The organism is Nodularia chucula CCY0103 (assembly GCF_963923915.1).
In the GTDB taxonomy this organism is placed as follows: domain Bacteria; phylum Cyanobacteriota; class Cyanobacteriia; order Cyanobacteriales; family Nostocaceae; genus Nodularia; species Nodularia chucula.
Window position 1 is genome coordinate 1 of record NZ_CAWUOL010000017.1, and the last position, 57,671, is coordinate 57,671.

Here is a 57,671-nt window from a genome sequence, read left to right on the forward strand (position 1 = left end):
TTTCTTGTTTCCGTAATTTCCCTGTGTGACAGCTAAGGGTGCGGAATGTGGGTTAGAGGGTGCTGGCGCAGCCCAATACTTTGGGGCTTTTGGTGAATGTTTAAATAATCCTGATTTTGTATTTTTAGCCCGGAGTCGTCGCCCACCAGGAAATCCGGTAAATGCTATGTTAAGTTTTGGCTACCAAATTTTATGGAACCATTTGTTAACTATGATTGAACTTCAAGGATTAGACCCATATTATGCTTGTTTACATCAAGGAACACAACGCCATGCGGCGCTGGCTTCTGATTTAATTGAAGAGTTTCGCGCCCCGATGATTGATTCTTTGGTGTTGTGGTTAGTGAATAGCAAAGTTGTCAAAGTAGAGGAAGATTTTGAATATCATGATGGCGGTTGTTATTTGAATAGTTGTGGTCGGGTTAAATATATTAAATATTTTCTACAGCGTTTGGAGGAAGAAGTGCAGAATAGCAACGGGGAAAAACAACCCCGGTGGGATTTAATCACTCAGCAAATTAAAAATTTTAAAGTTTTTGTTTATCATCCCAGTCAATTATATCAGCCTTATGCAATTCGGTAAATGCTGTTTTATATTATTGTCTATGATATTCCTGATGATAAGAAGTGCAAAAAAATATCAAATTTATTAGAGGGATATGGTCAACGAGTTCAATATTCAGTTTTTGAATGCATTCTTAATCAACGTCAATATGATGAATTGAAAAAAAGATTACGTAAACATATAAATTTTTCCCAAGACAGTCTACGGTTTTACCCTGTGACTCAACATACTTTTAAACAAATTGAAACTTGGGGGGAACCATCGGTTACGCAACTTCCTGGTTCAACTATTATTTAGGGAGTGTACTTCGACTGCGCTCAGTGTTGTAGGGTGTGTTAGAGGATGTTTGTAACGCACGAAAGGCTTTCAGGATGGTGCGTTACGCTTCGCTTTAGCGGAGCCATGCCCCTTGGGCTATACAGCACCCTACGTGTTTTTCAGAAATCAAATATGATTCCTATATTATTTAGGGAGTGCTTATCATATTTTTGGCTATGTATAGAGAAACTTTAATAAAATTTAATATTTTGGGTAATGAATTTATCAGGGCGATCGCCAAGAAAATATCCCAGAATGGGTAAAATAAAAAATACGGTGACGACTAATTGATCAATTAGTTATCCTAGAAAAATGGATTCAAATTTAAGTCCTCAGTTAAATTAAGTATCGTGCTTCTGAGGCATCCCAAACACGACCAAGTAAACCAAGTTCAAACCACATCTTAAACTACTAAAGAGCTTCCATAATCATAATGCCTGTGATTGAGAAAAAACGAACTCGCGATCTGCCCCAAATCAACGAACGCATCCGGTTCCCGAAGATTCGAGTCATTGATACTGATGGCGCACAATTAGGAATTATGCCTCCACAAGAAGCACTACAACTAGCTGAAGACAAAGAGCTAGACCTAGTATTGCTAAGTGATAAAGCTGACCCCCCGGTTTGTCGGATCATGGATTACGGGAAGTACAAGTTTGAGCAGGAGAAGAAGGCACGGGAAGCCCGGAAAAAGCAGCACACGGCTGATGTAAAAGAAGTGAAGATGCGCTACAAAATCGAAGAACACGACTACAATGTCCGTGTGAAGCAAGCCGAGCGCTTCCTCAAAGATGGTGATAAAGTGAAGGCAACTGTGATGTTTCGGGGTCGAGAGATTCAACACAGTGATTTGGCGGAGCATTTGCTCAAGCGCATGGCTAAGGATTTAGAACCCCTTGGTGAAGTGCAGCAAGCACCGAAAAAAGAAGGCAGAAATATGATGATGCTGATTTCGCCGAAAAAGTAGTTCACTAAGTTTTCCCAATACCAAGTATAATCTACAACTGAATTTCAAGTTGACCCAAGTCGTTGAAATTTTTACCAAATTGATAGTCCTGAGCCTTGACTGGGAAAGATAATCTCAGTTGCTCAGGATTTTTGCTATTTATGGAGATGATAAAAGTGTAAAATTTGCTGAATGTGAGATTCGGGGTTTTAAATGCTGACAAAAACAGCTATGTGTACAGCATATTGCCTTAATTTATCTTTGAGTTGAGTAATACTGAATTGGGAAGGGTTTGGAACCTGTGATCAAGTTTGGTATTTTCTGTGAAGTGATTCTTGGTTTAATTTTAGTGTAGCTTGCGGTGCATGGAACTGAAAAAAAAGTCGTTGGCTGCAAATAAAAGCCTCAAAGCACAATTATTCCAGTGGTTAAATCTTCGCCCTGAAGAAGGTAAACGCACTTGGATGATGTTTAGTTTTTATACTACTGTCTCAGTGGGTTTATGCTGGGCGGAAAACAGTACAGTGGCGCTGTTTTTGGATGAGTATGGCTCTGGACAGTTGCCGTGGATGTATATTGCTAGTGCTGTGATGAGTATGGCACTGGTGTTTATTTACTCTTGGCTGCAAAGGGTTTTTCCCTTGCGGTGGGTCATGGTGACGATCGCACCTTGTATGGTAGTGCCATTAATCTTGATGCTATCCTTACGGGTGGGCAGTTTTCCCCTATTGACAGTAGCTGTAGTTTTTGTACTGCGGTTGTGGGTAGATGCACTGTATGTGATCAATGATCTGAATACCTCTATTGTTGCTAATCAATTATTTAATATCCGAGAAATTAAACGTACTTATCCCCTAGTGAGTAGTGGGATGTTAGTAGCGGATGTGATCAGTGGTTTTAGTTTGCCTTGGATGCTGCAATTCATCAAACTAGAGCAAGTGATTCTCATCGCCTGTGCGGTAATTATCTTTGGCTCAGGAATTTTATATTATTTAAGTGTTAACTATCCCCAAGCCTTCCCCGATGCTCCCCAACGGGTGATTCCCGAAGAACAAGCAACGCGACACCGCCGCCTAGAAGTCCCATTAAGGCGCTATACGTTGTATTTGTTCGCTTTTGTGGGTTTTTTACAAATCATTGGCTTATTAGTCGATTTTCAATACCTGCGGGAACTGAACTTATCTTTAGATACCCGTGAACTAGCTAGTTTTTTGGGTCTGTTTGGTGGGATTGTGGGACTATGTGAGTTAATTACTCAGTGGTTTATTTCCAGTCGGATCACGGAACGGTTTGGGGTATTTGTCACGGCTGCTATGCTACCCCTAATTGTGGGTTTGATTTTACCAGCAGGTATTACTTTCATTTCTTTGTTCAATTTAGTCCCTGGGTTACAAGCGAAAGGCTTCTTTTGGGGCTTGGTGGGGCTAAAATTCGTAGATGAATTGTTACGCTATACCTTTGTTCTCAGTAGTGGTCCGGTACTATACCAACCGATACCAGAACGGATTCGCAGTCGGACTCAAACTTTATCAGGGGGTACGGCTGAGGCGATCGCCACTGGACTGGCAGGTATAATTATTATCGCTACTTTATTTGTTTCTAATCAGTATGTACCCATCCACGTGCAGAAGTGGGTATTAATTATAGAAACAGTATTGATCGCTTTGGGTTGTTTAAGAGTAGTGTTTCTGCTGCGATCGCGTTATGTTGATTTATTAGTATTAACCGCAGAACGGGGAGAACTGAGTGCAGCCAATGTGGGTTTGCGTTTCTTCCACCAGGGAATCATCAAAATCTTAGTAGAACCAGGTAGCATCTCCGATAAAAAATCCTGCATTGAACTATTGGCACAAATGGACTCCCAAGGTGCAGCCCAAGTTTTAGCTCCTTTACTGATAGAATTACCCCCAGAATTGCAACGCCAAAGTTTGGAAGTAATGCTGATGGCGGATGTCAGTCCCATTTATGCTCTGGAAGTGCGCGCCTTATTAGAACAACCCCAGGGAAAAAATGATCCCGAAGTTTTTGCCCTAGCACTGCGTTACGTCTGGCTGGCGGAAACTAACCCGAATTTATCTTTATTAGAAGAGTATCTGCAACCACGACATCATTCACTGATTCGCGCCACCGCCTCAGCCTTAATTTTGCGTCAGGGAACACCACTGCAAAAAATCGCCGCTACCAAAACTATGCGCCGAATGCTCACCCATAAACAAGAGCGAGAACGGGTGAATGGAGTCAGAGCGCTGAGAGAAGCAGTATATCTCCAAGCCTTGCGAATTTACATTCCCAATCTGTTACAGGATGAGTCGTTACGGGTACGTTGTGCAGTTTTAGAAATGATTGCTGCAACTCGTTTAGAGGAATATTATTCGGCATTAGTGGCGGCGCTGTATTATAAATCCACTCGCAGCACGGCTATGGGTGCTTTGACACGACTGGAAAATGAAGCCTTGGGAATCCTCTTGCAAGTGGCTACAGATGTTTACAAACCAGAAATAGTGCGGATGTATGCTTGGCGTACCATTGCTCAAATTGGCACTCTGGAAGCGATGGAAAGTTTATGGAAGCATTTAGAAATGTCTTGGGGGGTGACGAGATATCATATTCTCCGGAGTTTGGTGAAAGTTAATTCACAAGCCGAAAGTGGTAGTAGTGTGGATACTTTCCATCAAGATCAGGTGGAAAATCTGATCTTACAGGAATTAAAGTTTTTGGGGGAAATTTACGCCGCCTATCTGGATTTTCAACAACCACAAATCCCAAGAAATCAGTCACCGGAAACAGAGAGAATGGGAGTGATTACGGGTTTATTGCAACGCGCATTGCAAGAGTTAGAAATGGATGTGCAAGAGCGATTACTGTTATCTTTGAGGTTGCTGTACTCGCCGGAAAAAATGCAAGCAGCAGCATTTAATCTTAAATCAGCATCGGGGACAAATTTAGCCCAGGGTTTAGAAATTTTAGACCATACAATTACTTTGCCAATTAAGGGACTAATTATCAATATTTTAGATCGGCGATCGCCCCAAGAAAAACTCAATTATTTGGTAGAAGCAGGTTTGGGAGAATATAACCCCATGACAGTTAAACAACGGATTAGCTGGATGCTCACCCTGAGTCATTTTCTCTCTGATTGGTGTTTAGCCTGCTGTTTCCATTATGCTCAAGTGAGTCGGATTCGATTAAGCATTGATGAGATTTTAATTGCCCTCCGTCATCCTACCAGTTTTGTCCGGGAAGGTGCGATCGCCTATCTTAGTGTCGCCTCCCGTCGCGTTTTGCTAGAACTATTACCCCAACTGCAACAAGACTCACATCCCTTAGTAGCTACTCAAGTGGAAGAATTAATGAAAAAATATTCTATTGGGGAGTAGGGGGAAGAGGCAGGGGTGCAGGGGGCAGGGGGCAGGGAGAGGATCAATACAGTTCAGTTAAACATTTCTTCCTTCTCATTCTTCACTTGGTGTCCTTGGCGTTCTTGGCGGTTCGTTAAAAAAATGACCTAAACGAAGAGTTTGAATCTTAACTGAACCGTATTGGGGAGAGGATGATCTTTATTCGTTAAAACAAGTATGTACGTTCTTATTGGTGGAGCTGGTTTAGTTGGGTTGAATTTGGCACAAAAGCTCGTAGAATTGGGGCATACAGTCGCAGTAATTGATAATGATCCTACCGCTTGCCGTTATGCCCGTGAACAAGTGGGAGCTATGGCTTTTGAAGGTAGCGCTGTTAGTACCGAAACCTTATTAGAAGCCGGGATTCGCAAAGCCGACGCTTTAGCAGCAGTTCTCCGAAGTGATGCCCTAAATTTAGCTATGGTAACTCTAGCTAAACACTACGGTGTACCTCTGATTCTCTCTCGGATGCGTCACAGTGATTTTACTGAACCTCTGCGTATAGCTGGAGCCAATCATATTATCAGCACTATCGAATTAGCGGTTTCAACTATGGTAAATGCTATTGAATATCCACAAGTGGAATCGATGATGCACTTTGAACAGGGACAAATCGAAGTCCTCAAAATGCTGATTCCCAATAATTGCTACGTTGTGGGTCGGAGTGTGGCGGAAATTGCTCAAAACCCCAATTTTCCTCAAGGTTCTCTGATTATTGGCTATCAATCCCATCCCCATACAGATTTAATTATTCCTAATGGCAGTACCGTAGTTGACCCTAATTCAACTGTGTTAATTGTCACTAAGCCGGGAGTTTTACATCAGGTGATTGATTTTATTGAAGGGTGTAGGGAGTAGGGAGTGGGGAGTGGGGAGTGTGGGGAGTGTGGGGAGTGTGGGAAGTGTGTTAGATGGCGTTAATCATCTTCTAATTGGAGTAATTGTTCATCGATGGTTTTAATGCGATCGCGGACAATTTCTTCCGATAAAATACTCTTACGCATTGCTTCAGTCAGTGCGCCCTTTTCAGCCAACAGCAAACGCCGACGGATAGCATCTAGTTTACTGCGATCGCCTCTTTTAGAACCAAAATCTCCCTGACGACGATTGTAAAACTCTCTCAGCGCCTTTTCTGCACTAGCAATCCTCACCTGATAACCTGAGCGCATCTCCTCATAGATAGACTTCGGCAAAACTCCCGATTTCAACAAACTATCCAATTCATCCTGCGCCGCCTTACCCGTCATTAACTGCGCCTGCATTTCCTCCACACGTTGGCGAGTCGGGGAAAACTGAGACAAATTTAAACGTTTCACCAACCAAGGTAAACTTACACCCTGTCCCACCAAAGACAGTAAAACCGTACCAAAAACAATCGCAATAATTTGTTCTCGCCCTACCAGTCCACTCGGCAAACTTAACGCCAACGCCATAGACAGCGAGCCTTTAATATTACCAAGAAATAAAACGTGCTGCCAACGCCACGGAATAGCACGATCAAACCAACCCACCATAGCTAACAGAGGATACACAGAAACCATCCGCCCCATTTGGTAAGCCAGAATAGCCAACAAAACCCCAGGCAAAGTATACCAAAGAGTTGTTAGATTCACCTCCAACCCAATCAACAAAAAAATCAGGCTATTTACACCAAAACCCAGCGACTCCCAAAAAGTCAGCAAAGTCAAGCGAGTCGAAGCCGAAACATTACCAGCAATACCCTTTGTCCCCACAATTAAACCAGCCACAACCACCGCAACCACACCGGAAACGCCCAGTAATTGCCCAGCTTGGAAAGTTCCCAAAGCCACCGCCATCGTCAGTAAAATACTACTCAGAGGCTCATCAGAACGGACAAATAAACCCGTACTCAAATAACCCACAACCAAACCCACCAAAGTCCCACCGACAATCACCACAAAAAATTCCTGCAATCCACTCAGAATTGAGAGTGAGCCAGTCGCATTAAATTGTAGAATTAAGCTAAATAAAACTAGCGCCATAGCGTCATTGAATAAGCTTTCTCCTTCCACAATGGTAGAAAGTCGTGAAGGTACAGCCACCTCTTTGAACACAGCAATCATGGAAACAGTATCTGTGTTTGCTAAAATCACCCCAGCTAACAGGGCTTGTATCCAATCTATTCCCAGTCCCAATTTTAAAAGTATTGCCGTCACGGCAGAAGAAATCACCACCCCCGGCCCTGCCAGTAAAGCAATGGGTTTCACCGTACTACGCAAGCGGCTAATGTCAGTATTAATCGCCGCCTCAAACACCAGAATTGGTAAACATAAACTTAATATGAGAGAATCATTCAAACCAATGCGGCTCGGTAGCAATTCCGTAATTGCCAAACCCGCCAGCACCAAACCCGCGACATAAGGCACTTTTAGCCTGCGAGATAGCAGCGCTACAGCTGTAGCAACTAACAGAAGAATAATTGAAACCTTGACTAATTCGGTAACATCCACTGAGATTTTGAAAAATTATTTTACTGTGCTGATAAATTTTAATCTTTAACCGGAGGTGAATACAGTCCAGTCTCATCTACTCCCTATCCCCATTCCCCAGTTGAAATCAAAAATAATACCAAGATTTACTTATGATGATCGAATCAGCAATGGGTGAAGAGATAATCACCGCTAATCTCAAGCAATTTCTTTTGGTACTTTCCGTATCTTTAGGAGTGGCGACGTTACCGCAGATATTTAGTTGGTTTCGCCATATACCATATACCTTACTTTTAGTAATTGTCGGCTTAGGCCTGGCTTTTATAGATGTCCGCCTAGTCACCCTTTCCCCCGAATTAATTTTATTCATTTTCTTACCCCCTTTATTATTTGAAGCCGCCTGGAATTTGCACTGGGTAGAGTTGAAGAAGAATTTGGTGACAATTTGCCTATATGCAGTTTTAGGGGTGGTAATTTCGATTGCAGGCATTGCTCTGGGTTTAAATCAAATAGCGGGAATCTCTTTAACCACAGCTTTGCTAATTGGGGCTAGTTTAGCTGCTACTGATCCCGTTTCTGTGACAGCTTTATTCCGGGAATTGGGCGTGGGTAAAAATCTCACCACCATGATGGAAGGGGAAAGCTTATTTAATGATGGTATGGCTGTAGTCGCCTTTGGTTTTATGGTGGCGCTGTCTTTAGGTCAGGCGGAATTGGGTTTTCAGTCCATTGTGTTGGAATTAGGGATCGTGATTGGTATCGGCGTAGCAGTGGGGGGAATAATTGGTTTTGGGATTTCTTATCTCACCCAGCGCTTTGATTTACCAATGGTGGAACAGTCTTTAACTCTGGTGTCTGCTTACGGTACTTACTTAATTATTGAGGAGTTGGGTGGTTCTGGGGTAATTGGAGTTGTCACCACGGGTTTGATTTTAGGTAACTTTGGTTCCCGCATTGGCATGAATCCCCGTACTAGGGTGATTGTTTCAGAATTTTGGACTTTTTTGGCGTTTTTTGTCAACTCCATTGTATTTTTATTAATTGGCGACCAAATTCGGTTTGCAACTTTGGGAGAAAACCTGCAAATCATCGCTATTACTATAGTCGCCATGATTCTGATGCGGGCTATAGCTATTTATGTTCTGAGTAATTTAAGTGCTGCGATTACCCAAGAGCAAATTTCTTTACCAGACCAAACAGTTTTATGGTGGGGTGGGGTACGGGGTTCTGTGTCTATAGCCTTGGCTTTAAGTGTACCCATTGGATTACCAGAACGAGACAAAATCATTGCTACTGTTTTTGGAGTGGTTTTATTCACTCTGCTGGTGCAAGGATTAACTATTAAACCTTTGTTAGAAAAGCTGAATCTTTTAGGTGATGCGCCTCTGCGAGATGAATATTTAGAACTGGCTACTCGTTATGTCGCCCTAGAAAGGGTTTTAGAATATCTGCAAAAAGACCAACGTCCGGGTATTGATCCTGAGTTTTACCTTTACCAAGAAAGTTTGATTAAAGGGGAGTTAGAGAATCTGCAAATCAAAATTGATAAGTTGCAGGTTGAGTATCCGAATCTTCGCAGTTTTACTACTGAACAGTTCCGGGAAGAACTTTTAGGTATTGAGGCTGATACTTATGCAGAGTTTGTCCGCGCTGGTCGCTTAAATACCGAATTGGCTTCTGTCCTAGAAAGTGTTTGGGAACATGGGGATGGTTGATTTGAGGGAATTTGCACGCAGAGACGCTGAGGCGCTGAGGGAGGAGTTGAGGAGATTTGTTAATTAGATTTTTTCGGGATTAATTGGCGCAGGAAACGGAAACAAATGGTTGCAAGTATCCATAGTCTGAGATACATCCAGATGATCTCTTTGAATATTTTTCTGAGGAAGTTACTCATGGGTAATTGCTGTGAAAAGTTAAATTTCTTGACGCGATGTCAGTTTGATTAGTTGCTGGTTTTCCCCTCTCTTTTTATAGCAACGTCCAAGCCTCCGAGGTGTTAGGACATAAACTGATCATAAAAGTTAGACACCGAACCGAAAGGCTTTTACCCCACTCCCTACACTCCCCACACTCCCTACTCCCCACTCCCTACTCCCCAACACTAGGTTTCCATTTATCTAAAATATCTTTAAATACAAGTTCTTCTATCCAGGTTTTTGCAACTACGGCTAAGGGTAAGGCCATGACTAATCCTAAAGCGCCAAAGAAGGTGGCGAAAAATAATTGGGCTGTGAGGGTAAAGGCTGGTAAAAGCGATACCTGTTTGGCCATGACTGTGGGGGTGAGCCAATAGCTTTCTATGTTCTGAATTATCAGGTATAAGATTAAAACTGCGATCGCCTTCCAAGGTGTATCAAGAAAGGCAATAGTCATCGGTAAAACTACGCTTAAAGTGGGACCAATATTGGGAATAAAATTGAGCAATCCAGCTAAGACAGCATGAGCTAGTGCTAAGGGTACTTGTAAAACTAGCAAGCCCAAGCCACTCAAAAAGCCAATAAATAGCATTTCAATCAAAGCACCTATTGTCCAGTGTCCCAAACCCTGGCCGCACAAAGTCAGAATTTCTTCTACTCGATGGCGATAAAATGAAGGGAAACAGCGCACGAAAACTTTACGGTAAGGTTCGGGATTAACTAACAACATCAAAGTTAAAACTATTACCAGTAATAATTCTAAGACCGCAGTAAATCCAGTAGAAAAGAAAGAAATAGCTTGTCGGAAAAGATTTTCAGTTAATGGCTGTACTTGTCTAATCAAGTTATTAATGTCTGGTAGGTTCCTCACATAAGGTCCGATAATCGTACCTTCTAACCAAGTGATCATCTGCTGAATTTGACCTACTCCACTGGGAAACAATTTGACTAATTCTTGAAATTGATCAATAAAAGGTGGCACAATTAGGACAAAACAACCAATTAATATAGTGAAAACAATCAGTACACTTAGCCACACAGCCCCAATTCTTGGCATCCGAGACTGTTGAAATCTCTGCACTAGTTGGCTAATTGCTGTTGCTAGGACAATGGCTGTAAATAAAAGTAACAACAACTGGCGAATTTCCCAGAGAATATAAACTGAGACCACCAGCGCAAAAAATCCTATTAATTGTCCAATTTTCATTTTACTCTCATGGTTGTATAAATATTAATTCTCACACATTATTAACTCAGGTGATCAAACATCAATTATCGCAGACTTTATGGTGGATTGGGATAGGAATGGCGGTGGTTTTAACTGGATGTGAACAGATGGTTAAGTATTTACCACCGTTACCCAGAATTGAGATTCCATCGGCTCAACAGCCACAATCTATTCAATCTGTTAGCACTAAGCAAATTGAGATTGCAGTTCGAGAAAGTATTAACCAGGTGCGACAAGATGAAGAACTTTCACCTCTCCAGCATAATGATAAATTAGCAGAGATAGCCCGTAAATACAGCCGACAAATGGCGGAAAACAAGTTTTTTAGTCACACTGGGGATGATGGTAGTAACCTCCAAGATAGAGTCCGCAAGGGTGGGATCATTTACTGGGTTGTGGGTGAAAATCTGTTCACCAGTACGAATGTTTCTCAACCTGTAAATGTCGCAGTTGATGCTTGGATGGATAGTCCTGGACATCGGGAAAATATTCTCCGTCCGGTTTTTACCGAAACTGGTGTAGGAGTTTGGCGGGTTGACAATAGCTATTATATTACTCAGTTATTTTTGCGCCGTTAAGACTCAGAAAAAAGGCAGATAAATAGTTAATCATGGTAAATTTTATCTGCTTCTTTCTCCGGTATTAATTTTTGCTATTTTCATAGGCTATTGGGATGATTTTTTAGCCTTTACATCCTAAATTAACTCTATCTATGGGTAGTCATATAACGCTGATTATAATTGTAAGAATTGAAGTGTTAATTGTTCAGGTTTATTACATAACTAAGGGTCTATTTTTTGGGATTTATCCCTAGAAAATGTCAGAGATAATATAGTTGATTAATATTATTCAGTCTTTTTTATTTTTAATAAATAACTGATGGCATAGATAAGATTAAAGTTGAGGTTATACCAATTCAAGCTAAAGATGCATACAGAAATCTATTTCCCCTCCCTTGCTAGTGGGGAAGAAATAATATGCATATTCACAAATAATTGGGATGAACAGCATTAATTATTTACGAAGTTAGCAAATTTCTCTGGCTTTAATTTATTGGTTCTAGAACTGAAAAAATATCATTGGAGTTCAGGCTATGGCATTTTTTGGCTATCACGCCTCTCATGAGCAGTTTAAGCCATTAACGAAATTTATCTACACAAGGTTAACCGCCAACAGGAGAATTTTATGCAAGTTTTTGGCAAATAAGTCATTCCTGCTTTGCAGGAAGAGGTAAGGAAGCAGCTAGCAAGTAGTCGATAGCAAGGGAAGTCTGGCCGTTCAAGGTAGTTATTAAGGAGTACATCTGCAATTATGGGAGTTACTGTCGGTCCACCAATTTTAATGATTAATCATGGTAGTACCTTTATGTCTACTGACTTGGGAGGTGAAATCCATCCCCAAAGCCATTTAGGAATTTTTGCCGATGATACCAGATTTTTAAGTCACTATGCTTGCTATGTTGATGGTAATTCTTGGATTCGCCTGACTTCCGCCACCACAACATATTATTCCGCACGGGTTTATCTGATTAATCCCCCGTTTATTTCTCAACAAGGTACAGTTGCTCAAGGTGATTTATCGTTAATTATCAGCCGCACAGTACAAGAAGGTATTCATGAGGATCTCGATATTACAAATAATGCTTGTCAACCTCTGAAATTTAATCTGGAAATTGCTCTAGCTTCAGATTTTGCAGATATTTTCGAGGTGGAATCACAGCAATATGTGCGTCGGGGACGAATGGAAACGAGATGGCGGGAAGCAGAAAATCAGCTAGAAACCAGTTATGAAAATAACTCATTTCACCGTCGTTTGATTTACCAACCTTGTAACTTTTCTTCTAAACCTCACTATGCTAACGGTCGGGTGATCTTTGAAATATCCCTAGAACCGAGTCAAACTTGGCACACTTGCTGTAAATATCATCTGATTGATCATCAGCACGTGCGTGAGGCTGTGGATTTCTGTTATCAAGCAATGTTAGATCCCAGCAGCATCAATACAGAAATTGAAAGGTTGCATTCCCAATGGCGGGAGTCGGTAACTGATATTGTCTGCGGTAATGAAGATGCAGTTAGACTTTATCGCCAGTCAATAGAAGATTTAGGTTCACTGCGATTATATGACTATGATTTTGAACCTGATATTTGGCTACCCGCAGCAGGTGTACCCAAGTTTGTCACTTTATTTGGGCGTGATAGTTTGATTATTAGTCTGCAAAATATGATTGTCCATCCGGGTTTTGCTCGTGGGGCGCTGCAAAAATTGGGACAGTTACAAGCGACTGAGTTAGATGAGTGGCGGGATGCTCAACCTGGTAAAATTCTCCATGAAGTCCGCCAAGGTGAGTTAGCATATTTTGGTAAGGTTCCCCACACTCCTTACTACGGTACTGCGGATGCGACACCTCTATTTCTGATTACTTTACATGAAACCTGGAAGTGGTTGGGTGATGATTCACTGTTGCAAAATAACCGGGATATCGCATTACGTTGTTTGGAATGGATTGATAATTATGGAGATTTAGATGGGGATGGGTTTCAAGAGTATGAAACGCAATCATCCCAGGGAATTGAAAACCAAGGTTGGAAAGACTCCGGTGATGCTGTTGTTTATCCCGATGGAAGTCAGGTAAAAGCACCCAAGGCTTTATGTGAGTTACAAGGTTATGTGTTTGATGCTTGGATGCGAATGGCTGAGGTGTTTGATGTTTTGGGGGAAAGAAATTTTGCTGAAGAACTACGCACTAAAGCTGCTAAACTGCAAGTACGTTTTGAAGAGCATTTCTGGAGTGAGGATTTAGACTGTTATGTTTTTGCTCTAGATCCAGAGAAACAACAGGTGCGATCGCTCACTTCTAATGTAGGTCATTGTCTGTGGAGTGGTATTGCTAGTCCTGAACGTGCAGATCGTGTGGTGAAGCGGTTAATGCAACCAGATATGTGGAGTGGTTGGGGTATTCGCACTTTAAGTACCGAAAATCATGCCTATAATCCTTATTCCTATCACTTAGGTTCTGTATGGCCTCATGACAATGGGATCATTGCAATGGGATTTAAACGTTATGGTTTTGCGGCGGAAGTCGCCGAAATTGCTCACGGGATTTTTGATGCAGCTAAGTATTTTACTAGCTATCGTTTACCAGAACTTTTTGCCGGAATTAAGCGGGAACCAGGAGCTTTTCCAGTTCCTTACATTGAAGCGAATGTACCTCAAGGTTGGGCTGCGGCTTCAGTTTTTCATCTAATTCAAGCTATGCTGGGTTTACAAGCCGATGCGCCGAATGGGTTGCTTTATGTTGATCCACATTTACCAAAATGGCTACCGGAAATTGAACTTCAGCACGTGGAAATTGGTAATTGTCATGTGGATTTGCAGTTTTGGCGTGAAGGTGAAGTTACCCATTGGGATGCGGTGGTGAAATCTGGTGAGGTGGAGGTGAAACGCCAATGTTGGCACGCAGAGGCGCAGAGACGCTGAGGAATGAGGTTAGGTTTTTGGGAGTTTTTTATTTGGGAGTGCTTTAACTAGGCGAGCCAAATTTTTCTGGGGGCGATGATCAAAAGGTAATTTTACAGTGAATTTACTACCTTTTTCTAAGGTGCTGTGTGCATTTATACTGCCTTTGTGTGCATTAACAATTGCTTGTGCGATCGCTAGTCCTAATCCTGAACCTCCAGTTTTCCGAGAGCGATCGCTATTCAGTCGATAAAAGCGGTCAAATATTCTCGTAATTTCTGTTTGAGGAATACCCACACCTGTATCTTCTATCTGAATCACAGCATAATAGTCATTGTAGTTTAAATCAATGGTAACTTTTCCGCCTGCGGGTGTATATTTAATAGCATTGACAATTAAATTAGAAAATAAGCGATAAAGTTGATCTTCATTCCCGATCACATTCAGAGGTGCTGTCACTTTTACCGCAGTTGTTAATCTGACATTAGATGCGATCGCCAATGCAGCAAATTCTTCTATTAAGTCATTTATAATATCATTCAAACAACACATATCTTCTTGTATCGGTATTGATTGATAATCCAAGCGAGTCAGCAATAATAAATCTGTCACCAAACTTGTAAGTCGTTGATTTTGACGTTGGATAGTTTTGAGAACTTCTCGTGCTTCCGTCTCATTCACTTCCGACTTTTCAAACATCCTCTAAAGGTGTGCGTAACTCGTGTGCAACATCAGCTGTAAATTTATGAAAAATAAATAGGCTGAATAGCTAATCCTGCTAACCACCAACTAGCCAAACCCACCACAGCCAAAGCTAGGGGTAATCCCAAAGCCAAAGTTATTTTGATTGTTTGCAGATATAGCCTTAAGTCTTCCAGGCTGCGCCCCACTTGAATATAACCCCAATCCCGATTATCTTGGGTATGCAGAACAAAAGAAATTTGCTGATAAACAATACCTTGAGGGTCTGTAAAACTTTGCCAAGTGGCTGAATTAAACTCTGAAGATAGACCCTGGGGATAAACACCGGCTACAGCAATTAATTTCCCAGAAATAGCAAAAAACCACACATAATAATTACTTTGGTTAATCGCACTTAAAATATGACGGTGAGAACTCGATTGTACAGAATGCTTATTTACCCCCGTAGAACAGAATCAACCCACTTCGTTGACTTTCAAGACAGTCGCTACAAATCAATCCAGATTCCACTCAGCAAAAGAATCTATAAAATATTTACAAAGAACAGCAATCGCATTTGCTGATTTGTATATATCCTCATCACTCGTAAAAACCCAACCTGCTGGATATAAGCCTAGCCAAGTAGATAAATTTATCGTAAATGTACCAATTCTGGTTTCTATATTGTTTTCATTCAACCTACGGATTGTATGCGAGTAATCATAGCAGTAACCATTCTCAATAATTATAAAAGTTGAAATTTTCCAATTGTTAGATATTTGTGTATCAAAACAAATATCTGAATAAAAAACTGGTTGCAATATTTCAGATAATGAATTTTTTATTATTTTTTTTAGATTTCTTTTTGAATATTTCTTAAGTATTTTTTCTTGTTCGCGAAGCCTTGCTCTTAAGCCATTATTTTGTGTTGCAGTATAAAAACGTTTAAATATTGCTTCCTCTTCATCAGTTATACTATCGCCAAGAAGTTCAAGGAAATGTTCTTCAGATTTTTTTATCAGTATAGGTAGTATTCTATATTTTTCCTCTTGAGAAAGAGTTTGTATCGCTTCAAGTGTTTCTTTGACAAGATAAGATTTTATTTGTGCTAGGCGTTCAAAGCCAGATTCATATTCTTTTTGTGCCTCTTTTAATCGCCATTGATAATATTTTATTTCAAATTCATAAAAAAAAAGCTCGTGATTCATGGCTTTAATATTGATGCTTGTATATTCATAATTTTACTATTAGCTTAACTAAGTACAGGACAAAAATTGTAAGGAGTGAAGAAAGGGATAATAATTGAAGTCGAGATCAAGAAGAATAGAACGTAAATGATCTAAACCATAACGAAAAACACTTTTTTGTTTTCGACCATGTTTTTTAACTTTAATCGGTCGGTGTTGATGTAAGCATTCCCCAGTTTTAACAGTCCAAGACATAGCCAATGCGAGTAGAGCTAAAAGTTTACTCAATCGATGAGCATCAATAAAGTGAGTAGATTCCAAACAAAAACCACGAGTTTTAAACATACCGAACAAAGTTTCAATGCCATACTATCCTTAGCTGTCAGCATCAACACAGGTAAAGGATGATTACGGTTACGCAATCTTCTACACAATTCTAACCCAGAAATTTCTGGTATCATCCAATCAAAAATAGCTATTGTCTAAATATGCCCAGCCTGCATCTCCATCCATTACTCAATCAACTAGATATTTTTGTTGGGTAAGAGTCCGCTTAATAGCAGCGCCTAAATCTGGTTCATCTTCCACCAGTAAAACCCGCATGAGTTTTTTATTCCCAAATTGTTTGTAAATTTAAAATAAAACCAGGAAGCACATTTTCACCTGATAAACTTGTAGGGGATTGTAAAACTTCTGGTGCTTGATCAGGGCGATAAATTTCCACTTGTTGGTCGTGGGGATTAATTAACCAACCCAGTTGTAAGCCATTGGCGATATATTCCCGCATTTTGGCTTGAGTGTCTGCTAAATCATCAGTTTCCGAAACTAATTCCACTGCAAAATCAGGACACAAAGGTAAAAATTTCTTTCTTTGTTGGGGTGTAAGATTATCCCATCTTTCTATCTTTATCCAAGCTGTATCAGGAGAACGAGTTGCACCATTCGGAAGTTTAAAGCCGGTGGAAGAATCAAAGGCTTTCCCCAAGTTATGTTGACGGTTCCAAATGCCTAAATCAATATAAATTTCAAAATTCCGGTTTCCTGTTTCTCCCCCAGTCGGTGACATGATAACTAATTTTCCTTCAGCAGATAATTCTAAACGTAAATCTTTGTTAGCGGCTACAACTGCGGTAAATTCTTCATCAGTTAATTTCAAGTTAGCAGGTAGTTGTAAGGTTACAGCAGTCATGACAATTTCCTCGATGTGATTTGAGTGTGAGGGTTTTTAACGCAAAGGATCGCTGAGGTTAGTTTGGAGGAGGAAGGAGGGTTTGAGAGAATGGATATGGGAATTGGATCTTCTTATCATTATCGGTTAAAAAACGGAGCGCTTTAGTTTTAACCGATAATGGCTGGCGTTGCACTGGACTGACTTTAAAAATCCTTATTGGTTATACCAAGCTTGTCGCCATTCTTGCATTTGATTAATTTCGGTTGTTTGCGCCGGGATAATTTCTTGGGATAAATTCTGAATTTCTGGGCGCTGAGACTTTTCCAAAGCGTCTTTAGCCATAACTACAGCACCCTCATGGTGAGGAATCATCCCATTAATAAACCGCAAGTCAAACTCTGCATCAGCTGCACCCAAGTCCATGCTCATCTTCATAGCTTGCTGTTGTTCTGGTGTCATCTCCATTGCATGACCCATTTCCGCATGATAACCCATTGGTTGATCACCAGCGTTAGGATACCAAGCTGTGCGCCACTCCTGCATTTGAGCAATTTCTTGGTTTTGGGCTGTAATGATTTCTTCCGCTAGCTGCTTCATTTCCGGGCGCTGTGATTTTTCCAGAACTTCCTCAGCCATATCTATAGCCCCTTGATGGTGCAAAATCATCCCATCAATAAACCGCAAATCATAGCTAGCATCGGCTGGCCCTAAATCCATAGAATGATCCATACTATGATTCATACCACCGTGCGGCATATCCTGGCGATCGCTCGTTGCCGTTACAGTGGTATTTGGCTCAGGGTTTTCAGCCGTATTGGGAGAGCAAGCTGTCAAAAACCCCCCAGAGATAGATGTCAAGGCGACAAAACTCAACGCCAAAAAATTATTTCTCAAAAATTGATTTCGCATAATTAAGTTGTATTTCCAGCTATGGTTCTGCATTCTATTGTGTACTCTCCAGTCCACTAGAGAGTCAACCTTAGCCTTGATTGTTTCCCAGAACTATTTGTACCAGCGCCCTTGTGATAGGCAATATCTAGCTTGGCAGACAAAAATGAAATCAAGATGAAATAGTTGTAATTTTAGAAAATACCCTAACTTCTGAGTCAGCAAAGACCAAATTTCGCAAGTTTGCGTAAATTCTTCCTGTTTTCAGAGAAAAGTAAATAGATGCAGTAGTTGTGCATTTATATACAAGTCACAAATATGACTCAGGATGGTAAGTGATGATGGGTATAAAATACTCAAAGAGATACACAGCTAAAAAGGAAATAATATGAATATGCCAGACTTAGCTAATCTACTCCATGAGTATCAACAATATTCTCCTGAAAATGCTGAACAACAACAGATTAAATCCCAAATTATCACATATTTATCTTTATGTTATTGGTGGCGATCGCCATATATTACCAATCTTTTCCCAGAAACTATTCAGCAAATACAAGGAGAATTACAACAACAAATTACCCATAAATTACACACTTATCTGAATCAAACATCTAACCCTAAAAAATTGGCAGAAATTTTATTAAAAGAATCCCTCATTCTGCAAAAACAATATCAACAAAAATTAATCACAGACAAATTTATTAATACCTTAGCAATGGCAACAAAAAACACTCCCCCGGATAGTTTTCAACGTAAGCAACTCATGCAAATACTCATTAAAGCAATGGAAACCAAAAATACATACAAAAAACAGGGATTGGGACCAAATTTAAACTTATATCCCCAAGATTATCAAGACGCTTTTGCAGAAGCCAAAGGAGAATCTATCCGCTATGCTTTAGCCAAAATTGACCAATACGATGAACAACAAGGAGATTTTATGGCTCTCATAAATTACTGGATTCCGCGAAAATTTTTGGATGCAGCTAGCAAAATATTAGGGCTGAAGAAAAATCAAGTCAATAAATCAGAAAAAGATAAAATTCAAATTGTCATCCAAGACCACAATACACTCACAGAATATCTGCATCAAAACATTCAGCCAGAATTTTATAACTATGAAAAATCCCAAGAAATTAAAAATTTAATTCTCCAAGACCCCAACAACAAACTTGCCAAACCAATTAGGAAAGACCGCACTGATATTACCTTTAAGGATGTATTAATTGCTATTCATTGGGAAGAAGAAAGCTTTACAAATCTTTCCCAAAAATGGCAAATACCCTATACTACACTCAAAAGTTTTTATAACCGAGAATTGCAACAAGTCAAAGCAGATTTAGTAGATTACTTACAATAAATGACGGAGAAAGCTAATTTATGAAAACTTGGGAACTAACTGAAAATTTACTATTCACAATTGAATTAAAATCAATTTACCGGGAAATAGCCAAAAAAATGAGTCAAAAAAAATTAACCTTGGTCAAAGCTAAAGAATTTTATCATCATATTTTAGCTTGGTGTGCTGTTAAGGAATATTTAGAACTTCTTGGCTATGAAACTGATGGGAATCACAGCAATTCGCACAATCCTGTAATGTCTACATTTGCTAATATTGTGGATTTAGAAATTAAAAATTATGGTAAATTAGAATGTCGCGCAGTGTTTGAGGATCAACAGATTTATATTCCTGATGATGCTTGGTCAAATCGCATTGGTTATGTATTCGTAAATATAGATAAATCTTGTCAATCAGCAATGATTTTAGGTTTTGTCTCTTCAGTAGAAGAAACAGAAGGAATTGTCCATTTAAATCAATTGCATTCTTTAGAAGAATTTCCCGCATATCTGCACGCCAAACAACAATCTACTACAGTTCAAAATCTCTCAGAATCAATTACAAATAAAGTTGTCATCCTCAGCCAGTGGCTAACACAAGCTACACAAAACATTGCAGAAACATGGCAAAATGCTGATAATTTGTTAATGAGACAACCACAAAATTTAAGTTATATGACTAGAAATAGTTCTGCATCAATTAACAAAACCAAATTAATTGATTTGAAAATGAATTTAGCTAGTCAATCGGTAATGTTATTGATGACAGTCACACCACAACCAGAAGAAAAACTTAAAATTCGCGCTCGTTTATGTCCAGTTATAGGGGAGAAATATTTACCATCAGGTTTGACTTTAGAAATCCTTTCGCAATTAGAAGAACCTCTGAAAGTAGTGAAAGCTGAATTAAGAGATTATTTTATTCAATTACCAGAATTTACTGGAGAATCAGGAGATAAATTTAAGCTGAGAATCACCTGTGGTGCTGCTAGCTTAACTGAAGAATTTATGGTTTAGTTACGACTACAAAAAATCATGAAAAAAGTGATTTCTTTACGGTTTGGAAAGGGAAGTTTAGAAACAGGCTTTGATCATATTTTATTAAAGTTGTATGCTTCTGACACATTAATTCAAGAAATAGATCATGGTTGTTTACCTCCCAACCAACAACTAAAGCACTTGTATCAAAAATGGCAATGGCTATATGCAGATTTTATCGAACATAGAGGATTTTTTGGGGCTGATGTTGATATTCAAGACATCAATTTACAACCAAGAACATTGGAATTTACCGAAAATTACATTGAACGAGGAAATCAAGAAAGCGCCACAGAATTAACTGCTGATTTAATAGCAGTCTTGAATCATTGGTTAAGTTCTTTGGAATTTCAACCCATTGACCAAGCTTTACGCACTCATATTAATACCACAGATGAAGTTATTTTAGTCATTCAAACCGATAATGAAATCTTAAGAAAATTACCTTGGCATGAATGGAATTTTTTGCAAAAATACACAAAAGCAGAAGTGGCTTTAAGTGCGCCTAAATTTTCTTTAAAACCACAACAAAGGTGTTTAACTGCGGGAAAAGTCCGAATTTTAGCCATTATTGGTGATTGTACAAATATTAACCCAGAAGCAGATTTAAATACCTTGAGAAATAACCGCGAAGTTGAGTTAGAAATTATCTCGCAACCTTCGCGCCAGGAAATTTGCGATCGCCTGAGACAAAAACCAGGATGGGATATCTTATTTTATGCTGGACATAGTAACTATCATGCTGAAAAAGGTTGGCTGAGTATCAACGCTACAACCAAGTTAGAAATATCTGATTTCAGTGCAGCTTTAGCAGTAGCAATAGAAAATGGTTTACAGTTAGCTATTTTCAACTCTTGTCAAGGTTTGGGATTAGTTCCGCAACTAGAAGATTTAGGAATACCTCAAATTATTGTCATGCGAGAGCAAGTACAAAATCAAGTAGCACAAGAATTTTTAGCAGAATTTATCAATAGTTTTTCTAGTGGTAAATCCTTCTATGTCGCCATCCGACAAGCCAGGAGTAAACTGAAAGATATAGAAGATGAATATTATTGTGCGAGTTGGTTACCGATAGTTTGTCAACATTGGTCGGTTCCTCCACCAACTTGGAAAGAATTACGTGATCCTCTCTTACCATCTCCCCCCAAGCTGCGATTTCAGCAAGCAGGAATCATAGTATCTGGTTTATTAGTTGCAATAGTGGTGATCGGATTGCGGTCTATTGGTGTTTTAGAATCTTTAGAATTAGCAGCTTTCGACCATTTAATCAGAATGCGTCCCCAGGAAGGGGTAGATTCTCGTTTATTAATCGTGGAAGCTACAGAAGCCGATATTAATCGCCTCGATTATCCCATACCTGATGGTAAACTTGCTGCAACCATCGAGCGTATTAAACAGCATGAACCTAGAGTTATAGGTTTATTAATATTTCGCGATCGCCCCAGAAATCCAGGTTTTCCAGAATTACTTAATCTTTGGCAAAATCAAGAATCTTTAATTGCTTTATGTAGCATCAAATCTGTTGATAATGACCCTCATAAACCAGGAATTGCTGCACCATCTGGATTGAACGAAAATCACTTAGGCTTTAGTAATATACCATTAGACAATGGTATTGTACGTCGTCATCTTCTGTTTCAAAGTCCCGGTTTAGATAGTTCCTGTTCTACCCGTTTTTCTTTTAGCGTTCAACTAGCAATGCAATATTTAAAATCCCAAGGAATTACACCTGAAACCATAGATAGAAATCGTATCAAAATTGGTGAGACAATTATTACTAGGTTACAGTCTCATCGTGGTGCATATCATGAATTAGATGATCGCGGCTTTCAAATTTTACTCAATTATCGCCAGACTGATAAAATTGCACCCACTATTTCTATTATAGATGTCTTAGAAAATAACTTTAATCCCGAATTAGTCACAGATAGAATTGTGATTATTGGCGTAGTTGCTCCCATATCTAATCCCACAGATTATTTTTCTACTCCTTACAGTCAAGGTATATATCCGCAAATGTCTGGGTTATATCTTCAAGCGCAGATGACCAGCCAAATTCTCAGCGCTGTTTTAGATAAACGACCTTTATTTTGGACTTGGAATACAACAACAGAAAATTCCTGGATTTTCATTTGGTCTTTAATCGGAAGTGGAATGACAATCGTGTGGTTAAAACGTTTTAATTCTTTTTTCTTAGTTGGTTATATTTCCTGTTTCATCGTGCTGTTGTATTTCATTGGGTTTGTTGTTTTACTTATAGGGGGATGGATACCATTATTACCTGCTATTATCTGTTTATCTTGCAGTAGCTTAACTGGATGGTTATTAGTTAAAAATTGGGTTAACATTCTCAGGTTATTCTCAAAGTTTAAATATCATGTGTAGACGAACCGCCAAGTAAGCCAAGAAAGTTAATTCATTTTTTAGGAGAAAATAATGAACAAAATTATAAGTTATATCTGCCTTTTGAGTTTAAGTTTTTTATTAGGCGATCGCTATTTGATTCAGCCAGTAATTGCTCAAAATCCTCCCCCCAGAGAAACCTTTGAATTTAACCCTCCTGACAATGGCGCACCGGGGGGAAATCGTTCTGGGTCTTCTGGTAATACAGGAAGTCGTGATGATTGTCCCAATGTAGAAACAGATATCACCGCTTTCATACCTCCAACCAATTGGGGAAATACCCTAGCGGAACGTCCTACTTTCTGGTTTTATATCCCTTATCAACAAGGTCGTTTAACCCTCATTCTCAGAGATGAAGACACTACTAATTCTGTACCCCGGATAAATCGCATCAGTTATGACATTAATAATGGTGGCGGTATTATAGGTTTTCCCATACCGGAAACTGTACCAGCTTTAGAAGTCAATCATGCTTATCGTTGGCGAGTTTATTTTAATTGCAAACCTAATATTCAACCCTCACCAACAGGAATACAAGGAGTAGTGCAACGGGTAGCTAAAAATGCAGCTTTCACACCACAATTAACAGCAAATACTTCTATACAAGAAAGAATTAATTTATATGCAAACCAAGGTTTATGGTATGAAGCCATTACCACATTAATTGCATCTCGTCGCGCTCAACCTAAAGAGCAACAATTAAACCAAATTTGGTCAGATTTATTATCCCATCCCAATGTAGAGTTAGCAGAATTTATTTCTCAGCCTTTAGTTGATTGTTGTCAAAACGTTATTGCGGAATAAGTGAGAACTATGAAAAAACTACAGAAAAACACCAAGCTATTGTTGACATTTTTGGCATTTTTTAGCGTCAGTTTTACCTCTATTGTGAGTTTATCATCTTTGCAAATTCCTGTGGCGATCGCGCAAAACAACAGCAAAGCGGAAGCCGATAGACTCAGACAGCAAGGAGAACAGCAATTAGCAGCCGGACAATATGTATTTGGTACAGAAACTCTAGAAAGGGCGATGAGAATGTATCAGCAAATTGGCGATACAGAAACCTACAAAGAACTTTTGCAGAGAATTTATCTTATTTACATTACAAGAGGAAACGAAAGTAAAACACAATTGATAGGGGAAGAAATTATCAAAACATTCTCTCAAGATTCTGCCGAAGAAACGCAAGAATTTACATCTGAATTTGTATTAGATTTGCAAGTAAATGAATTAATAGGTCAAGGTCGGAATTATCAACAACACAACCCTGTTGCAGCCAAAAAATATTTTGAGCAAGCATTATCTCAAGCTCAATCTATTGGCAAAGAACCAGAAAAAATTGCTGCTATAAAAGCTATGGCAATACTTTACCTTTATGAGGGAGATTATGTTAATGCTTTAGCTAAAATTAAAGCAGTAGAACCTATATCAGCAGCTAGATATCAAGATAAAAAACAAGCAGCAGCTAGCGGAGATGATGGTCAAATTTACAATTATTTTTCAGAAATTACAAATCATCGTCTACCAGTTTTACTGCTCATGAGCGAAATTTATTTACAACAAAATAATCCTAATCCAGCACTAACTTATCTCCAAGAAGCATCTACAATAGTCACCGAAATTGATCAACCATCTTTCAAATATCCAGATCAAAAAATATATGTACATCCATCTCTTTACTTAAGTAGAGCATATTATAGTTTAGGTAAATACGACCAAGCCCTCAGCTATGCTCGAAAAGCTATAGAAAAAGCTAAAACTCCGAATCCTTCTACTAACTTTTTCGGAATATACACTCCTGAGATGTTTTTTCCTATTCTTGATTTTGGTGATGGTCATGGTCATGTATTAGCTGGAATAGCTTCAGCAAAATTAGGAAACTTTCAACAAGCCGAACAAGATTTAAAGCAAGCAATTCAAATATTTGAAAATAATCGTAAAAAATCAGCATCTCAAGCAAATATTCAGCGCAATCTAGATTTCTTTGAAAATCAGGTTCGTGCTACTTATCATTTACAGCGAGTGCTTTTAGCTCAAAATAAATCAGGTGAAGCTCTAGCAGCTGCGGAATGGGGACGTAACCGGATTTTACTGGAAGCTACAACAGCGCCCACAGAACTGACGTTGGAAGAAAAAGTTAACGCTTTCATTGATGCTCGGTACACTCCAGAAAGTATTTGTAAAATAGAAGCAATTTTAATCCATCTATCTGGAGATCCTTGCAATGGTCAAGAGTTGATACAGGAACTCAAAGAATCCTACTTAGAAGAGATAAGAGAAAATCCTCAAGCTTTAGATACACTGACAGCAGGAAGTCCATCTAATACAGCCCCATCAAATATTCAACCACCCAATGTAGAACAACTAAAACAAATCGCTAAATCTCATCAAGCAACCCTCGTAGAATACTCGATTATTTCTGAAACTACATTTTTCCATCCAGGATTTTTCTATCCAGGAACTTTTTCCGTTTTTGATGATAAATTCATCAATAGAAACGCATTGGCTGGAGAACCAGAAAAATTAGTCATTTGGGTAATCAAACCCACAGGAGAAATTACATCCCGTCAAATCGATTTAAAACAGCAAAAAATTAACCTGAAAAACTTAGTAACTAAGACCCGTCAAACAATGGGATTAAATCGCAGCATTGGCGTATCCCTCAAACCAGGTGCAGAAGTCCCAGAAAATTTAAATCGCAGTTCTTCAGGAGTTCCCGCCCAAGAACAACTCAAACAACTACATAAATTACTCATAGAACCCATTGCAGATTTATTACCAAAAAACCCAGAAGCCAAAGTAGTTTTCGTTCCCCATCAAGAATTATTTCTCGTTCCCTTTGCAGCTTTAATCGACTCCCAAAATAATTACCTCATCGAAAAACATACAATTCTCACAGCACCTTCAATTCAAGCTTTAGAAATCACCCGCCAAAAACAGCAAAAACAAACTCAACCAGGTAAACTTGCATTAGTAGTGGGTAATCCCACAATGCCTACAATTACCCTACCCAATCAACTATTACCCATACAACTACGTAATTTACCTGGTGCAGAAAGAGAAGGAAAAGAAGTTGCTAAATTCCTAGATACCAAATTTTTAACAGGAGACAAAGCCACCAAAACTGAAGTATTAAAACAATTACCCCAAGCCCGATATATTCATTTAGCAACTCATGGACTATTAGAAGATTATGCCAATTTTGGTGTCCCCGGTGCAATTGCTTTAGCTCCCTCCACAATAGATAATGGCTTATTAAATGCGAGTGAAATTCAAGAATTAAATTTAACAGCCGAATTAGCAGTTCTCAGTGCTTGCGACACTGGTGGAGGTAATATTACCGGAGATGGAGTAGTTGGTTTATCTAGATCCTTAATTGTTGCCGGAGTTCCCAGTATAGTAGTTTCATTATGGGCTATTCCCGACTTAGAAACAGCAGACCTGATGGTGGAATTTTACAGTAACTTTCAAAAACACAAATTAGATAAAGCTCAAGCATTAAGACAAGCCATGTTAACTATTAAAAAAGATTATCCTAACCCTCTTTACTGGGCTGGTTTCACGTTAATCGGACAATGGAAATAACGTATTTTTAAACCGCGCAGGCGGCCTTCCCTCTGGGAAGCCGCTACGCATCTCGTTTGTTTAGCCGCGACTTCTAGTCGCCAGGGTTAAAATTATAATCATCCAACTATGACTCATTTCCCACGCCGTCAATTTCTGCAATTTACCGGTTCAGCCTTAACTACATTAGGCATAAACTATTTCAATATTAAAAATCAAAGTTTACGCTATGCTCAAGCAGTTTCCGCTTCCACTCCTCGGAAACTAGCCTTATTAATCGGAATCAACAATTATCAAACAGTTGCAAATCTCAAAGGCTCAATTACAGATATTTATCTGCAAAGAGAACTATTAATTCATCGTTTTGGCTTTCATCCTCAAGATATTTTATTAGTCAGTGACGAAAGTGACATTAAACCAACTCGTGCCGGAATATTACAAGCCGTTGAAGAACATCTGATTCAACAAGCAAAACCAGGAGACACAGTAGTTTATCACTTTTCTGGACATGGTTCTCAAGTATTCGACCAACATAGTCCTTTGTTAGAAAATTTAAATAGTACATTTGTTCCGAGCGATCGCACCATTTCAGTAGTTAACAATCAACCACAAGTTTCCGACATTACTGGTAAAACCCTATTCTTATTAATGTCTGCAATCAACACAGAAAACCTCACCGTAGTTTTAGACAGTTGTTATGCAGGGGGAGGAAAACGAGGAAACCTCACAATTAGGTCAACTCCAGGAGGAAAACAATACACTCCCAGCCACCTAGAATTAGAATATCAACAAAAATGGCTCTCTCACCTCAACATATCTCCCACAGAACTAGAACAACGTCGCCAACAGGGTATAGCCAAAGGAATAGTAATTGCAGCCGCCAGAAACAACCAAGTTGCCGCCGAAGCATACTTAGATGATTTTGTCACCGGAGCATTTACTTATTTAATGACACAATACCTCTGGCAAGAAAATAGCAACACACCAGTAAAAACAGTAATTACTAACATCTCTCGCAGCATCAACAGTACATTTACCTCCAATCAAACCCCAGAATTAACAGCCAAAACTAATAGTAACAACGCCCGAAAACCAACATATTTTATTTCTCAACCAGTCCCCACAGCCGAAGCCGTAATCACTCAAATAACGGGTAAAAATGTCAATTTGTGGTTAGGAGGAATACCACCCCAAGCCCTAGCCGCATTCAACCAAAACGCCATCTTTCAACTAATAGATAACCAAGGCATGGAGCAAGGTAAAATCCAACTAGAATCACGCAACGGTTTGACTGGTATTGGCAAAGTTTTAGAACTGCAAACACCAGGATCATTAAAACCAGGAACCTTATTACAAGAAAGAATTAGAGCCATTCCCTCTGATTATCAATTGCGCATTGGATTAGATAATTCATTAGGTCAAGATATTACTATAGCTAGAAACGAAATTGCCAAAATAGAGCGAGTCCAACCCGTTACCTTACAAACAGGAGAAATTCATTATATATTTGGTCGGCTAACAGCAGCACAACAAGCAGAATTAAAAAACAAACAAGCCCCCTATATTCCCCCTCTCCATAGCTTAGGTTTATATACAGAAGGACTCGATTTAATTCCTGGTTCTTTTGGTAATGCGAAAGAAACTATAGAAAATGCTATAACTCGACTCCAGCCTAAATTTCGTTCACTTTTAGCAGCCAGAATTATCAAATTAACCTTAAATGCCAACTCATCCCGTCTCAACGTCGTAGCTGCTTTAAATATTGTAGGTACTCAAGAAACAGTTGCATCTCAAAACTTTATTCTTCGTTCCATACAAAAAGTCAATGAGCTATTTGTAAATCCTCCCCCTAATCCTCAAATCAATTACGAAAACGGAATACCTCAAATTCCTTTAAAAACACTCATTCGATTTGAAATTAAAAATCAAGAAAATAGCGACCTCTATATTACAGTATTAGTAATCAACCCCGAAGGAAACATAGATGTCATCTTTCCTAACACTTGGTCAGATGCGGATAACGCCACCCTAGTACCAGCAGAAAAAACTCTAAGAATACCCAACTCACAGGATATTTGGCAATTAGAAATTATTGAACCTCTAGGAATAACAGAAATCTTAGTAGTGGCTAGCAAATCACCTTTAAGAAAGAGTTTGCAGAGTTTACAAACCATAGCTAAACGACAAGTCAACCGAGATGTACCTGTAACCATAGCCGATAATCCCACAGAAATTATCGACCTGTTAATAGAAGATATTCACAGTGGTACTTTAAGAAACATCCCCAGTAGCACTTCCAAAACAGCAGCGCGTTTAAGCGATACTACACAATTAGCAACCATGTCCATTACCTACCAAGCCGTAAAATCTAGCCAAACTCAAAATTGAAATACTTGTAGGGACAGGTTTACTTAAATTTCCCTGAGTCCCCGCAGGTAGATTTTGTTTGTATAGTTCCGCAATTTCAATCGCCAAACCTTATTTCATTATCCTTTGACCACAAAATAAAAAAATTGTGGAATGTGCGTAATTCTTCTTCCTTTCATACGAAATATTGAGTAAGTAAGCATTTCTCAACAAAGGAGACGTTATGAAAAGTGTTTTCAGGAATACCCAAAAAATACAGATTGCTTTTCTGGTTTTAATTAGCTTCTTTTTCATGAACCCTGTAGCCCATGCTTTTATTTTCGTTAAATTCGCCAGATATAAAGTTAAAGACATTAATCCATTGCGTATTCAAAACGTTCTCATTTTAGAAGATGAGAACAAAGAAGAAAAATGGTATTTAATCAAAAAAGATGCTGTTGCTGACTGCAATATTAAAAAAGGAGATACCATCAGAGCCAAATTATCCACAGACAGTAAAAAATTTCAAGAATTTCTTAAATCAGAAGAAGTGGGTTTCCTAGAACGTAAATTGGGAGAACGCTTAGGAAATCGTTTACTTTATCGTGTGCATGGTTGCTATAACCTCGAAAAAGATAGCTAAAAATTAAAACACGCTGAAACTCTTGTTCCGGAAGGTAATTACACCCCTCCTCGCTTGCGGGGTGGGGTGACATAATTGTCTTCTAACTAATTAAGCGGAAATGATATAAAACAAAATATTTTCCTGGTTTGCGTAATTTTGCAGGTGAAGAGGCGAAATATTAGTAAATCAACCAAATCAGGACATAAATTATGAAACAAATGTTAACCTCTGCTGGCGGAGTATTCTTTGCTGTAGGACTTATATTTCTAATTTTCGGCGGTTTGAGTTTTCACGATAAAATTCAATTTCAACATCAACTAGAAACTCGCCCGGAATGGCAGAAAAAAATTAGTAAAGGCATCGGTTGGGACGATGTTAAGCAACAAGAATTGCAACAGAAACATGATTTCATGATGGGGTTTTTTATCATTGGTGGAATATCTAGTTCTCTTGGTGTTGGTCTCGCACTGGTGGGAAGAAATAAGCCCACATCATAAGAACGAAAATCTTTAACTAGACTGTGATTAATGAAAAATCTCAAGTAGGAATGAGGAAATAGCATAATGAAGAAACTACTAGCAGGTATTGCAGCATTCAGTGTATGTATTACTTCTCCAGTTATTGCTCATGCTCAACAAATTTAAATTACTGAATTTAGGCATCAAAATAATAGGCACTATCATCAAACTCTCAATCAATGAAATTAGGAATCAATTAGGTTATGAATGTGTAGCTGATTTTTTCGTCAATTGGGGTGTTTCAATGGTCTCAGGTATTTACCGGAACTATCCTTAAGCTGGATGCATAGATAATAGATAGTTCGTAGTAGGGGCTAAAGCCCCAAAAAAAATTGATGCAGAGCGATGAATTGATGAATAAAAACAAAACTTGATTTTCATCTAATTGACTGTTATGTATATTATTTATGTAATTTATGATATTTTATTTCCTATTTATGATTTCAGCTTAAATTTGAGGAGTAAAGTCCTCATTACCAACTTGAATTAATTAAAAGTTACTAGTCACATGAAAATTAGATGGAATTTGGTCTTTATTCTCAGTTTATTAATCGCAATTTTACCTTAAAAGCAATCGTTATCCTCATCATCTAAGAGGCTAGAAAATATCAACTTTAAACTAAATGTGGAGATACCTTTTGCATCGTGGCGTGTCAGTCATGCAACTCATCTGGAAGGGGATTTTGTGGTATTTCAACTGGGTAATGATCAAATCTGTATTCTCCATCCTGAACAAAGAAAAATGGCTTTGATTGTTAGGGGAACCCAGCCGGTGGTTGTGAAGGCTGAATGATCAATAATATTGTTTTGTTTACCTGAACCCTGTCAAAAGACATATCTTGATTCTCTATCCTCTGCTAGAGGCAAAATAAGTTACCTTTTCCTATACTTGAATTGCGATGATATTCGCAGACCTTTGGGAATTGTCAAAAAGATTTCCCTCATTAGGAACTACTATCTGTAGAAGCTATGGATAGCTTACTCAGGCATCCTCTTACGGCTAATAATTTGGCTGACTGGTTGCAACGTCAACAAAAGTCAGGTCAGGTTAGTTAACTATTGTCTAAAAATTCAGTGAAAAAATAGAGACAGTTGATACATTACTTGAAAATCCTTTTGGGCGAAAATCTAGCGTTTTTAGGTAAATACTCCGAACAATCTTTGGCTTCTTCGCTCATAACAATAGAAGGTTGTACTGCACATTTAAGATAATGGTTGTTTGAATAAAATCGACAATTTTTACACGGTACCTTATGTAAACTTTTGATCGTAAAAACCATCTTTTCATCTAAAAGATTCCTAATTTTTTGCAAAATAAGGAAAAAAAATACCCAACTCAAAAGTAAAACTATGGGAGATAAACTTAAAGCTATATCGGAGATGCCTAAGTCATCTTGTTGCATTTGCTCTTGTTTAATTTCACTGCTAGTTACCTGGGAAAAATTTCTACTTTCCGCTATTTTTTTCAGCAGAATTGGCTCAACAGACATACTTTTTGCCCCCACATAAGTACAAGATGTTGATTTTTGAGCGAAAATTAAATGTTGCTTTGAGAGAAGTCATAAGATTTTATCTCAGGATAGATCCTCTCCAGCCTAAACTCACTAGGGACATTAATTCTTTTGTTGAGAATATGTCCAGCATATTTTTTTGGCTTGTGCTAAATGATCAACTAAATATACATTTATAATTAGCAGTCATTGATATTCATTATGTTGTAACTCTATATTTAACAAAATAATCTGGTTGGGATATCTATCAATAGTTTTGTTCGGTATTTTCTACTATGTATCGCAAGAAATATATTGAAAAAATAAGATTTTATTTTTAGTTTTTATGCTAGTTAAATAAAAAAATATTTGCGCTAGTTATATGATACGTTATATGTTTTAATATCAATTTAGTACAAAAATCATTATTCAGGTACATTAAGGAATCATCAATGTTGAATCTTCTGCTTGTGTGGTTAGTGACTACAATCAGTTTTTTAATTGTCTCTAGACTGCCAATAGGTATTGAAATTGATAGTTTTGGCAAGGCGGCGATTTCTGCGGCGGTTTTCGGCGTATTGAATGCAATCTTGCGACCAATTCTGGTTGTTTTGACTTTACCATTCATTCTTCTGAGTTTCGGACTATTTCTGTTTGTGTTAAACGCTAGTATTTTTGGTCTGGCGGCTGCTGTAGTTCCAGGTTTTAGTCTCAGATGGGGTTTTTGGAGCGCATTAATTGGTTCTATTGCTTTAACGATTGTTAATTCTATTCTCTGGGCTATTCTGGGAACAGAGGTTTAAAAAAATCATTGATGGTTAAATGAAAGCCGAACTTTAGTTTTTTGGGTGGTGTGAATAGTTATGTCAAAATTTATCCGCGAAAAAATTGGTCTTGTACTCACAGGAATACTCCTAGCGATGGTGCTGATTTCTTGTCAAACAATACCCAGTGCTGAATCACAATCTGCTCAAGTCACTCCCACAGTGACAAAGTTTCCCCCCGTAGCTTCTCCTGATGGTGAACTGAGTGCTGGTCCAGCACAGTTACCTGCATTACCCTATGATTATGCGGCGCTAGGAAAAGCTATTGATGCAGAGACGATGAAACTACATCATGATGGACACCATGCTAGCTATGTAAATAACCTCAATGATGCTTTGCAGGATCAGCCAGATTTGCAAAATAGCAGTGTGGAAGCTTTGCTACGGAATCTAAATCAGGTTCCGGAAAATATTCGCACAAAAGTACGCAATAACGGTGGTGGACATCTTAATCACACAATTTTTTGGCAAATTATGAGTCCTGAAGGTGGTGGAGAACCTCCAGAGGAAATTGCAGCAGAAATTAACCAAACATTTGGCAGTTTTGATGAGTTTAAAGCACAGTTTAATCAAGCTGGTGGCGATCGCTTCGGTAGCGGTTGGGTATGGTTAGTCCGTAACCCTGCTGGAGAACTGGAAATAGTAACCACAGCTAATCAAGATAACCCAATTATGGATGGTGCATATCCCATTATGGGTAACGATGTTTGGGAACACGCATATTACCTGAGATATCGCAACCGCCGGGGTGAGTATTTAAATAATTGGTGGGATGTAGTGAATTGGCCGGAAATTAACAGGCGATCGCAAGTTTCATTGCAGTTAGGTAATTAGGAAAACAGGGGTAATGAAAAGTTTATTAATGCACAGTCCGATAGTTGTCGCCGCAGGTTGGATAGGGGCTTATCTATTCATTACCCTTTTACCTTTACTGATTTTACTCATATATCCACCCACAGGAAGAGACTTTTGGATTGAATTTTCTGTAGCTCTAGGGTTCATCGGTTTAGCAATGCTGGCGCTGCAATTTGCCCTCACAGCCCGGATTAATCGGATCGAATCATCCTATGGAGTTGATATCATTCTCCAGTTTCACCGCTACATTTCCTTAGTAGCATTTACCCTGATTCTGATTCACCCAATCATTTTGTTCGTAGTCCAGCCAGAAACCTTACAACTGTTAAACTTTATCACAGCCCCTTGGCGCGCTAGAGCCGCAGTTTTAGGGACATCAGCATTAATATTGCTCATTGTTACCACCATCTGGCGCAAGCAATTAAATATTCCCTATGAACCTTGGCGGATATCTCATGGTGCTTTTGCAGTTCTTGCAGTAGGTTTAGGACTAGCACACGGTTTAGGAGTGGGGAATTATCTGGGATTGTTTTGGAAAGCCGTTTTGTGGATTGCGATCGCACTCACAGCCTTCTGGCTACTAATATATGTGCGTTTAGTTAAACCCTGGTTCATGGTCAAAAAACCCTATTTAGTGGAAGCAGTGCGACCAGAACGGGGAGATGTCTGGACATTAATATTACGACCGCGAGGACATGAAGGTTTTCGCTTCCAACCCGGTCAATTTGCTTGGATTACCTTGGGTATCTCTCCCTTTCGGATGCGCGAACATCCCTTTTCCATGTCATCCAGTGGCGAAAATCCCGAACGCATCGAGTTCAGCATCAAAGCCTTGGGAGACTTTACTCAAGGTATCAAAGATATTGAACCCGGAACCAAAGCCTTTCTCGATGGTCCCTATGGAGTTTTTACCACTGACCGTTATGAAGATACGGCGGCATTTGTCTTAATTGCTGGTGGTATCGGTATCACTCCCATGATTAGTATGCTATTTACCCAAGCCCAACGCCAAGATGAACGCCCCTACGTTTTAATTTACGCTAGTAAGACTTGGGATGATGTCACCTTTCGGGAAGAATTAGAGGAACTGAAAACCAAATTAGACTTAACTGTGATCCATGTGCTGAAAGATCCCCCAGAGGATTGGTCAGGGGAAACCGGTTATGTAGATCAGGAATTACTGGAACGTTACATACCCAAGCGGCGGGGAACAAGGCAATATTTTATCTGTGCATCACCCAAAATGATGGATCAGGTAGAGGCGGCGTTGCATCAACTTGAGGTTCCGGTGACTAATATTCACATGGAACATTTTAATCTGGTTTAAACGCAGAGGGGCGCGGAGTTTTTGAGGAGGACGGAATTATGCGTTATAGTATTATGCTTCAGTTAGCCACTGGTATTACTACGATTTTAGTGGCTACGGCGGCTTTATTTGCTTGGATACAAAGTCGATCTATTCCAGAAGAGGGCGCGTTAGAGACAATAGTGAATATTTTACAACGGATATCTATATTCATTCTGGCAATACTAGCCTTAATTTCATTGATTTTGATTGCCTCTCCCGCAGTGATCATACCCCCAGTTAATCCATTAGTGCCAGTCACTGTTTATGTAGTGGATTCAGGGTTACATTCGAGATTAGTTTTGCCTGATGGTGATGATGGATTAATTCAGTATGCCTACGGTGATTGGCGCTATTTTGCTTTGAATCAGCAAGATTTGGGTAGTGGATTTGCAGCACTCATGATTCCTACTCAGGGAACTCTCGGTAGAAGGAAATATGAAAATATTGCCCAGTTGCAGCAAACTATAGATGCCAATATTACCATCCTGGATTTTGCAGTGGATAAAGCTAAAACAACACAACTAAAGAAAATGTTAGATCAACGTTTTCAGCAAAATATTACTACACAGATTTTCAATCCACTTAATCAAATGAATTTTGTTCAAGCCGATTTAGACTATACCTTGTATCACAACAGTAATCATGAGTTGGTCGCATGGTTAAAAACTTTAGATTGTCCCGTTGAAGGTTTTGTCCTACTAGCTGATTTTCAACTGAAATAAGTAGGACGGTGCAAATAATTAAAGGTTTGTAATAGCTATTCCAGTGAAAAAATAAAACATGGTAAATTAATTAATAGATAAACCTGTCTGATTGAGTTATGACAATGAAAGTTACTAAAAAAAAATTTCTGTCCCGCGTAATCTTGTCCGAGAACGGCTGATTGCAATTCTGGCCTTAATTAATCTAGCACTAGTATTTTTCGATATCAGTTACCTATATGCACGGGATTTTTATCTCCAAGCTATCCCCAGCCTAGTACAAATATATGACCCCGTTAAAGGTGTAAAACCTCATCCATCAACAGAAAATTATCTTCAGCAGGTGGAAAATTCCCAAGCTCAAGTGGTATTATCTGGATTAAAATCTCCTGAAGTAGAAAATCAACTTGTACAATTACGCCGCCTGAGTACCCAAATTATTGAAGATAATCCCTTTGCAGTCGCAGATAAAAGCAGCACCTTGGAAAAAATTCAAGAAGAAATGCGCCAAAGGACAGGTATTAACTCAGCGCGTGAGGCTTTTGCTCGGTTTTGGGATGCTGATTACCTAGCAACAGCAGGTTTGCAGCAAGAAATCAATTTTTGGAATAGTGAAATACACCCTTTAATTGCAGCAAATTATTATCGAGACATTAATAGATATGGTAAATTTATTGACCATTTCTGGTTAATTGATTTGCCCTTTGTAATCATATTTGCCCTGAATTTTTTATCGCGGACATATCAAACCAGTCGCAGTAATCCTCAACTCAATTGGTTAGAAGCGATGCTCAGACGATGGTATGATATCTTCTTATTGCTACCTTTTGTACGCTGGTTGCGAGTAATTCCCTTAACTATTCGCCTCTATCAAGCTAAATTATTAAATCTTGACCCTTTTAAAGCACAAATTAACCGAGACTTCGCTGTTAGTTTTGCCCAAGAGATTACAGAAATGGTAGGAATCCAAGTCATAGATCAAATGCAGAAATCAATTAAAAAAGGCAATGTTTCCCGGTGGTTATTTCAACCGGAATCCCGTCGTCCTTATGTACAGATAAATAACCAAAGTGAGATGCAAATCATTACTCAACGTTTGGTAAAAGTCAGCATTTATGATGTCTTACCCCAACTTCAGTCTGATATTGCTGATTTAATCCATCACACTATTGAAAGCACTCTTAATCAATCGCCTATTATCCGTCAATTACAAAAGTTTCCTGGAATGAATCAATTACCTGATCAGTTAATTGAGCAACTAGCCACGAATTTAACCCAATCTGCTTACTCTATTTTGGTGACATCACTAGAAGATCCCATTGGCGCAGAGATCACATCCCGCTTAACCAAAAATTTTCGCAATGCTTTAGAAGGTGAGTTACAAAAACGGCATAATCTCCAGGAATTAGAACAATTATTTGTAGATATGTTAGAGGAAATCAAGATTAATTACGTGAAAAATATCGCAGAAGAAGATATAGAAAAAACTATGGAAGAAATGGAAAATATCCAAAGACAATTTAATTGCAACTAGTAACTTTTGAGCATTTTTAACAAAAATTAACCTTTGAATAATCAAGCTTTCATACTCTCTTTTTTCGTTTCCCTGACTGAGAAACTTCAGAATTTTCCCATCCCCTGATATAGCAACCGTCAAGGTAGTTAGGACATTCCCTGTTCCCTGTTATTTTGACTAGAATGAAGATATTCATTTCTTGATTCTTTGGATCTGGGGACATAAAATCATGAATGTGGGATCTTTTCACAAAATTCCAGTTTTACCCCTGGTACTACTCTGGTTAGCTTATGCTCTTTTGGGGTGGTATCTTGCAGCTCATCACATTGTTTGGTTAGCGGGAGCGTTTGTCGTCGCTGTGGCTTTAGCCATTGTCAGAAAAACTATTGTTTGGTTAGAGCAGTTGGTGGCTTTTGGCTCTAGAATCTTAGTTGTGGTTTTATTTCTCAGTCTATCAGTCGCCTTGGTTGAAACTTGGTCACTGTTCTTCAGCCTGTTCCTTATCCCTATTGCCACTACTTTTTTAGCTGACTTGGAATTACGCTTTGCTGGTTTCAATAAGACTGATTCTTTTTGGTTATTAACTATTTTAGCGTTGTTCGGTTTAGTTGTAGGTGAAATGATTGATATTTTAGTCTTCCCCAGTAGCAGGTTTTAGGGGAATCCACAGTTTAATTGAAAATAGTCAGGAATATTTTAGACTTTATTTGAAGCTTAGATAGTTCTTCCTTATCGAGATAATTCTAACAATTAACGAAACTATTGTCAAGCTTTCATACTCTCTTTTTCCGTTTCCCTGACTGAGAAACTTCAGAATTTGTCCATCCCCTGATATATTTCAGTTTCAGTCACCATCTAGCAGTAAAATAAGTGGCGAAAAACTCATCAGAGTCACATAAATTGATACTGTGGAGAGAATCTCACACTTGGTAACAGTCAAACCAAATTAGCTTTAGAGAACACTGCCTTTATTATTAATTAAGATATGCAAAGCAGATCCCGACAAGAGTTACAAGACCTAGTGCGTGAGCAGTTGCAAGTGCTACTTGAGCAAAAAAACTTTCAGGGTGCTAAAGCTTTGTTAGTTCCGGTTCAGGTTGCAGATATTGCTGAATCTATTGAAGGTTTACCAGAGGCTACCCAAGCGATCGCTTTCCGGTTACTTTCTAAAGAGGAAGCCATAGAAGTATTTGAATACCTTGATCCCAGTGTACAACAAACACTACTGGAAGATTTCAAGCGTCAGGATGTACAGGAAATTGTCGAGAATATGTCGCCTGATGATCGAATACGCTTATTTGATGAACTCCCGGCTAAAGTTGTGGCGCGACTTTTAGAGCAACTGAGTCCCACGGAACGGGAAACAACTGCTTTGCTGTTAGGTTATAAGCCGAATACAGCTGGGCGGATAATGACTCCTGAGTATTTGTCATTTAAGCAAAATCTCACGAATAATCAGGCATTAGCGCAAATTCGTTCTCTGGCTAGTTTGAGAGAAACTATTTATTACATATATGTAACTGATGATGCTCGCCACTTAACAGGGATTCTCTCCCTGCGGGATCTGATTTTAGCCCGTCCAGAGGAAACTCTTGGCAGCACCATGACCCGCGATGTGGTGTTTGTGAATACTGATACTGACCAAGAAGAAGTGGCGCGGACAATTCAGCACTACGATTTTGTCGCTATTCCGGTGGTAGATGCAGAAAACCGTCTCGTTGGGATTGTGACAGTAGATGATGTCTTGGATATTTTAGAACAAGAAACCACAGAAGATATCTATACCTTGGGTGGTTTAGAATCTCGTGGTGATAATTATTTTCAAACTAATTTATTTACCGTCGCCCGTAGGCGTGTAGTCTGGTTATTCGTGCTGTTAATAACTAATAGTGCTACGGCGGCGGTGATTACTAACCAAGAGGCTATTTTAGAAAAAGTCGTGGCTTTAACTGCCTTTATCCCCTTATTAATTGGTACAGGGGGTAACGTAGGCGCGCAGTCTTCCACGGTGGTGATTCGGGGTTTGAATACAGAGGATGTGCGCCCCAATGAGGCTTTAAGTATAATTGGGCGAGAGGCGATCGCCGGAGTGCTATTAGGAGGTATGTTAGGTAGCGTAGTTGTTGTCTGGGCATACTTTTTGCAAGGTGATTTCAAAGTAGCCCTAACTGTAGGCATTAGTCTATTCTCCATCTGCGTTTTAGCTTCAGTTTCTGGTTCTGGACTACCATTTTTATTCCGCGCTATGAAGCTAGACCCAGCTTTAATGTCCGCACCTTTTATTACCACTGCTGTAGATGTGCTGGGAGTATTAATTTACCTGAATTTAGCGCAAATGATTTTAGGATAATAGCAAAATCTGTTGCTGTAAATTTTTCATTTGGAATCTAGAGAATTACTATATTCTATGCCTGAAGATATATATTTATCTAGATCATCGGCAGATGAATTTATTGCCAAATTAGCTCTGTATTTAGGTGTCAAAGCACTAATATTCCAGAGCCTGTCAACTATGATTCCCAGATTTTTACAAAAATTGACAATCGGGCTGATAGCAGCCACAATACCTATGTTGCCACTTCCACAATTGGTGTTTGCACAAACAACTAGGATTTCAGACTTACAAAGTCCTAGAGCTATCACTATAGCTGGGAGAGTACAGAGCATCATTGGCAATAAATTCATCCTCAATGATGGCACAGGGGACATTATTGTCGATGCTGGCCCCCGTTGGTGGCAGGATATCAACCTTTCAATGGGAGAACAAGTAACTGTCACTGGTGAATTGAGCAAAAAAGGAGATGAATTTAATGCTTTTAGCATAACTCGTGCTACAGGTTCGGTCATTGAAATTCGCTCTCCCCAAGGTCCCCCACCTTGGGCTGGTGGACGAAACCGAGTTCCACGACCCAAAAAATAGTGCCGAGTTGAGAATTTTAGTCTTGGCTATACTGAGGATGGTTCTTCGCTCGGTATACTCAACACGAATGAGGTATGAATGTGAGTAGTCAGGAAAACTACAATTTAGTTGAGTCGGGAGCGACGGCTGATGGTGAATCTCCCAAGTCATTGTTGACATTATCCGATGCAGTAGCGCTGATTGTGGGTATTGTCATTGGTGCGGGTATTTTTCAAACACCGAGATTAGTAGCAGCTCAAGCAGGTAGTAATCTGGCTGTACTCGTATTTTGGTTCGCTGGGGGCTTGGTGTCTCTGGTGGGAGCGTTATGTTATGCAGAGTTAGCCACAGCCTATCCCAATGTTGGAGGTGTGTACTACTACCTCAAACGTTCCTTTGGGCGGGAAATTGCCTTTTTATTCGCCTGGGCGCGGATGACTGTGATTCAAACAGGTTCTATTGCTCTGTTGGCTTTTGTATTTGGTGACTATGCGAGTCAGATATGGAGTTTGGGTGAGTTTTCATCTTCTATTTATGCAGCCTGTGCCATTGTGATTTTAACTGCTTTGAATATCCTGGGTTTACAACAGGGTAAATGGACACAAAACTGGCTGTCTATGGCTAAGGTTCTGGGTTTGTTACTAGTGATAGTTTTGGGATTAACTGCTATCCCTAACTCTACCTCTGTATTGCCGACAGAACCTGCATCATCAGGAAATTGGGGTTTGGCGATGGTGTTTGTCCTGCTGTCTTATGGTGGCTGGAATGAAGCGGCTTATATTTCCGCAGAAATGCACAATAAACAACGTAACATTGTGCGATCGCTCCTGTGGAGTATTGGCATCATCACCGCTATTTACCTCCTGATTAATCTCGCTTACCTCAAAGGATTGGGATTATCAAATATGGCAGAATCAGAAGCTGTAGCTGCCGATTTGATGCGTGCGATTGCAGGTGAACCCGGAGCCTTATTTATTAGTTTGTTAATTGCAGTTTCCACTTTGGGAGCAATGAACGCTACCATTTTTACAGGTGCGCGCACTAATTACGCCTTAGCTCAGGATTTTTCCCTATTTAGGTTTATGGGTCGCTGGGAACAACGCCACAGTACGCCTATCCAAGCCTTTTTGTTGCAAGTAGCCATTGCCTTAGCCTTAGTTTTATTAGGCACGATTACACGGGGAGGCTTTGAAACAATGGTTGATTATACCGCTCCGATATTTTGGTTATTCTTTCTGCTTTCCGGTGTATCCCTGTTTGTATTACGCATCCGTGAACCAGAAACATTACGCCCCTTTAGTGTCCCATTTTACCCTTTGACACCGTTACTGTTTTGTGCATCATGCGTCTATTTGCTATACTCTAGCTTGGCTTATACTGGTCAGGGAGCAATAGTAGGTGTTGTTGTTGTAGCAGCAGGGATTCCCCTGTTATTTTGGAATCGCTATTACCAAGGGAAAATCTAAGGGATTGGCGATTCGGTAAAATCATCTAAATACACGGTGTTGAAAAAGGAAAAAAATTCATGAATTACAAAAAACTACTGTTTTTACTGGCTACGGGAGTGAGTCTCACAAGTTTGGGATTTGTCGGATGTACGCCCCAAGAACCCCAAGCGGAAGCACCAGAAGCACCGACGACCTTGACTGGACAAACTGAAGCACCTGCAACTGCACTCCCTCCCCAAGAACGTCCTGGTGATGTGCCTTATGTCCCCACACCTCCGGCAGTAGTAGATGCTATGCTGGAAGTCGCAGGAGTGGGGCCAGATGATGTGCTTTATGATTTGGGTAGTGGTGATGGTCGCATTGTAACCACAGCCGCCCAAAAGTATGGGACTAGGGGTGTGGGTGTAGAAATTAACCCTGAACTTGTGCAAGAAGCCACCGCTAATGCTAAGGAAGCCGGAGTCAGCGATCGCGTACAATTTGTACAGCAGGACTTGTTTCAGTCAGATTTTAGCGAAGCCACAGTAGTTACTCTTTACCTACTACCTGATATCAACCTCAAACTCCGTCCCCAACTCTTAAAACAACTCAAACCAGGAACCAGAATTGTTTCCCATGCTTTTGATATGGGTGAATGGGAACCAGAACAGACATTAGAAGTGGATGGTCGCACAGTTTATTATTGGGTAGTTCCAGAAGAAGTACCACCTAACTTGCTATCAAACTAGTATCATATTGCAGAAGTTAAAGGGCTAGGCATTGGGGAAAATAGGTAGCGATGAGGAATTTCCTCTTCCCCATTTCTTCTAGCCCTAACTTCTATCTGTTGTACTTACAACTTAAACTATGAAAGGATTACAAGGAAAAACTGCTTTAGTTACAGGTGCAACTTCGGGTATTGGTCAGGCGATCGCTGTTAAACTTGCCCAATTAGGGTGTAACATGGCAATCAACTATCGCCAAACTCCAGAATCAGGCGCAAAGACCGAAGCAATGGCGGTAGAAAAAGCCTGTAAAGACATAGAAAATTGCGGAATGAGATCGCTCCTAGTGCAAGGTGATGTTTCCCAAGAATCAGATATTGTCAACATGGTCAACAGCGTAGTTGACACCTTTGGGAGCTTAGATATCCTGATTAACAATGCGGGAATCCAAGCAGAATGTCCATCCCACGAACTCACCACCGCAGACTTCGATCAAGTCCTAGCAGTTAACCTCCGGGGTGCTTTCCTCTGCGCCCGCGAAACTATCAAACACCTATTATCCCAAAACCATCCCGGAGTGATCATCAATATTTCCAGTGTTCACGAAATAATTCCCAGACCTGCATATCTTAGTTACTCCATCAGCAAAGGCGGAATGGAAAATCTCACTAAAACCTTAGCATTAGAATACGCCAATCGTGGTATCCGTGTCAATGCCGTCGCCCCAGGAGCAACAGTTACACCAATTAATCAAGCTTGGATAGACCACCCAGAAAAAAAAGCCACTGTAGAAAGTCATATCCCCATGTCTCGTGCGGGAACTACTGAGGAAATAGCGGCAGCGGTAGCTTTTTTAGCATCAGATGATGCCGCCTACATTACTGGTCAAACCCTATTTGTCGATGGTGGATTGACTTTATATGCTGACTTCCGGGAAAATTGGTCAGCTTAAGATAACACCGAGAAATATGGAAATATAGCAACCCCCAATCCCCAGCTATAGCTTCTCACCCTAGATATTTGTCTTCAAAATATGAAAATTTGGCAAATTGACTTTTATCGTAGTCCCCAACAGGATACATCGGGACAAGTTCTGTGGGAACTATTAATTTGTGACACAACCCGTAGTTTTGAATACACAGCCACCTGTCCCCAGTCAGCTGCTAACTCTCATTGGCTAGGGACTCAAATTCAGTTAGCTGGTAGCGAGAAATTACCAGACATCATCCAGGTATTTCGTCCCCAGTCTTTGAGTTTAATTCAAGCCGCCGCCAGTAAATTAGAGATTGATGTGGAAGCAACCCGCAACACTTCAGCCTTAAAACAATGGTTACAAGAAAAGCAATATCCTTTAGCCTTAGATAAACCACCCCCAACACCATTACCTGAGAACCTTTGGGGAGAACAGTGGCGCTTTGCTACACTTCCAGCCGGGGAACTGGTAGGTATGTTTGCAGAACGCCCCATACCAATTTTATCTATACTGGGATCTTTGCACCCAATTAATTTGGGTTTAGCATCCACAATCCCGATTCCTGGAGTAATTATCTATGGTGGCAGACAATCTATGCGTTTAGCGAGGTGGTTAGAAGCAGCACGTCCAGTTGAGTTAAATTACATAGCTGGGGAACCAAATGGTTTAATATTAGAAGCTGGTTTAGTAGAAAGATGGGTTGTGGCGACTTTTACTGATAGAGATGTGGCTAAAGCTGGTGAGACTTATCAACAACGCCAACAACAAAGCCAAGGGTTACATTTTTTGCTAGTCCAACCCGATGATTCTGGTATGACTTATAGCGGCTTTTGGTTATTACGGCAAGAAAAAAGCTGAGAGTTGAAAACCAAAAAATTATAGTAAGATAATATAGTCATACTCTTAAATAAGACTAATGCTGAAAGTTACAATCACGTTAGAAGAGGACATTTTGCGGTTTGTAGATCAATATGCACAGGGAAACCGCAGTGGATACGTGAATGCACTGCTAGCAGAACACCGCCGCCAAGTTTTAGCAGCAGAAATGATTACAGCCCTCAAGGAAGATGCTGAAGACGAGGAGTATCAAGCTGAAATTGTTGATTGGGATGGTGTTGTGGGCGATGGCATTAATGCCAAGGGATAATATAACCTATCGACTAGGAGAAATCCGTTGGGTGAGTCTTGATCCCACTTTTGGCGCTGAAGCTCAAAAAATTCGTCCTTGCTTGATTGTGCAGAATGACATTATGAATCAGTATGGATTACTGACAATTGTTATGCCATTTCGACGAGGAAATAAACAAGCGCCCTATACTGTGAATGTGAAAGCAACAGAAAATAATGGATTAGATCAAGACCGTTTTATTGATGTTGGCCAAATCCGTGCTGTGGATCATCGTCGTATTTTGGGCTTAGTGGGTGTACTTGAGCCAGAATATTGGGAACCCATTCGTACATCTATGAATGTAGTGCTGGGATTTGTTTGCTAAAGAAATATGATATTTACCGAAAACCTGGGTAAGGTGTAAGGGCTAAAGTTTTTGTGACATCAGTAACCATAATGCGATCGCACAGGTGAAGTAATTCTCCCTCTGTCTGGGTTTTTCGCATCAACTGTAAGAAATCACCTTCAGCATCAACACTGAGAGCAATGTAGTTAAGGAACCTTTTGAGGTAGCCAATGCGCGCGCGTTCCGGCATAGTTGCAGATGCTGGAGTTTGGCATAAACGATCAATATAGTTGCGGACTTCTACTAAAGGAACAGGCGTAATTGGTTCACAGCGTAAAGCCTGGCGAATTTGATTAAACAGCCAAGGATTTCCAATAGCCCACCGTCCCACCATCACACCCGCCGCACCCGTTTGAGCCAGCACTTCTAAAGCAGTTGTTGCCGAGTAGATATTACCATTAGCCAATACAGGACAATCCACCCGGCTCACAGCTTCCCTGATCAAATCATATTTCACTGACCCCTGATACATATCCTTCACCGTGCGACCATGCACACTCAACAGGTCAATACTATGGTGATTGATGATCTCCAGAATTTCGTAAAAGGTATCTGTATTTGCAAAGCCTAAGCGCATCTTCACAGTCAAAGGTCGATCATTGACTGCTTGGCGCAATTCTGCCAAAATTCGATCTACTTTTTCTGGTGAAAGCAGCAACCCACCACCCACATTTTTGCGATAAATTCTCGGTGCTGGACAGCCCATGTTCAAATCAACTCCAGCGATATTATAGCGGCAGAGTTCCTGGGCGGTTCTGACTAAATCTGGAATGCTTTCGCCAATCATTTGAGCAAACACGGGGCGACCTGTGTCGTTTTCGGTGATGGCTGAGAGAATGTGACGATTGAGCCTGGAAGTCTCATTCACACGGAAATACTCGGTAAAGAAGTAGTCCGGACTGCCATAGTGAGCAATCACTTTCATAAACCACAGGTTTGTCACATCCTGCATAGGCGCAAGAGCCGTGAGGGGTAAATCTTTTTGAAGGGATGGGGGGAGTAATACCTGTGGCATAGAGATTCCAGCGATCAACAAAGCACCACTGTATCAAAAGTGGATAAGTTTATGTACCATTGTTCATTTTACTGGCCTTCTGGCGATCGCATCACCAAAATCATTCATGCCTACTTAGACTGAACCCGTGCTTGCTTCACCATTGCAATCAGAGTTTGGTGAGCATCTTCTGAGTCCGCTAAAACATGATCAAATTCAATCCGCACTGATACAGGTTCTCCATTTACCTGTGCTGTCAAGTTCATCCCTTGTGCGTCAATTGATTGCATTTGTGCCATTGTCGCATCTGCCACGCCTCCAAAAGCCTGGGCATAGAGAACCACCGCACTGGCATGATCTTCGTTCATGTGAGTGCAAATGCGTGAGCTAATTTCAGGAGAGAAGTTATCAGACATGGTGTGCTAAGGAATTGATTATACTGTTATTAGTGAGATTTTACGCTAATTTGCTCAAAATTTTCCCTCTCGGGAGAGTATATTTTTTAAAGTAAAGTAAAAATTCAATTAAGATCGAAGTGAAATTGATTAAATACTGTTTAAGCAAGTTGGTGGGAATCAACTTATGGCGGGGAGAGGTCAAGCCGTACACCAATAGGCACCACAAGAATGTTTTACCTATGTAGTAGCTACGTCTTTCCGTAAACCCCACAACTGTAACTGTAGTCCAACTATTAACCTCAACTTTTGAAGCTAAAAGCCGATGATCAAAACTAGTCAACGTCGAATTGTGATTGGAGATGTACATGGTCACTATGAAGGTTTAATGACATTGATGGAGGCGATCGCCCCCGCAGCAGATGATCAAGTTTATTTTCTGGGAGACTTAATTGATCGTGGCCCCCAAAGCTCAAAAGTAGTTAATTTTGTCAAGGACAATAATTATGCTTGTCTGCTGGGAAATCATGAACAGATGTTGTTAAAAATTTTGACTGGTGAGAATATTTCTACCCCTGCTATGCAAGCATGGCTCTATGGTGGTGGACAAGCAACAATCGCCAGCTACGAAGATGCTAATATTCCTGACGAGCATCTGGACTGGCTGAAAACCTTGCCTCTATATATCGACTTGGGAGACATTTGGTTAACTCATGCTGGTGTTGATCCTGAGCTATCTATCTTTGAACAAACTGCCGAGCAATGTTGCTGGATACGAGACGAATTTCATGGCATTGAGCAACCATACTTTTGTGATAAGTTAATTATTATTGGACACACCATAACTTTTACCTTCCCTGGTGTTAGCCCTGGTCAGTTGGCACAAGGTCAGGGATGGTTGGATATAGATACAGGTGCTTACCATCCCCGCAGTGGTTGGTTAACGGCATTAGATGCCACAAATAACCTAATTCATCAAGTTAACATCTTCAATAATTCTATCCGTACTTTGCCTTTAGCAGAAGCTGTGGTGCAGGTTGAACCATCGAAAATAGCAGCTCGCCGCTCTAAACAGCGAGCCTAATTAATGCTTGACCTTTCACCTAAAGTATGCTACGAATATTACCTCGATAAGCGGTAGTATCTAACCCATCACGTTGATTGCTATTTTGGGCATTAATCGCATTTTGCAGGGCATTAACGCGATCGCCTGTGGCTGGATGAGTGCTTAAAAATGCAGGCATAGAACCTCCTCTTTGCATCAATTTTTGCATAAAGGAAACCATCCCCGACGGGGCATAACCAGCCTGTGTTAAAGTTCTCAAGCCGCGATTATCCGCATCAAATTCATCTTGACGACTGCGAGGCCGGTTGAGAGCGAGTTCTAAACCAATACCTACTGCGGCATTTTGGTCTAAACCTGCGGCGGAAGCCACACCAGTAGCCAGCGCCCTTTGGCGCATTTGTTGTACTAAATGTCTGCCAGTGATATGTCCAATTTCATGAGCTATTACACTAGCTAATTCTGCTTCATTCTCTGCGGCTCTCATCAAACCTGTGTGGATATAAACATACCCGCCCAAAGTCGCAAAGGCATTAATGCTATTATCTTCAACTACTTGGAAGGTAAAGGGAAGATTGGGGCGATCGCTATTAGCTACCAAACGCTGGCCAATTTGTTCCACATAGCGATTAATTTGAGTGTTACTGCTAAATCTAATATTACCACTTTGTAACTGTTGATTCATCTGCCTACCCAGATCAACCTCTTGGCGATCAGATAGATTTGACATCTGAATTATTTGTAATCCCTGGAAGAGAAGAGAACGGATATCAAAAGCCTGTCCAAGCATGGGTGTACTAAGACACACACTGACAGCAACGAATACTGTAATTAACGGATAAAACCAGCGTCGCCGTGAACTAGGATGATTGACCAAAAAGCTTTTCCAATTCATTATCATCAGGTTAATGCGTTAAATTATCAGACGTATCTAGATGCTTCTAAGTTGCATTATTGACTAAAAAACTAAACTGTATACCAGTATGATGGGGAGAAGACTTATATCTTGCACCAGGCGACTGGAAGTCACGGCTACACAGGCTAAACCCCTTCGGGTTCGGGAGTTCGCAATCGACGGGAACCGCCAAGACTGCGACTGCCTCACCACCTGCGTGGGTTCAAAACGTTAGTCAGCGCAGGCGGACTTTGTTGGTGTAGCCGCGATTTTAATCGCCAAGGCTTGGTGCAAGATGTGAGTTGAGAAACTTATTGCTAAAATCAATTATTCCGCTTCTATCTGGAAACATTTTATATGGCTATTTTAGATTCCAAAGGCCGCTTGTTCGGTAAAATCAATCTTCTAGACTTGGGCGCTGCACTAGTGATTCTGCTAGTGATAATTGGTATATTTATTTTTCCTGGAACCACTGGTTCTGTAGCCCAAGTTGGGACTAAAACTGTACCCATTGAAGTAGATTTAATCGTTCGCGGTTTAAATGTCCGCGATCCCGAACGGTTATTTGCTGAAGGTTTTACCAAAGGTGGTAAAACTAACGTGATTATCCGCAATCAACCCTATGGCAAAATTGACATTAAATCAATTCAAGTATTACCCCGAACTTTAACAGTTTCTCAACCTGATGGTTCTGTGAAAGAATTACCAGATCCCCGCGCTAACAACTTTGGTACAGATATGCTGTTAACCTTAGAAGGTCAAGCCCAAGTTACGGACTCAGGGCCAGTATTAGGTAATAGCAAAGTTAAAATAGGTACAACTTTTGAGTTAGAAGGTTTCAATTATAACTTTAATTCTAGCGTAATCGATGTCAGAATCAAAGAAAACTAACATTCTCTGATTTTTGGGTAATAGCTATAGCAATCCTCAATCATCTACTAACTCCAAGATCCCCGACTTCTTGAAGGATACAGCTGGCGAATAGGGGGTCTGACCCTACAAGAATCAACAGGCGTTGGTTCTGAAAAATCAACAAGTCCGTTCAAAAAGGTGTGCGTCATATCAGCCCACCTTTTTGAGCATGAAAATTTAAGACCAAGGCAGTTTTAACTGTCCCTGGAGAACAAATGAGCATATATTTAGGACTTGTTAGTTAAGCACAATTAACAAGCAATCTAGCAAAAGAAATAGTACGAGTGCGAGCTTTAGTAGCATGATTAGGCCAGTCAAAAAACCGACTTAAATTGATTGCACAAGCAGTGGTAATATGTTGTAAATGTGTTTTGGCTAGTCCAAAATATCGTGTTCGTCGCAAATCAAGTCTGCCGACAGCAATGGCGCACGTGCTATATTTCGGGGGTAAAGGAAAGCATGATTAACATTGGCTTCCTATTTCCCCCCATATCTAAAAATCTAAACCTCCGGAATTTCTGATTTGCTCCAGAATCTGTAAGTCTTGTTTAGAGAGTTCACCCATATTTGAGGAATTGCGCTGCATCTGTTCAGCAGGCGATCGCCAAATTAAATTACCATTACTATCAGGCACAACTGGCGAAATTTGGTTAACAATATCTGCACTGGGAGATTGAATAGAACCAGCAGGTGAAAGATTCCTATTCATACCAGTTTCTGCACCCGGAATACTTGATTCCATTCCCGTAGGTAACTCCGGAATACTATCGAAATTATTCTGTATAGGTAGACTTTGTTGCACACCATTCACAGGATTTAAACCAGGATTAGGGGCAAAATTTTGGTTAGGTAAACGATTCGTAGGGGGGACTTGCATCACACCACCCACAGGAGTTGCTTCCAAACCATTCATGGGATTCAGACTATCATTCACACTAGGAATACTGAGATTACTTAATTCACTCAGTGGGATGAGAGATAAAGTCTCTCCATTAGGACTGGGAGTATTTCCGGTTTCATTCCCACCATTACCCGCAGTCGAAGATGTCGCTGCTGTTCCTGCGGTTTGAGATGTCGTCGGTAAAGGTTGGATTCCCAAAGGCTGATCATTAACATTAAACGTTCCCGACCGTAATAACTTGTCCGCTTCTGTAAGAAAGGGATTATTTCCCATAGGTGGCGAACTGTTATTCAATGTATCTATTTCGGGATTAGATTCTGCATTGTTAGAAGACAATTGTTTATTAATTGCTTCCAGTACACTTTCACTATTATTAGACTCAGATGGTAACGGAGGGAGAGGCGCAATTGCAGGTATATTGCCCAATTCCACATCACTTAACAAAGCGGGTAAACTATCCAACTCAGCTGCGATCGCTCTTTCCTCCGGCGAAAGATTAGTACCATCAGACTGGAGAGCCGAAGCATCTTGATTTTGGTTATAAGTGAACATATTGGGATTAGACCAATACTCCCGAATTACCAGCCCAATCGCCGATAAAAAAATTGCTGTTCCCCAAATACTCGGTTTAGCTAAAATCAATAATTTAGCTTTGAAATCACGTAAATAAGCGGATTTATCAGAATTTTCTGGCATAACCAAATATTATAAACAACTTAAACTTGTCAACATTTATAGCATTCCCGACGCTAATAAAATACAAAATTATCTGCGTTTATCCGCGTCCATCTGCGTTTAATAATTACTCCTTGTACCTCACTGAAACCGGGAATTGCTATATTTGTTGTTCTTTTCGCTATTTTAACTAACTCATCGTTGAGCTACTCGCATCAATAAAAATAAGCCTATCCCTAAAAACAGAAAATTGGGTAGCCAAGCTCCCATAAAAGGAGAAAAAACACCAGCTTGTCCCATTGCGCCACTAATAAAGAAAATTAAATAATAGGTGAAAATTACAATCACACTTATACCAAAACTTGTGCCGCGCCCGCTACGCTGGGGTACACTGCCCATAGATGCACCAACCAAGCCAAAAACGACACAAACAAAAGGTAAAGAAAATTTTTGTTGAATCCGCACTTCCAATTTACGAATTTTTTCATAATCCCCACCGATACGTTCTATTTCTAACTGTTCTAAAGATTCAACAATATTCATCTCCCCATAATCTCGGCTTCTCTCAGCTAAATTTAACGGCGTGCGAGGTAATTGCAGTTGTTGCTGTTCAAACCGTAAAATATTGCGATAGGAACTATCAGCAGCCACTAAATAAACGGTACCATTATAAAAATCCCAAACATTGTCCGCAATATTCCATTCGGCAGATTCAGACACCACAATTTGATTTAAACCTGCTGTGGAACGGTCTATAATTGTTAAACCCTTCATGCGTTTACCATCAAACTGGTCAGCATAAAACAAGCGTGCTAATATTCTTTGTCTACTACCATCTGGCTGTTCAATATCTCGATATTCCGGATAAAATATATTTGACTGTTGAAAAGTTGGTCTATCTGAGTGCAAAGCCTCTTGCAGAGTAATACTGGCTCGATAATTAGCTGCTGGTGCTATTTGCTCATTAAACACAAAAGTTAGCCCTGTCACCACCAAACTTAACATCACAGCCGTGAAAACCGTGCGATAAACACTTACACCACAGCCACGCATTGCAATTAATTCACTTTGACTAGAAAGACGACTATAAGTCATCAAAGTAGCCAGCAGAGTAGACATAGGGAAAGCTAAAACAATAAAATTGGGAAACTTGAGTAAAAAAACCTCAATTGCAATACTAATTGGTAATCCCGACTCCACAATTCGCCTGACTAGCTCAAACACAGCATCAATAGTCACACCCAGGGATGAAAACGCCCCCACACCAAATAAAAATGGTGCTACCAATTCTTTAGTCAGGTAGCGATCCATGAGAGTAAAAGGTAACAGCGAATTGAAGCTATATAAAAAATTGAATTTTTTGGCTATCATCGGAAATTATGATCATTATGTATAGCTGGGGACTGGGGACTGGGGACTTGGCGGAAAAAAGGTTGCTCGTCAAGAAATCATTGACGACTATCTAACCCACTACGAACTGGGTTAAGACCCAAATGGTGTCTCATCGGTTGTATGAACCGTTACTAACCTAGACCCAGCCAAGCACTACGCCAGTTACTGAAAATAAACAGTCAAATTATTAATTTAGGCTTGAAATTTATCACCCAAATAATACTGTCGCACTAAAGGATTATTATAAAGTTCTTCAGGATTACCGAAGGCGAGAATTTGCCCCTCACGCATAATATAGGCGCGGTCTGTAATGGCTAAGGTTTCCCGGACATTGTGATCTGTAATTAAGATACCCATACCGCGATCGCTCAATTGGGCGACAATGTGTTGAATCTCAGAAACCGCAATGGGATCAACTCCAGCAAATGGTTCATCCAAAAACAAAAATTTTGGCCCTTCTCTTCCCGCAGCTAAAGCGCGCGCTAACTCTGTTCGTCGTCTTTCCCCACCAGAAAGTTGAATACCTTTGCTATTAGCTACTTTTTCCAAGCGAAACTCGTGCAGTAAGGCTTGCATTCGTTTTGACCAATCCCGGCGTGGTACATTAGTTTGCTCTAGCACCAAGAGAATATTCTCCTCTACTGAGAGTTGGCGAAACACACTTGGCTCCTGAGCTAAATAACCAATACCTAATTGCGCTCTTTTGTGCATAGGCATTGCAGTTATTTCCATACTATCTAACCAGACTTTGCCTTGATTGGGTTTTTCTAAGCCTGTAGCAATGTAGAATGTCGTCGTTTTACCCGCACCATTGGGGCCTAGCAACCCGACAACTTCACCCTGAGAAATGGAAAGGTTGACGCGATTGACGATATTTCGCTTACCGTAAGATTTGTGAATATTTTCTAAAACAATTTTCACGATTCGCGCCTATGTTGCTAAGTGATGCTAATTAGATTGTCCCCCAACTTCAGTATCATTGACCATGTAAGTAGATTCTACCTGACGGTTGGATTGGGGCAAAGCTACAAAACGTCCTTCATCAATCAGATAAGTCACTTTTTCCGCACGGATACTATTCATGCCGTTTTGTAAAATATAAACATTACCACTGAGATCAATCCGGCGTTCGTTGCTAAAAAATTGCGCTTGAGCAGCTGTAGCTTTAATCTGACGAGCCGGATATAACATTTGTACGTTACCGCGAGCTGTTGCTACTTGAGTATTAGCGTTATATTCTTGCAGATCAGCGCTGATGGTGAGGGGGCTATTTGTTTGAGCTGTTTGTGCAGTAGCAGTTTGTACATGAGTAGGAAATGTGAATGTACCTAACATTGCAGCTGGTAACATTAAAGAGAATCCGAGACGGCGGATTTGCGCTACTGGTAATTGATAGTAAAACATGATATTTTTACGAATTTAGGATATCAGCTTGTATACTAACCATCTATCTCAATTTTTGGGGTTGGGATAACCGCTAGCTGGAATATTGACGCTTTCTTCAGCCTCAAGGTTTCGCCCATATCAAGATCAAGATTTATTTATAACAAACGCCAAGGTTGTGAGGAAAAAAAAGAATCACAAAAGAGGCAGGGGTGCAGGGTGCAGGGGGAGAAGAGGCAGAGAGAGGTGCAGGGTGCAGGGGGGAAAATTTCCTAGTACACACTCTCCTCACTCCCCACTCCCTACTCCCCACTCCCCCCTCTGAGGACAATTTTCGGTGTAGGCAAACTCTGATGTTCAGTTAAGTCAGCAGCACTCATTTTGTCGGCTCCTATTTGTTGTAACACTGATAACAAGGCTGTACTCTGACTTAATAATTCGTCTACATCAATTGTATTGAAAACAGACGGGTAACGTCGGAGGCGATTGCTGCCTTCTCCCAGTAAAATTACTGCACCTCGTAAGTTACCATTGCCTAAATGATACTGTGCAACAGCAATTTGTAAGATACCTTGATAAAAGGTTTTTTCTGGTTCGCTGGCTTCTATCCACAAAGCTTCTAAGGTGTCATGACAGGCGTAGAACTGACCAGAATTAAACTGTTCTACCCCTTGCCAAAACTCTGGGGGGATAATATCGCTCATCCCATGCTTTCTCTGACTTCTTTGATGGCTTCTAGAGTAATTTCTTGTTGGTCGCCAGCAAACTCGTTATCTGGGGTGAGAAACAGCATACAGTGGCATTCTTTGCGCTCTCTCATGGGTACACAAGGACAATTCCAGTATGTAGCATGAACTTCTGCTTCTTTGTCTTCGTAGTGGCGACAGGGACACAAGGGCGCGCCTAAATCGTCTTTATGTTTGGCTAGTCCTTCAATGACTACGGCGGTGACAGAAGGTTCCGAACAGAAGTAGGTTCCAGTACGTTTGGCGTACTGTTCGGAAAAATGCCGCATTGCTTCTAGGCTTTTATCTGTGGATGTTGTGTTATTTTCTGATGAGATCATGTGGATCGGCACTCATAATTTAAATATTTCTTTGCATTGTACCTCAGCCTCATGGGGCTATTACCAGGGGAATTTCCCCAATTTCAATTTCGGCTCAAAGTTTTTGCAGTTGCGGTTGCAGTTCTTTGTCGCTCTGTACCACAATACCGGGGTAATCTCGATTAACTATGGCTTGTTCTCCTGGTGAGGCGCTATTCTGCCATAATACCCAACGACTACCTTGGGGAAGAGAAGTTAAGGTTGAGGAATTTTCAGTTAGCCAAATCGTAGAATTGTTGTGGCGATCGCCCGTCATTTCCTCTTGGTATCCGGTTCCTGCTAAAGTTTCTAAAACTACGCGATCGCCTTTAACTAAACCTGTGGATGCTGTCCATAACTGCACTGGTATTTGCTCCCGGACTGCATAAAAATACAACGAAGCGGCGGTAATTACTGCGGCTTCAAAGTTATCTGCTTCCCAATTCCCAGCCGTATCCAGGGCAATAATGATATCTTGTCCACCTGTAACTACTTCTAACTCTCGTACCCGTAATTCTCCGTAACGAGCGCTTGTCCGCCAGTGAATCAGCCGAGTGGGATCACCCAAGCGATAGGGACGCAGCGATCGCACTAAACCAGATGTAGAAGTTTGCAAAGGTACATTCCGGGGATCACCGCGTTTGCTCTCTTCTTTCCCCAAATCATCCACCAAAGGACAGGTAGTTAAAGGTAACACCGTGGGATAAACAATTGCACTAGCCTCACAGTGGCGCTGGCGACGACACCAAAATAAACCTAAAGGCGCACCACTACCTAGTTCTACCCTCTGCCAGCGATAAATCCCCCGCAGGGAAGTTGGTTGATAATATACCCAATGGTGACTACTTTGGGTGTTAATTATCTCAATGGCTGTTTTCACTGGCTTACCTAAGACGAAAGGTAAGATATCCTCCACTTGCAATAACGTGACAGGCTGACGAGTTTGATTGCAGATTTCTAATTCCACAGTTAACTCATCCCCTGCTGATACAGGCTGCATGGGGCGACGCTTCACAACTAAACCTTTAAGCGATCGCGGCGGTAAAAAGGCCGCTATACCCAAAAGTGCAAAACTAATCCCACTAATAGCATACAGCCAGCCTGCCATAGTATTAACTGCTGCGCCAAAAAAACAAAGAGCAATTGCACCTAATACCCACCCAGCGTATGTAGGGACGATCACACGGGTTTCTAACCAATTAGTAATGGGTTTGATAATTTTCATCTAAAAACCTCCGGAAGTGTGGAAACCGTGCATCTTTAGACCACGGAGGAAACACAACATGGTTAATTTATTAACCGTCCAACTCTGCAAACTATGCATAGGAGTAACCGTCCTTTTTGTGAATGTGCTGGCAATACTTGTAGTTAATTCCTTGAACCAATCCGTTCTTAGTTGAAATATTGAAACTACCAGTTGCACGAGTTGCAATTCTCCCAAGATATTCACCAACTTTTTTGCCATGAGTCACAACAGCTTTAACGATGTCTCCAGTCTGGAAACCAAAATGGAATTTGGTTCTAGAACAATGACGTATGGGAAATCCATACTTGTTAGTACGGCATGATTGCCGTGTGCCATGACCATTAGCTATAATCAGCACTGACTTAATACCTTTGATGTCAAGAATCGGTGTCGATTTACCAACGCAAGCAGCATCTAGCCAATGTGTTTTATCTAGATTTTGTTGTTTGCGGTTGAACTTTGTTAGTCCACCGGAGCCAGTCTCTACAGGTAGTCCAGTTGCTTTCAAGATTTCCAGTAATGCAAATCTAGTTGTGTTTACTGATGCTGCATCTGCCAATGGTTTTTTAGCTTGTTTAAGAATTTTCTCTAATTTTAATGGGTCTTTTTTGAGAAAATCTCGAATATCTTTGGTTCCTTTCTTTATGTTGCATTTCTCGCATGACAAAGTAAGGTTTGTAATTGAGTTAGAACCTCCTTTTGCTCTGGGGTGAATATGTTCTATTTGCAGTGGAACGTCTTTAATTCCGCAATAGATGCATTGTCTTCCCCACTTGTCAAGTAAATATTCTCGTATTTCGTACCCTGCTAAAGTGCCTTGTTGGTACTCTTTGCCCTGAATGTCTGGATTACGCATTAATTGCATATCAAAACGCACTAATTCTTGGCTAATTGCTGCAATTGGTGCGAGTTTATGTAGTTTATTAACCCAAGTTTTGATATTCTCAATTCGACTTTGTAGACTTGGCGCTAACCATCCTTGTGGACGCGTCCTATTCAGGAATCTTGGTTGACGATATCTAGTTTGACGATTTCTTCTACTACGTCTTAGTTGTCTTCTCGATGTTAAGGCATCTCTAATACTAAAACCTCTATGCTTTAACTCCGCAGCAAATATAACCTCCCCATTAGAGTCGTTGACTAAAGCGATTCCTGTTGTTTTTGCGCCAGGGTCGATTTTTAGTCTTAAAGGTGATACGGTCGAATCTGGACGTGATTCTTTGAGAATAATGGTGAACGGAAAACGTCTAAATATTGCTGCTTTTCCGTTCCTTAATAGTTGTCTAGCTTTTGCCGGATGAACTGGATCTAGTGGTGTTTTTTCCGTATCTAATACAAATGTTTTGGACACGAAGTCCCTCCTTGCGGGTAATGTTAGCCTGGACAATGTTATTGGGCGGTACTTCTAGAAGACACTGGCTTTAAACCTTTACACCTGTTTAATCTTCTAGTTCTAGAGCTGAGAACTGGCTACGCATTCTCAGGTAGGAGCTTTAACACTCTCCAATAACGTAGTACAAGAGGTACTTAGTCGGGTAAGCTAGACTTCAACATTTGCTGAAGCTCCCGGATTCAATCCGGGGGTTGCTTACGTTTCTTTTTTAACCCAAGTTTCCACTATCTTACTGCTATTGCTGTTGTTCTCGCCGTTCAGCAATTTCATGGCTAGAAATCATACTTTTAACTGCCTCGACATCATTCATCATCAAGACTGATCCTTCTATTGATCGATCAAATAAGGGAGTAATAGCTAGATAACAGTTGATTTTTCTGCCCCGGCGATTGGTAGCATTTAAAATCATTTCTTGAAACTGCTGTTTACCAGATAGAGAATCCCGGATAGGCGATCGCAACTGCTCCAGGGGTAGACCAATATCTAAACTAAACAAGGATTTGCCCAAGACTTCATCTGTTCTTAATCCCCAAAAATCTTCCAACATAGAATTCCACACTAAAACACTAAAATTTTTATCAATTACCAATATTCCTGTTTGGAGACTTTTGAGAATACCTACCAAAAAAACATTAGTCCGGTTCAGTTCTGAAGTGCGATCGCTTAGTTCTTTATTAATTGTTTGTAATTCCTCATTAGTAGATTGAAGTTCTTCATTCATAGTCTCCAACTCTTCATTACTAGATTGAAGTTCTTCATTCATTGTCTCCAATTCCTCATTAGTAGATTGGAGTTCTTCATTAGTAGTTTCCAACTCCTCATTAGTAGATTGGAGTTCTTCATTAGTAGTTTCTAAATCCTGTCGAGAGCGTTGTAAAGCTTCTTGAAGTTGACTAAAACGAGTCACATCCTGAAAAATAATGCTGACACCTAACAAAGACTTGTCAACATCTTCCAAAGGAACAATTCGTATATCTAAATATTGGGTTTCTGTATTAGATAAATAACGCTCCACATTTGTGCG

Annotated in this window: 52 protein-coding genes and 3 pseudogenes (1 of these 55 running past the window's edge); 33 read left to right on the forward strand and 22 right to left on the reverse strand. The window is 40.1% G+C overall.

The window, feature by feature from the left end; translation table 11 throughout:
• Positions 1 to 25: 25 nt before the first annotated feature.
• The 5 genes from cas1 to ACM0OP_RS07370 all read left to right on the forward strand — a co-directional run bounded on the left by cas1 (position 26) and on the right by ACM0OP_RS07370 (position 6,085).
• Complete coding sequence (cas1, locus tag ACM0OP_RS07350) at positions 26 to 583, forward strand: CRISPR-associated endonuclease Cas1 (RefSeq protein WP_414527744.1); 558 nt, start codon at positions 26 to 28, stop codon at positions 581 to 583.
• The gene (gene cas2 / locus ACM0OP_RS07355) at positions 584 to 862 is read left to right on the forward strand and encodes a CRISPR-associated endonuclease Cas2 (protein WP_414527745.1); all 279 of its coding nucleotides are present in this window, start codon (positions 584 to 586) and stop codon (positions 860 to 862) included.
• Between the two features lie 454 nt (positions 863 to 1,316).
• Positions 1,317 to 1,850, forward strand: a complete 534-nt coding sequence (infC, locus tag ACM0OP_RS07360) for a translation initiation factor IF-3 (protein ID WP_414527746.1) — start codon at positions 1,317 to 1,319, stop codon at positions 1,848 to 1,850.
• A gap of 344 nt (positions 1,851 to 2,194) precedes the next feature.
• A complete protein-coding gene (locus tag ACM0OP_RS07365) occupies positions 2,195 to 5,206 on the forward strand; it encodes an MFS transporter (protein ID WP_414527747.1) in 3,012 nt (1,003 codons plus the stop codon).
• Positions 5,207 to 5,404: 198 nt separating this feature from the next.
• On the forward strand, positions 5,405 to 6,085 hold the full coding sequence (locus ACM0OP_RS07370; RefSeq protein WP_414527748.1) for a potassium channel family protein: 681 nt from the start codon (positions 5,405 to 5,407) through the stop codon (positions 6,083 to 6,085).
• A 59-nt stretch (positions 6,086 to 6,144) separates the two neighbouring features.
• Here ACM0OP_RS07370 and ACM0OP_RS07375 read toward each other — a convergent pair whose 3' ends face one another.
• On the reverse strand, positions 6,145 to 7,698 hold the full coding sequence (locus ACM0OP_RS07375; RefSeq protein ID WP_414527749.1) for a cation:proton antiporter: 1,554 nt from the start codon (positions 7,696 to 7,698) through the stop codon (positions 6,145 to 6,147).
• A gap of 131 nt (positions 7,699 to 7,829) precedes the next feature.
• On the opposite strand from ACM0OP_RS07375, the gene ACM0OP_RS07380 reads away from it, so the two are divergent.
• Entirely contained in the window at positions 7,830 to 9,392 is a 1,563-nt protein-coding gene (locus ACM0OP_RS07380; protein WP_414527750.1) for a cation:proton antiporter, read from the forward strand.
• A 373-nt stretch (positions 9,393 to 9,765) separates the two neighbouring features.
• Here the strand turns inward: ACM0OP_RS07380 and ACM0OP_RS07385 are convergent, their stop codons facing one another.
• On the reverse strand, positions 9,766 to 10,800 hold the full coding sequence (locus ACM0OP_RS07385) for an AI-2E family transporter (protein WP_414527751.1): 1,035 nt from the start codon (positions 10,798 to 10,800) through the stop codon (positions 9,766 to 9,768).
• Between the two features lie 98 nt (positions 10,801 to 10,898).
• Here ACM0OP_RS07385 and ACM0OP_RS07390 point away from each other — a divergent pair, with 98 nt between their 5' ends.
• Together ACM0OP_RS07390 and ACM0OP_RS07395 are read left to right on the forward strand one after the other, a co-directional pair.
• On the forward strand, positions 10,899 to 11,399 hold the full coding sequence (locus ACM0OP_RS07390; protein WP_414527752.1) for a CAP domain-containing protein: 501 nt from the start codon (positions 10,899 to 10,901) through the stop codon (positions 11,397 to 11,399).
• 733 nt (positions 11,400 to 12,132) lie between these two features.
• Positions 12,133 to 14,301 (forward strand): amylo-alpha-1,6-glucosidase, encoded by a 2,169-nt coding sequence (locus tag ACM0OP_RS07395; protein ID WP_414527753.1) that lies wholly within the window; start codon positions 12,133 to 12,135, stop codon positions 14,299 to 14,301.
• Positions 14,302 to 14,310: 9 nt separating this feature from the next.
• On the opposite strand, the pseudogene rppB reads toward ACM0OP_RS07395, so the two are convergent.
• The 6 genes and pseudogenes from rppB to ACM0OP_RS07425 form a co-directional block, all read right to left on the reverse strand.
• A pseudogene (gene rppB, locus ACM0OP_RS07400) lies at positions 14,311 to 15,404 on the reverse strand (two-component system sensor histidine kinase RppB); the annotation flags it as partial.
• Positions 15,405 to 15,476: 72 nt separating this feature from the next.
• The gene (locus ACM0OP_RS07405; RefSeq protein ID WP_414527754.1) at positions 15,477 to 16,169 is read right to left on the reverse strand and encodes a hypothetical protein; all 693 of its coding nucleotides are present in this window, start codon (positions 16,167 to 16,169) and stop codon (positions 15,477 to 15,479) included.
• 48 nt (positions 16,170 to 16,217) lie between these two features.
• Positions 16,218 to 16,517: pseudogene (locus ACM0OP_RS07410) on the reverse strand (IS4 family transposase); the annotation flags it as partial.
• Positions 16,493 to 16,751, reverse strand: a pseudogene (locus ACM0OP_RS07415) (response regulator); the annotation flags it as partial. The pseudogenes ACM0OP_RS07410 and ACM0OP_RS07415, both read right to left, overlap by 25 nt.
• 7 nt (positions 16,752 to 16,758) lie before the next feature.
• Positions 16,759 to 17,337, reverse strand: a complete 579-nt coding sequence (locus tag ACM0OP_RS07420; protein ID WP_414527755.1) for a Uma2 family endonuclease — start codon at positions 17,335 to 17,337, stop codon at positions 16,759 to 16,761.
• Positions 17,338 to 17,532: 195 nt separating this feature from the next.
• The gene (locus tag ACM0OP_RS07425) at positions 17,533 to 18,228 is read right to left on the reverse strand and encodes a DUF305 domain-containing protein (protein WP_414527756.1); all 696 of its coding nucleotides are present in this window, start codon (positions 18,226 to 18,228) and stop codon (positions 17,533 to 17,535) included.
• Positions 18,229 to 18,595: 367 nt separating this feature from the next.
• On the opposite strand from ACM0OP_RS07425, the gene ACM0OP_RS07430 reads away from it, so the two are divergent.
• From ACM0OP_RS07430 to ACM0OP_RS07470, 9 genes are all read left to right on the forward strand, one after another.
• Positions 18,596 to 19,570, forward strand: a complete 975-nt coding sequence (locus ACM0OP_RS07430; RefSeq protein ID WP_414527757.1) for a hypothetical protein — start codon at positions 18,596 to 18,598, stop codon at positions 19,568 to 19,570.
• Between the two features lie 20 nt (positions 19,571 to 19,590).
• Positions 19,591 to 20,565 (forward strand): DUF1822 family protein, encoded by a 975-nt coding sequence (locus ACM0OP_RS07435; RefSeq protein ID WP_414527758.1) that lies wholly within the window; start codon positions 19,591 to 19,593, stop codon positions 20,563 to 20,565.
• 18 nt (positions 20,566 to 20,583) lie between these two features.
• Positions 20,584 to 22,971 carry a CHASE2 domain-containing protein gene (locus ACM0OP_RS07440; RefSeq protein WP_414527759.1) on the forward strand — a complete coding sequence of 796 codons (2,388 nt, stop codon included), beginning with the start codon at positions 20,584 to 20,586 and terminating at the stop codon, positions 22,969 to 22,971.
• Between the two features lie 51 nt (positions 22,972 to 23,022).
• Complete coding sequence (locus ACM0OP_RS07445; RefSeq protein ID WP_414527760.1) at positions 23,023 to 23,793, forward strand: DUF928 domain-containing protein; 771 nt, start codon at positions 23,023 to 23,025, stop codon at positions 23,791 to 23,793.
• A 9-nt stretch (positions 23,794 to 23,802) separates the two neighbouring features.
• Positions 23,803 to 26,574, forward strand: a complete 2,772-nt coding sequence (locus ACM0OP_RS07450) for a CHAT domain-containing tetratricopeptide repeat protein (protein WP_414527761.1) — start codon at positions 23,803 to 23,805, stop codon at positions 26,572 to 26,574.
• Between the two features lie 108 nt (positions 26,575 to 26,682).
• A complete protein-coding gene (locus ACM0OP_RS07455) occupies positions 26,683 to 28,941 on the forward strand; it encodes a caspase family protein (protein WP_414527762.1) in 2,259 nt (752 codons plus the stop codon).
• 202 nt (positions 28,942 to 29,143) lie between these two features.
• Positions 29,144 to 29,542: a hypothetical protein gene (locus ACM0OP_RS07460; protein WP_414527763.1), complete on the forward strand. Its 399-nt coding sequence runs from the start codon at positions 29,144 to 29,146 to the stop codon at positions 29,540 to 29,542.
• Positions 29,543 to 29,733: 191 nt separating this feature from the next.
• Positions 29,734 to 30,021, forward strand: a complete 288-nt coding sequence (locus ACM0OP_RS07465; RefSeq protein WP_414527764.1) for a hypothetical protein — start codon at positions 29,734 to 29,736, stop codon at positions 30,019 to 30,021.
• A 646-nt stretch (positions 30,022 to 30,667) separates the two neighbouring features.
• The gene (locus ACM0OP_RS07470; RefSeq protein WP_414527765.1) at positions 30,668 to 30,835 is read left to right on the forward strand and encodes a hypothetical protein; all 168 of its coding nucleotides are present in this window, start codon (positions 30,668 to 30,670) and stop codon (positions 30,833 to 30,835) included.
• A 307-nt stretch (positions 30,836 to 31,142) separates the two neighbouring features.
• Here the strand turns inward: ACM0OP_RS07470 and ACM0OP_RS07475 are convergent, their stop codons facing one another.
• Positions 31,143 to 31,532, reverse strand: a complete 390-nt coding sequence (locus ACM0OP_RS07475; RefSeq protein ID WP_414527766.1) for a hypothetical protein — start codon at positions 31,530 to 31,532, stop codon at positions 31,143 to 31,145.
• A gap of 452 nt (positions 31,533 to 31,984) precedes the next feature.
• Between ACM0OP_RS07475 and ACM0OP_RS07480 the strand changes: the two genes are divergently transcribed.
• From ACM0OP_RS07480 to ACM0OP_RS07545, 14 genes are all read left to right on the forward strand, one after another.
• Positions 31,985 to 32,335 (forward strand): phage holin family protein, encoded by a 351-nt coding sequence (locus tag ACM0OP_RS07480; RefSeq protein ID WP_414527767.1) that lies wholly within the window; start codon positions 31,985 to 31,987, stop codon positions 32,333 to 32,335.
• 60 nt (positions 32,336 to 32,395) lie between these two features.
• Entirely contained in the window at positions 32,396 to 33,190 is a 795-nt protein-coding gene (locus tag ACM0OP_RS07485) for a superoxide dismutase (RefSeq protein WP_414527768.1), read from the forward strand.
• Positions 33,191 to 33,203: 13 nt separating this feature from the next.
• Complete coding sequence (locus ACM0OP_RS07490) at positions 33,204 to 34,538, forward strand: ferredoxin reductase family protein (protein ID WP_414527769.1); 1,335 nt, start codon at positions 33,204 to 33,206, stop codon at positions 34,536 to 34,538.
• Between the two features lie 38 nt (positions 34,539 to 34,576).
• Positions 34,577 to 35,281, forward strand: coding sequence for a DUF2459 domain-containing protein (locus ACM0OP_RS07495; protein ID WP_414527770.1), 705 nt, complete (start codon positions 34,577 to 34,579; stop codon positions 35,279 to 35,281).
• A 322-nt stretch (positions 35,282 to 35,603) separates the two neighbouring features.
• Positions 35,604 to 36,794 carry a hypothetical protein gene (locus ACM0OP_RS07500; RefSeq protein ID WP_414527771.1) on the forward strand — a complete coding sequence of 397 codons (1,191 nt, stop codon included), beginning with the start codon at positions 35,604 to 35,606 and terminating at the stop codon, positions 36,792 to 36,794.
• A gap of 211 nt (positions 36,795 to 37,005) precedes the next feature.
• The gene (locus ACM0OP_RS07505; protein ID WP_414527772.1) at positions 37,006 to 37,434 is read left to right on the forward strand and encodes a hypothetical protein; all 429 of its coding nucleotides are present in this window, start codon (positions 37,006 to 37,008) and stop codon (positions 37,432 to 37,434) included.
• A gap of 327 nt (positions 37,435 to 37,761) precedes the next feature.
• Complete coding sequence (gene mgtE / locus ACM0OP_RS07510) at positions 37,762 to 39,126, forward strand: magnesium transporter (protein WP_414527773.1); 1,365 nt, start codon at positions 37,762 to 37,764, stop codon at positions 39,124 to 39,126.
• 57 nt (positions 39,127 to 39,183) lie between these two features.
• Positions 39,184 to 39,696, forward strand: a complete 513-nt coding sequence (locus ACM0OP_RS07515) for a DNA-binding protein (protein ID WP_414527774.1) — start codon at positions 39,184 to 39,186, stop codon at positions 39,694 to 39,696.
• Positions 39,697 to 39,770: 74 nt separating this feature from the next.
• Positions 39,771 to 41,141 carry an APC family permease gene (locus ACM0OP_RS07520; RefSeq protein WP_414527775.1) on the forward strand — a complete coding sequence of 457 codons (1,371 nt, stop codon included), beginning with the start codon at positions 39,771 to 39,773 and terminating at the stop codon, positions 41,139 to 41,141.
• Positions 41,142 to 41,200: 59 nt separating this feature from the next.
• Entirely contained in the window at positions 41,201 to 41,851 is a 651-nt protein-coding gene (locus ACM0OP_RS07525; protein ID WP_414527776.1) for an SAM-dependent methyltransferase, read from the forward strand.
• Between the two features lie 118 nt (positions 41,852 to 41,969).
• Positions 41,970 to 42,779: a glucose 1-dehydrogenase gene (locus ACM0OP_RS07530; RefSeq protein WP_414527777.1), complete on the forward strand. Its 810-nt coding sequence runs from the start codon at positions 41,970 to 41,972 to the stop codon at positions 42,777 to 42,779.
• A gap of 81 nt (positions 42,780 to 42,860) precedes the next feature.
• Complete coding sequence (locus ACM0OP_RS07535; RefSeq protein WP_414527778.1) at positions 42,861 to 43,658, forward strand: Tab2/Atab2 family RNA-binding protein; 798 nt, start codon at positions 42,861 to 42,863, stop codon at positions 43,656 to 43,658.
• Positions 43,659 to 43,716: 58 nt separating this feature from the next.
• Positions 43,717 to 43,947 (forward strand): type II toxin-antitoxin system MazE family antitoxin, encoded by a 231-nt coding sequence (mazE, locus tag ACM0OP_RS07540; RefSeq protein WP_414527779.1) that lies wholly within the window; start codon positions 43,717 to 43,719, stop codon positions 43,945 to 43,947.
• Positions 43,925 to 44,293: a type II toxin-antitoxin system PemK/MazF family toxin gene (locus tag ACM0OP_RS07545; protein WP_414527780.1), complete on the forward strand. Its 369-nt coding sequence runs from the start codon at positions 43,925 to 43,927 to the stop codon at positions 44,291 to 44,293. Before mazE ends, ACM0OP_RS07545 begins: the two co-directional genes overlap by 23 nt.
• A gap of 13 nt (positions 44,294 to 44,306) precedes the next feature.
• On the opposite strand, the gene ACM0OP_RS07550 is transcribed toward ACM0OP_RS07545, so the two are convergent.
• Together ACM0OP_RS07550 and ACM0OP_RS07555 are read right to left on the reverse strand one after the other, a co-directional pair.
• On the reverse strand, positions 44,307 to 45,329 hold the full coding sequence (locus ACM0OP_RS07550) for a tRNA-dihydrouridine synthase family protein (RefSeq protein ID WP_414527781.1): 1,023 nt from the start codon (positions 45,327 to 45,329) through the stop codon (positions 44,307 to 44,309).
• 110 nt (positions 45,330 to 45,439) lie between these two features.
• Positions 45,440 to 45,724, reverse strand: a complete 285-nt coding sequence (locus tag ACM0OP_RS07555) for a DUF2470 domain-containing protein (RefSeq protein ID WP_414527782.1) — start codon at positions 45,722 to 45,724, stop codon at positions 45,440 to 45,442.
• A 304-nt stretch (positions 45,725 to 46,028) separates the two neighbouring features.
• Here ACM0OP_RS07555 and ACM0OP_RS07560 point away from each other — a divergent pair, with 304 nt between their 5' ends.
• Complete coding sequence (locus ACM0OP_RS07560) at positions 46,029 to 46,787, forward strand: metallophosphoesterase family protein (RefSeq protein WP_414527783.1); 759 nt, start codon at positions 46,029 to 46,031, stop codon at positions 46,785 to 46,787.
• A 19-nt stretch (positions 46,788 to 46,806) separates the two neighbouring features.
• Here the strand turns inward: ACM0OP_RS07560 and ACM0OP_RS07565 are convergent, their stop codons facing one another.
• A complete protein-coding gene (locus ACM0OP_RS07565) occupies positions 46,807 to 47,664 on the reverse strand; it encodes a M48 family metallopeptidase (protein WP_462362461.1) in 858 nt (285 codons plus the stop codon).
• A gap of 354 nt (positions 47,665 to 48,018) precedes the next feature.
• Between ACM0OP_RS07565 and ACM0OP_RS07570 the strand changes: the two genes are divergently transcribed.
• Positions 48,019 to 48,552: a DUF4330 domain-containing protein gene (locus ACM0OP_RS07570; RefSeq protein WP_414527785.1), complete on the forward strand. Its 534-nt coding sequence runs from the start codon at positions 48,019 to 48,021 to the stop codon at positions 48,550 to 48,552.
• Positions 48,553 to 48,814: 262 nt separating this feature from the next.
• Here the strand turns inward: ACM0OP_RS07570 and ACM0OP_RS07575 are convergent, their stop codons facing one another.
• The 10 genes from ACM0OP_RS07575 to ACM0OP_RS07620 form a co-directional block, all read right to left on the reverse strand.
• Positions 48,815 to 48,997 carry a transposase gene (locus ACM0OP_RS07575; RefSeq protein WP_414527802.1) on the reverse strand — a complete coding sequence of 61 codons (183 nt, stop codon included), beginning with the start codon at positions 48,995 to 48,997 and terminating at the stop codon, positions 48,815 to 48,817.
• A 69-nt stretch (positions 48,998 to 49,066) separates the two neighbouring features.
• Complete coding sequence (locus tag ACM0OP_RS07580) at positions 49,067 to 50,170, reverse strand: hypothetical protein (protein ID WP_414527786.1); 1,104 nt, start codon at positions 50,168 to 50,170, stop codon at positions 49,067 to 49,069.
• Between the two features lie 174 nt (positions 50,171 to 50,344).
• Entirely contained in the window at positions 50,345 to 51,460 is a 1,116-nt protein-coding gene (locus ACM0OP_RS07585) for an LptF/LptG family permease (protein WP_414527803.1), read from the reverse strand.
• A 273-nt stretch (positions 51,461 to 51,733) separates the two neighbouring features.
• Positions 51,734 to 52,462: an LPS export ABC transporter ATP-binding protein gene (gene lptB, locus ACM0OP_RS07590; protein WP_414527787.1), complete on the reverse strand. Its 729-nt coding sequence runs from the start codon at positions 52,460 to 52,462 to the stop codon at positions 51,734 to 51,736.
• A gap of 27 nt (positions 52,463 to 52,489) precedes the next feature.
• Positions 52,490 to 52,945, reverse strand: coding sequence for an LptA/OstA family protein (locus tag ACM0OP_RS07595; RefSeq protein ID WP_414527788.1), 456 nt, complete (start codon positions 52,943 to 52,945; stop codon positions 52,490 to 52,492).
• A gap of 281 nt (positions 52,946 to 53,226) precedes the next feature.
• The gene (locus ACM0OP_RS07600) at positions 53,227 to 53,628 is read right to left on the reverse strand and encodes a DUF309 domain-containing protein (protein ID WP_414527789.1); all 402 of its coding nucleotides are present in this window, start codon (positions 53,626 to 53,628) and stop codon (positions 53,227 to 53,229) included.
• On the reverse strand, positions 53,625 to 53,990 hold the full coding sequence (locus ACM0OP_RS07605; protein WP_414527790.1) for a ferredoxin thioredoxin reductase catalytic beta subunit: 366 nt from the start codon (positions 53,988 to 53,990) through the stop codon (positions 53,625 to 53,627). The genes ACM0OP_RS07600 and ACM0OP_RS07605 overlap by 4 nt, the downstream gene beginning before the upstream one ends.
• Positions 53,991 to 54,084: 94 nt before the next feature.
• On the reverse strand, positions 54,085 to 55,233 hold the full coding sequence (locus tag ACM0OP_RS07610; protein ID WP_414527791.1) for a DUF58 domain-containing protein: 1,149 nt from the start codon (positions 55,231 to 55,233) through the stop codon (positions 54,085 to 54,087).
• Between the two features lie 91 nt (positions 55,234 to 55,324).
• Positions 55,325 to 56,605: an RNA-guided endonuclease IscB gene (gene iscB / locus ACM0OP_RS07615; RefSeq protein WP_414527792.1), complete on the reverse strand. Its 1,281-nt coding sequence runs from the start codon at positions 56,603 to 56,605 to the stop codon at positions 55,325 to 55,327.
• A 277-nt stretch (positions 56,606 to 56,882) separates the two neighbouring features.
• Positions 56,883 to 57,671 carry the 3' portion of a CheR family methyltransferase gene (locus tag ACM0OP_RS07620; RefSeq protein WP_414527793.1) on the reverse strand. Its footprint extends 1,110 nt past the window's final position, so the window shows 789 of its 1,899 coding nt (coding positions 1,111–1,899); its start codon lies beyond the right edge, outside the window — the gene reads right to left on this strand; its stop codon occupies positions 56,883 to 56,885.

What these genes read in the sequence shown, in the direction of transcription:
- ACM0OP_RS07475 (WP_414527766.1), bottom strand. Translation starts at nt 31,532, where the DNA reads ATGTCTGTTGAGCCAATTCTGCTGAAAAAAATAGCGGAAAGTAGAAAT.
- ACM0OP_RS07605 (WP_414527790.1), bottom strand. Translation starts at nt 53,990, where the DNA reads ATGATCTCATCAGAAAATAACACAACATCCACAGATAAAAGCCTAGAA.
- ACM0OP_RS07550 (WP_414527781.1), bottom strand. Translation starts at nt 45,329, where the DNA reads ATGCCACAGGTATTACTCCCCCCATCCCTTCAAAAAGATTTACCCCTC.
- ACM0OP_RS07545 (WP_414527780.1), top strand. Translation starts at nt 43,925, where the DNA reads ATGGCATTAATGCCAAGGGATAATATAACCTATCGACTAGGAGAAATC.
- ACM0OP_RS07385 (WP_414527751.1), bottom strand. Translation starts at nt 10,800, where the DNA reads ATGAAAATTGGACAATTAATAGGATTTTTTGCGCTGGTGGTCTCAGTT.
- ACM0OP_RS07585 (WP_414527803.1), bottom strand. Translation starts at nt 51,460, where the DNA reads ATGGATCGCTACCTGACTAAAGAATTGGTAGCACCATTTTTATTTGGT.
- mgtE (WP_414527773.1), top strand. Translation starts at nt 37,762, where the DNA reads ATGCAAAGCAGATCCCGACAAGAGTTACAAGACCTAGTGCGTGAGCAG.
- ACM0OP_RS07435 (WP_414527758.1), top strand. Translation starts at nt 19,591, where the DNA reads ATGAAAACTTGGGAACTAACTGAAAATTTACTATTCACAATTGAATTA.
- ACM0OP_RS07530 (WP_414527777.1), top strand. Translation starts at nt 41,970, where the DNA reads ATGAAAGGATTACAAGGAAAAACTGCTTTAGTTACAGGTGCAACTTCG.
- ACM0OP_RS07595 (WP_414527788.1), bottom strand. Translation starts at nt 52,945, where the DNA reads ATGTTTTACTATCAATTACCAGTAGCGCAAATCCGCCGTCTCGGATTC.
- ACM0OP_RS07570 (WP_414527785.1), top strand. Translation starts at nt 48,019, where the DNA reads ATGGCTATTTTAGATTCCAAAGGCCGCTTGTTCGGTAAAATCAATCTT.
- mazE (WP_414527779.1), top strand. Translation starts at nt 43,717, where the DNA reads ATGCTGAAAGTTACAATCACGTTAGAAGAGGACATTTTGCGGTTTGTA.
- ACM0OP_RS07365 (WP_414527747.1), top strand. Translation starts at nt 2,195, where the DNA reads ATGGAACTGAAAAAAAAGTCGTTGGCTGCAAATAAAAGCCTCAAAGCA.
- ACM0OP_RS07390 (WP_414527752.1), top strand. Translation starts at nt 10,899, where the DNA reads ATGGCGGTGGTTTTAACTGGATGTGAACAGATGGTTAAGTATTTACCA.
- ACM0OP_RS07380 (WP_414527750.1), top strand. Translation starts at nt 7,830, where the DNA reads ATGATGATCGAATCAGCAATGGGTGAAGAGATAATCACCGCTAATCTC.
- infC (WP_414527746.1), top strand. Translation starts at nt 1,317, where the DNA reads ATGCCTGTGATTGAGAAAAAACGAACTCGCGATCTGCCCCAAATCAAC.
- ACM0OP_RS07370 (WP_414527748.1), top strand. Translation starts at nt 5,405, where the DNA reads ATGTACGTTCTTATTGGTGGAGCTGGTTTAGTTGGGTTGAATTTGGCA.
- ACM0OP_RS07455 (WP_414527762.1), top strand. Translation starts at nt 26,683, where the DNA reads ATGACTCATTTCCCACGCCGTCAATTTCTGCAATTTACCGGTTCAGCC.
- ACM0OP_RS07485 (WP_414527768.1), top strand. Translation starts at nt 32,396, where the DNA reads ATGTCAAAATTTATCCGCGAAAAAATTGGTCTTGTACTCACAGGAATA.
- ACM0OP_RS07465 (WP_414527764.1), top strand. Translation starts at nt 29,734, where the DNA reads ATGAAACAAATGTTAACCTCTGCTGGCGGAGTATTCTTTGCTGTAGGA.
- ACM0OP_RS07515 (WP_414527774.1), top strand. Translation starts at nt 39,184, where the DNA reads ATGCCTGAAGATATATATTTATCTAGATCATCGGCAGATGAATTTATT.
- ACM0OP_RS07405 (WP_414527754.1), bottom strand. Translation starts at nt 16,169, where the DNA reads ATGAATCACGAGCTTTTTTTTTATGAATTTGAAATAAAATATTATCAA.
- ACM0OP_RS07560 (WP_414527783.1), top strand. Translation starts at nt 46,029, where the DNA reads ATGATCAAAACTAGTCAACGTCGAATTGTGATTGGAGATGTACATGGT.
- ACM0OP_RS07520 (WP_414527775.1), top strand. Translation starts at nt 39,771, where the DNA reads ATGAATGTGAGTAGTCAGGAAAACTACAATTTAGTTGAGTCGGGAGCG.
- ACM0OP_RS07610 (WP_414527791.1), bottom strand. Translation starts at nt 55,233, where the DNA reads ATGAAAATTATCAAACCCATTACTAATTGGTTAGAAACCCGTGTGATC.
- ACM0OP_RS07600 (WP_414527789.1), bottom strand. Translation starts at nt 53,628, where the DNA reads ATGAGCGATATTATCCCCCCAGAGTTTTGGCAAGGGGTAGAACAGTTT.
- ACM0OP_RS07580 (WP_414527786.1), bottom strand. Translation starts at nt 50,170, where the DNA reads ATGCCAGAAAATTCTGATAAATCCGCTTATTTACGTGATTTCAAAGCT.
- ACM0OP_RS07460 (WP_414527763.1), top strand. Translation starts at nt 29,144, where the DNA reads ATGAAAAGTGTTTTCAGGAATACCCAAAAAATACAGATTGCTTTTCTG.
- ACM0OP_RS07535 (WP_414527778.1), top strand. Translation starts at nt 42,861, where the DNA reads ATGAAAATTTGGCAAATTGACTTTTATCGTAGTCCCCAACAGGATACA.
- ACM0OP_RS07480 (WP_414527767.1), top strand. Translation starts at nt 31,985, where the DNA reads ATGTTGAATCTTCTGCTTGTGTGGTTAGTGACTACAATCAGTTTTTTA.
- ACM0OP_RS07395 (WP_414527753.1), top strand. Translation starts at nt 12,133, where the DNA reads ATGGGAGTTACTGTCGGTCCACCAATTTTAATGATTAATCATGGTAGT.
- ACM0OP_RS07450 (WP_414527761.1), top strand. Translation starts at nt 23,803, where the DNA reads ATGAAAAAACTACAGAAAAACACCAAGCTATTGTTGACATTTTTGGCA.
- ACM0OP_RS07555 (WP_414527782.1), bottom strand. Translation starts at nt 45,724, where the DNA reads ATGTCTGATAACTTCTCTCCTGAAATTAGCTCACGCATTTGCACTCAC.
- ACM0OP_RS07445 (WP_414527760.1), top strand. Translation starts at nt 23,023, where the DNA reads ATGAACAAAATTATAAGTTATATCTGCCTTTTGAGTTTAAGTTTTTTA.
- cas2 (WP_414527745.1), top strand. Translation starts at nt 584, where the DNA reads ATGCTGTTTTATATTATTGTCTATGATATTCCTGATGATAAGAAGTGC.
- ACM0OP_RS07495 (WP_414527770.1), top strand. Translation starts at nt 34,577, where the DNA reads ATGCGTTATAGTATTATGCTTCAGTTAGCCACTGGTATTACTACGATT.
- ACM0OP_RS07420 (WP_414527755.1), bottom strand. Translation starts at nt 17,337, where the DNA reads ATGACTGCTGTAACCTTACAACTACCTGCTAACTTGAAATTAACTGAT.
- ACM0OP_RS07525 (WP_414527776.1), top strand. Translation starts at nt 41,201, where the DNA reads ATGAATTACAAAAAACTACTGTTTTTACTGGCTACGGGAGTGAGTCTC.
- ACM0OP_RS07440 (WP_414527759.1), top strand. Translation starts at nt 20,584, where the DNA reads ATGAAAAAAGTGATTTCTTTACGGTTTGGAAAGGGAAGTTTAGAAACA.
- ACM0OP_RS07505 (WP_414527772.1), top strand. Translation starts at nt 37,006, where the DNA reads ATGAATGTGGGATCTTTTCACAAAATTCCAGTTTTACCCCTGGTACTA.
- ACM0OP_RS07430 (WP_414527757.1), top strand. Translation starts at nt 18,596, where the DNA reads ATGAATATGCCAGACTTAGCTAATCTACTCCATGAGTATCAACAATAT.
- ACM0OP_RS07490 (WP_414527769.1), top strand. Translation starts at nt 33,204, where the DNA reads ATGAAAAGTTTATTAATGCACAGTCCGATAGTTGTCGCCGCAGGTTGG.
- ACM0OP_RS07425 (WP_414527756.1), bottom strand. Translation starts at nt 18,228, where the DNA reads ATGCGAAATCAATTTTTGAGAAATAATTTTTTGGCGTTGAGTTTTGTC.